Source organism: Arcobacter defluvii, assembly GCF_013201725.1.
Lineage (GTDB): Bacteria > Campylobacterota > Campylobacteria > Campylobacterales > Arcobacteraceae > Aliarcobacter > Aliarcobacter defluvii.
In genome coordinates, this window is sequence record NZ_CP053835.1 from 2,189,979 (window position 1) to 2,247,649 (window position 57,671).

General features: G+C 25.3%; 62 protein-coding genes and 1 other RNA gene (2 of these 63 cut by a window edge). 16 read left to right on the forward strand and 47 right to left on the reverse strand.

Going from position 1 to position 57,671, the window contains the following annotated elements; all coding sequences use genetic code 11:
- From ADFLV_RS10950 to purH, 4 genes are all read right to left on the reverse strand, one after another.
- Window positions 1-237, reverse strand: the 5' end (the start) of a protein-coding gene (locus ADFLV_RS10950) for an NUDIX hydrolase (protein WP_014474840.1). The gene continues 420 nt to the left of window position 1, outside the view; only the first 237 of its 657 coding nucleotides appear in the window; it begins with the start codon at window positions 235-237; the stop codon falls past the left edge of the window.
- On the reverse strand, window positions 238-1,506 hold the full coding sequence (bioA, locus tag ADFLV_RS10955) for an adenosylmethionine--8-amino-7-oxononanoate transaminase (protein ID WP_129011224.1): 1,269 nt from the start codon (window positions 1,504-1,506) through the stop codon (window positions 238-240).
- A 65-nt stretch (window positions 1,507-1,571) separates the two neighbouring features.
- Window positions 1,572-4,181, reverse strand: a complete 2,610-nt coding sequence (locus tag ADFLV_RS10960; protein ID WP_129011225.1) for an ABC transporter substrate-binding protein — start codon at window positions 4,179-4,181, stop codon at window positions 1,572-1,574.
- A gap of 207 nt (window positions 4,182-4,388) precedes the next feature.
- Window positions 4,389-5,921 carry a bifunctional phosphoribosylaminoimidazolecarboxamide formyltransferase/IMP cyclohydrolase gene (gene purH, locus ADFLV_RS10965; RefSeq protein WP_129011226.1) on the reverse strand — a complete coding sequence of 511 codons (1,533 nt, stop codon included), beginning with the start codon at window positions 5,919-5,921 and terminating at the stop codon, window positions 4,389-4,391.
- Between the two features lie 149 nt (window positions 5,922-6,070).
- On the opposite strand from purH, the gene amt reads away from it, so the two are divergent.
- Complete coding sequence (amt, locus tag ADFLV_RS10970) at window positions 6,071-7,888, forward strand: ammonium transporter (RefSeq protein ID WP_129011227.1); 1,818 nt, start codon at window positions 6,071-6,073, stop codon at window positions 7,886-7,888.
- A 31-nt stretch (window positions 7,889-7,919) separates the two neighbouring features.
- On the opposite strand, the gene purL is transcribed toward amt, so the two are convergent.
- Both purL and ADFLV_RS10980 read right to left on the reverse strand, forming a co-directional pair.
- Window positions 7,920-10,133 carry a phosphoribosylformylglycinamidine synthase subunit PurL gene (gene purL, locus ADFLV_RS10975; RefSeq protein WP_129011228.1) on the reverse strand — a complete coding sequence of 738 codons (2,214 nt, stop codon included), beginning with the start codon at window positions 10,131-10,133 and terminating at the stop codon, window positions 7,920-7,922.
- Window positions 10,134-10,198: 65 nt separating this feature from the next.
- Window positions 10,199-11,158 carry a L,D-transpeptidase family protein gene (locus ADFLV_RS10980; RefSeq protein WP_014474846.1) on the reverse strand — a complete coding sequence of 320 codons (960 nt, stop codon included), beginning with the start codon at window positions 11,156-11,158 and terminating at the stop codon, window positions 10,199-10,201.
- A gap of 79 nt (window positions 11,159-11,237) precedes the next feature.
- Here ADFLV_RS10980 and ADFLV_RS10985 point away from each other — a divergent pair, with 79 nt between their 5' ends.
- From ADFLV_RS10985 to ADFLV_RS11010, 6 genes are all read left to right on the forward strand, one after another.
- The gene (locus ADFLV_RS10985) at window positions 11,238-12,428 is read left to right on the forward strand and encodes a peptidoglycan DD-metalloendopeptidase family protein (protein ID WP_129011229.1); all 1,191 of its coding nucleotides are present in this window, start codon (window positions 11,238-11,240) and stop codon (window positions 12,426-12,428) included.
- 15 nt (window positions 12,429-12,443) lie between these two features.
- Entirely contained in the window at window positions 12,444-12,785 is a 342-nt protein-coding gene (locus ADFLV_RS10990) for a MerR family transcriptional regulator (RefSeq protein ID WP_014474848.1), read from the forward strand.
- A 217-nt stretch (window positions 12,786-13,002) separates the two neighbouring features.
- Complete coding sequence (gene ectA, locus ADFLV_RS10995; protein ID WP_129011230.1) at window positions 13,003-13,491, forward strand: diaminobutyrate acetyltransferase; 489 nt, start codon at window positions 13,003-13,005, stop codon at window positions 13,489-13,491.
- Between the two features lie 13 nt (window positions 13,492-13,504).
- A complete protein-coding gene (gene ectB / locus ADFLV_RS11000; RefSeq protein ID WP_014474850.1) occupies window positions 13,505-14,785 on the forward strand; it encodes a diaminobutyrate--2-oxoglutarate transaminase in 1,281 nt (426 codons plus the stop codon).
- Window positions 14,786-15,181 (forward strand): ectoine synthase, encoded by a 396-nt coding sequence (locus ADFLV_RS11005; RefSeq protein WP_129011231.1) that lies wholly within the window; start codon window positions 14,786-14,788, stop codon window positions 15,179-15,181.
- Window positions 15,182-15,191: 10 nt separating this feature from the next.
- Window positions 15,192-16,085 (forward strand): phytanoyl-CoA dioxygenase family protein, encoded by an 894-nt coding sequence (locus ADFLV_RS11010; protein ID WP_129011232.1) that lies wholly within the window; start codon window positions 15,192-15,194, stop codon window positions 16,083-16,085.
- A gap of 13 nt (window positions 16,086-16,098) precedes the next feature.
- Here the strand turns inward: ADFLV_RS11010 and folE are convergent, their stop codons facing one another.
- The 8 genes from folE to ADFLV_RS11050 all read right to left on the reverse strand — a co-directional run bounded on the left by folE (window position 16,099) and on the right by ADFLV_RS11050 (window position 24,322).
- Window positions 16,099-16,671, reverse strand: coding sequence for a GTP cyclohydrolase I FolE (gene folE, locus ADFLV_RS11015; RefSeq protein WP_014474853.1), 573 nt, complete (start codon window positions 16,669-16,671; stop codon window positions 16,099-16,101).
- A gap of 46 nt (window positions 16,672-16,717) precedes the next feature.
- On the reverse strand, window positions 16,718-17,671 hold the full coding sequence (gene corA / locus ADFLV_RS11020; protein WP_129011233.1) for a magnesium/cobalt transporter CorA: 954 nt from the start codon (window positions 17,669-17,671) through the stop codon (window positions 16,718-16,720).
- A gap of 12 nt (window positions 17,672-17,683) precedes the next feature.
- Window positions 17,684-18,874, reverse strand: a complete 1,191-nt coding sequence (locus ADFLV_RS11025) for a type II secretion system F family protein (protein WP_014474855.1) — start codon at window positions 18,872-18,874, stop codon at window positions 17,684-17,686.
- Entirely contained in the window at window positions 18,874-20,235 is a 1,362-nt protein-coding gene (locus ADFLV_RS11030) for a GspE/PulE family protein (RefSeq protein WP_129011234.1), read from the reverse strand. Before ADFLV_RS11030 ends, ADFLV_RS11025 begins: the two co-directional genes overlap by 1 nt.
- Window positions 20,207-20,899, reverse strand: coding sequence for a hypothetical protein (locus ADFLV_RS11035; protein WP_129011235.1), 693 nt, complete (start codon window positions 20,897-20,899; stop codon window positions 20,207-20,209). The genes ADFLV_RS11030 and ADFLV_RS11035 overlap by 29 nt, the downstream gene beginning before the upstream one ends.
- Entirely contained in the window at window positions 20,880-21,758 is an 879-nt protein-coding gene (locus ADFLV_RS11040) for a hypothetical protein (RefSeq protein ID WP_129011236.1), read from the reverse strand. Before ADFLV_RS11040 ends, ADFLV_RS11035 begins: the two co-directional genes overlap by 20 nt.
- A 98-nt stretch (window positions 21,759-21,856) precedes the next feature.
- Complete coding sequence (gene era / locus ADFLV_RS11045) at window positions 21,857-22,741, reverse strand: GTPase Era (RefSeq protein WP_014474859.1); 885 nt, start codon at window positions 22,739-22,741, stop codon at window positions 21,857-21,859.
- Between the two features lie 69 nt (window positions 22,742-22,810).
- Entirely contained in the window at window positions 22,811-24,322 is a 1,512-nt protein-coding gene (locus ADFLV_RS11050) for a YifB family Mg chelatase-like AAA ATPase (protein ID WP_129011237.1), read from the reverse strand.
- 152 nt (window positions 24,323-24,474) lie between these two features.
- Here ADFLV_RS11050 and ADFLV_RS11055 point away from each other — a divergent pair, with 152 nt between their 5' ends.
- Window positions 24,475-24,855, forward strand: a complete 381-nt coding sequence (locus tag ADFLV_RS11055) for a hypothetical protein (RefSeq protein WP_014474861.1) — start codon at window positions 24,475-24,477, stop codon at window positions 24,853-24,855.
- 3 nt (window positions 24,856-24,858) lie between these two features.
- Here ADFLV_RS11055 and def read toward each other — a convergent pair whose 3' ends face one another.
- From def to tig, 3 genes are read right to left on the reverse strand one after another with little or no spacing between them, the layout of a single operon-like run.
- The gene (def, locus tag ADFLV_RS11060; RefSeq protein WP_129011238.1) at window positions 24,859-25,374 is read right to left on the reverse strand and encodes a peptide deformylase; all 516 of its coding nucleotides are present in this window, start codon (window positions 25,372-25,374) and stop codon (window positions 24,859-24,861) included.
- Between the two features lie 11 nt (window positions 25,375-25,385).
- On the reverse strand, window positions 25,386-25,970 hold the full coding sequence (gene clpP, locus ADFLV_RS11065; RefSeq protein ID WP_014474863.1) for an ATP-dependent Clp endopeptidase proteolytic subunit ClpP: 585 nt from the start codon (window positions 25,968-25,970) through the stop codon (window positions 25,386-25,388).
- A gap of 13 nt (window positions 25,971-25,983) precedes the next feature.
- A complete protein-coding gene (gene tig / locus ADFLV_RS11070; protein ID WP_129011239.1) occupies window positions 25,984-27,285 on the reverse strand; it encodes a trigger factor in 1,302 nt (433 codons plus the stop codon).
- Window positions 27,286-27,376: 91 nt separating this feature from the next.
- Here tig and ADFLV_RS11075 point away from each other — a divergent pair, with 91 nt between their 5' ends.
- A complete protein-coding gene (locus tag ADFLV_RS11075) occupies window positions 27,377-29,077 on the forward strand; it encodes a VWA domain-containing protein (RefSeq protein ID WP_164968507.1) in 1,701 nt (566 codons plus the stop codon).
- Window positions 29,078-29,086: 9 nt separating this feature from the next.
- Here ADFLV_RS11075 and ppk2 (ADFLV_RS11080) read toward each other — a convergent pair whose 3' ends face one another.
- From ppk2 (ADFLV_RS11080) to ADFLV_RS11100, 5 genes are all read right to left on the reverse strand, one after another.
- Window positions 29,087-30,205 (reverse strand): polyphosphate kinase 2, encoded by a 1,119-nt coding sequence (gene ppk2, locus ADFLV_RS11080; protein ID WP_129011241.1) that lies wholly within the window; start codon window positions 30,203-30,205, stop codon window positions 29,087-29,089.
- Window positions 30,205-31,101: a polyphosphate kinase 2 gene (gene ppk2 / locus ADFLV_RS11085; protein ID WP_412486508.1), complete on the reverse strand. Its 897-nt coding sequence runs from the start codon at window positions 31,099-31,101 to the stop codon at window positions 30,205-30,207. The genes ppk2 (ADFLV_RS11080) and ppk2 (ADFLV_RS11085) overlap by 1 nt, the downstream gene beginning before the upstream one ends.
- A 62-nt stretch (window positions 31,102-31,163) precedes the next feature.
- Window positions 31,164-32,312, reverse strand: coding sequence for a carboxynorspermidine decarboxylase (gene nspC, locus ADFLV_RS11090; RefSeq protein WP_129011243.1), 1,149 nt, complete (start codon window positions 32,310-32,312; stop codon window positions 31,164-31,166).
- Window positions 32,302-32,466 carry a rubredoxin gene (gene rd, locus ADFLV_RS11095; RefSeq protein ID WP_129011244.1) on the reverse strand — a complete coding sequence of 55 codons (165 nt, stop codon included), beginning with the start codon at window positions 32,464-32,466 and terminating at the stop codon, window positions 32,302-32,304. Before rd ends, nspC begins: the two co-directional genes overlap by 11 nt.
- A gap of 24 nt (window positions 32,467-32,490) precedes the next feature.
- A complete protein-coding gene (locus ADFLV_RS11100; RefSeq protein ID WP_129011245.1) occupies window positions 32,491-33,684 on the reverse strand; it encodes a saccharopine dehydrogenase family protein in 1,194 nt (397 codons plus the stop codon).
- A 152-nt stretch (window positions 33,685-33,836) separates the two neighbouring features.
- Between ADFLV_RS11100 and ssrA the strand changes: the two genes are divergently transcribed.
- The 3 genes from ssrA (at window position 33,837) to ADFLV_RS11115 (ending at window position 37,024) form a co-directional block, all read left to right on the forward strand.
- Window positions 33,837-34,232, forward strand: a transfer-messenger RNA (tmRNA) gene (gene ssrA, locus ADFLV_RS11105).
- Between the two features lie 142 nt (window positions 34,233-34,374).
- Window positions 34,375-35,475: a tyrosine-type recombinase/integrase gene (locus ADFLV_RS11110; RefSeq protein ID WP_129011246.1), complete on the forward strand. Its 1,101-nt coding sequence runs from the start codon at window positions 34,375-34,377 to the stop codon at window positions 35,473-35,475.
- A gap of 289 nt (window positions 35,476-35,764) precedes the next feature.
- The gene (locus ADFLV_RS11115; RefSeq protein WP_129011247.1) at window positions 35,765-37,024 is read left to right on the forward strand and encodes a hypothetical protein; all 1,260 of its coding nucleotides are present in this window, start codon (window positions 35,765-35,767) and stop codon (window positions 37,022-37,024) included.
- A 171-nt stretch (window positions 37,025-37,195) separates the two neighbouring features.
- Here ADFLV_RS11115 and ADFLV_RS11120 read toward each other — a convergent pair whose 3' ends face one another.
- The 8 genes from ADFLV_RS11120 to ADFLV_RS11155 form a co-directional block, all read right to left on the reverse strand.
- Window positions 37,196-37,951: a hypothetical protein gene (locus tag ADFLV_RS11120; protein WP_172658797.1), complete on the reverse strand. Its 756-nt coding sequence runs from the start codon at window positions 37,949-37,951 to the stop codon at window positions 37,196-37,198.
- Between the two features lie 107 nt (window positions 37,952-38,058).
- Window positions 38,059-38,907 (reverse strand): DUF726 domain-containing protein, encoded by an 849-nt coding sequence (locus tag ADFLV_RS11125; RefSeq protein ID WP_164968508.1) that lies wholly within the window; start codon window positions 38,905-38,907, stop codon window positions 38,059-38,061.
- Complete coding sequence (locus tag ADFLV_RS15250) at window positions 38,858-39,616, reverse strand: hypothetical protein (protein WP_129011250.1); 759 nt, start codon at window positions 39,614-39,616, stop codon at window positions 38,858-38,860. Before ADFLV_RS15250 ends, ADFLV_RS11125 begins: the two co-directional genes overlap by 50 nt.
- Before the next feature lie 34 nt (window positions 39,617-39,650).
- The gene (locus tag ADFLV_RS11135) at window positions 39,651-39,821 is read right to left on the reverse strand and encodes a TFIIB-type zinc ribbon-containing protein (RefSeq protein ID WP_129011251.1); all 171 of its coding nucleotides are present in this window, start codon (window positions 39,819-39,821) and stop codon (window positions 39,651-39,653) included.
- Between the two features lie 26 nt (window positions 39,822-39,847).
- A complete protein-coding gene (locus ADFLV_RS11140; protein ID WP_129011252.1) occupies window positions 39,848-40,609 on the reverse strand; it encodes a hypothetical protein in 762 nt (253 codons plus the stop codon).
- A gap of 69 nt (window positions 40,610-40,678) precedes the next feature.
- Window positions 40,679-41,569 carry a hypothetical protein gene (locus ADFLV_RS11145; RefSeq protein ID WP_129011253.1) on the reverse strand — a complete coding sequence of 297 codons (891 nt, stop codon included), beginning with the start codon at window positions 41,567-41,569 and terminating at the stop codon, window positions 40,679-40,681.
- Complete coding sequence (locus ADFLV_RS11150) at window positions 41,566-41,937, reverse strand: hypothetical protein (RefSeq protein WP_129011254.1); 372 nt, start codon at window positions 41,935-41,937, stop codon at window positions 41,566-41,568. The genes ADFLV_RS11145 and ADFLV_RS11150 overlap by 4 nt, the downstream gene beginning before the upstream one ends.
- A gap of 62 nt (window positions 41,938-41,999) precedes the next feature.
- Entirely contained in the window at window positions 42,000-42,338 is a 339-nt protein-coding gene (locus ADFLV_RS11155) for a hypothetical protein (RefSeq protein ID WP_129011255.1), read from the reverse strand.
- Window positions 42,339-42,437: 99 nt separating this feature from the next.
- Here ADFLV_RS11155 and ADFLV_RS11160 point away from each other — a divergent pair, with 99 nt between their 5' ends.
- Window positions 42,438-42,698 (forward strand): helix-turn-helix domain-containing protein, encoded by a 261-nt coding sequence (locus ADFLV_RS11160; RefSeq protein WP_228712381.1) that lies wholly within the window; start codon window positions 42,438-42,440, stop codon window positions 42,696-42,698.
- A gap of 18 nt (window positions 42,699-42,716) precedes the next feature.
- Here the strand turns inward: ADFLV_RS11160 and ADFLV_RS11165 are convergent, their stop codons facing one another.
- The 12 genes from ADFLV_RS11165 to ADFLV_RS11220 all read right to left on the reverse strand — a co-directional run bounded on the left by ADFLV_RS11165 (window position 42,717) and on the right by ADFLV_RS11220 (window position 51,599).
- Window positions 42,717-43,319 carry a YagK/YfjJ domain-containing protein gene (locus ADFLV_RS11165; protein WP_228712382.1) on the reverse strand — a complete coding sequence of 201 codons (603 nt, stop codon included), beginning with the start codon at window positions 43,317-43,319 and terminating at the stop codon, window positions 42,717-42,719.
- Window positions 43,320-43,650: 331 nt separating this feature from the next.
- Window positions 43,651-43,791, reverse strand: a complete 141-nt coding sequence (locus tag ADFLV_RS11170; protein ID WP_164968509.1) for a hypothetical protein — start codon at window positions 43,789-43,791, stop codon at window positions 43,651-43,653.
- Complete coding sequence (locus ADFLV_RS11175) at window positions 43,791-44,087, reverse strand: DUF2958 domain-containing protein (RefSeq protein ID WP_129011257.1); 297 nt, start codon at window positions 44,085-44,087, stop codon at window positions 43,791-43,793. The genes ADFLV_RS11170 and ADFLV_RS11175 overlap by 1 nt, the downstream gene beginning before the upstream one ends.
- A 2-nt stretch (window positions 44,088-44,089) precedes the next feature.
- The gene (locus tag ADFLV_RS11180) at window positions 44,090-44,320 is read right to left on the reverse strand and encodes a hypothetical protein (RefSeq protein WP_164968510.1); all 231 of its coding nucleotides are present in this window, start codon (window positions 44,318-44,320) and stop codon (window positions 44,090-44,092) included.
- Between the two features lie 11 nt (window positions 44,321-44,331).
- Window positions 44,332-45,192, reverse strand: a complete 861-nt coding sequence (locus tag ADFLV_RS11185; RefSeq protein ID WP_129011258.1) for a Rad52/Rad22 family DNA repair protein — start codon at window positions 45,190-45,192, stop codon at window positions 44,332-44,334.
- A gap of 13 nt (window positions 45,193-45,205) precedes the next feature.
- On the reverse strand, window positions 45,206-45,829 hold the full coding sequence (locus tag ADFLV_RS11190) for a hypothetical protein (protein ID WP_129011259.1): 624 nt from the start codon (window positions 45,827-45,829) through the stop codon (window positions 45,206-45,208).
- A gap of 23 nt (window positions 45,830-45,852) precedes the next feature.
- Window positions 45,853-46,680 carry a DUF932 domain-containing protein gene (locus ADFLV_RS11195; protein ID WP_129011260.1) on the reverse strand — a complete coding sequence of 276 codons (828 nt, stop codon included), beginning with the start codon at window positions 46,678-46,680 and terminating at the stop codon, window positions 45,853-45,855.
- A 113-nt stretch (window positions 46,681-46,793) separates the two neighbouring features.
- Window positions 46,794-47,006 (reverse strand): hypothetical protein, encoded by a 213-nt coding sequence (locus ADFLV_RS11200; RefSeq protein WP_129011261.1) that lies wholly within the window; start codon window positions 47,004-47,006, stop codon window positions 46,794-46,796.
- Window positions 47,007-47,137: 131 nt separating this feature from the next.
- Window positions 47,138-47,983 carry a hypothetical protein gene (locus ADFLV_RS11205; protein WP_129011262.1) on the reverse strand — a complete coding sequence of 282 codons (846 nt, stop codon included), beginning with the start codon at window positions 47,981-47,983 and terminating at the stop codon, window positions 47,138-47,140.
- A 137-nt stretch (window positions 47,984-48,120) separates the two neighbouring features.
- Window positions 48,121-49,593, reverse strand: a complete 1,473-nt coding sequence (locus ADFLV_RS11210) for a primase-helicase family protein (protein ID WP_129011263.1) — start codon at window positions 49,591-49,593, stop codon at window positions 48,121-48,123.
- 154 nt (window positions 49,594-49,747) lie between these two features.
- On the reverse strand, window positions 49,748-49,948 hold the full coding sequence (locus tag ADFLV_RS11215) for a helix-turn-helix transcriptional regulator (RefSeq protein WP_129011264.1): 201 nt from the start codon (window positions 49,946-49,948) through the stop codon (window positions 49,748-49,750).
- A gap of 136 nt (window positions 49,949-50,084) precedes the next feature.
- Window positions 50,085-51,599 carry a hypothetical protein gene (locus ADFLV_RS11220; RefSeq protein ID WP_129011265.1) on the reverse strand — a complete coding sequence of 505 codons (1,515 nt, stop codon included), beginning with the start codon at window positions 51,597-51,599 and terminating at the stop codon, window positions 50,085-50,087.
- 360 nt (window positions 51,600-51,959) lie between these two features.
- Here ADFLV_RS11220 and ADFLV_RS15255 point away from each other — a divergent pair, with 360 nt between their 5' ends.
- From ADFLV_RS15255 to ADFLV_RS11235, 3 genes are all read left to right on the forward strand, one after another.
- Window positions 51,960-52,094, forward strand: coding sequence for a hypothetical protein (locus tag ADFLV_RS15255; RefSeq protein ID WP_268812260.1), 135 nt, complete (start codon window positions 51,960-51,962; stop codon window positions 52,092-52,094).
- A 99-nt stretch (window positions 52,095-52,193) separates the two neighbouring features.
- The gene (locus ADFLV_RS11230) at window positions 52,194-52,607 is read left to right on the forward strand and encodes a hypothetical protein (protein ID WP_129011266.1); all 414 of its coding nucleotides are present in this window, start codon (window positions 52,194-52,196) and stop codon (window positions 52,605-52,607) included.
- Complete coding sequence (locus tag ADFLV_RS11235; protein WP_129011267.1) at window positions 52,600-53,448, forward strand: nucleotidyl transferase AbiEii/AbiGii toxin family protein; 849 nt, start codon at window positions 52,600-52,602, stop codon at window positions 53,446-53,448. The genes ADFLV_RS11230 and ADFLV_RS11235 overlap by 8 nt, the downstream gene beginning before the upstream one ends.
- A 554-nt stretch (window positions 53,449-54,002) precedes the next feature.
- On the opposite strand, the gene ADFLV_RS11240 is transcribed toward ADFLV_RS11235, so the two are convergent.
- The 5 genes from ADFLV_RS11240 to ADFLV_RS11260 all read right to left on the reverse strand — a co-directional run.
- Window positions 54,003-54,644: a hypothetical protein gene (locus tag ADFLV_RS11240; RefSeq protein WP_129011268.1), complete on the reverse strand. Its 642-nt coding sequence runs from the start codon at window positions 54,642-54,644 to the stop codon at window positions 54,003-54,005.
- Window positions 54,645-54,665: 21 nt separating this feature from the next.
- Entirely contained in the window at window positions 54,666-55,691 is a 1,026-nt protein-coding gene (locus tag ADFLV_RS11245; RefSeq protein ID WP_164968511.1) for an AbiTii domain-containing protein, read from the reverse strand.
- A 111-nt stretch (window positions 55,692-55,802) separates the two neighbouring features.
- The gene (locus ADFLV_RS11250) at window positions 55,803-57,059 is read right to left on the reverse strand and encodes an FtsK/SpoIIIE domain-containing protein (protein WP_129011269.1); all 1,257 of its coding nucleotides are present in this window, start codon (window positions 57,057-57,059) and stop codon (window positions 55,803-55,805) included.
- Between the two features lies 1 nt (window position 57,060).
- Window positions 57,061-57,324: a hypothetical protein gene (locus ADFLV_RS11255; RefSeq protein WP_129011270.1), complete on the reverse strand. Its 264-nt coding sequence runs from the start codon at window positions 57,322-57,324 to the stop codon at window positions 57,061-57,063.
- Window positions 57,325-57,341: 17 nt separating this feature from the next.
- Window positions 57,342-57,671 carry the 3' end of a replication endonuclease gene (locus ADFLV_RS11260; protein ID WP_129011271.1) on the reverse strand. It continues 801 nt past the right edge of the window, so 330 of the gene's 1,131 nt are visible here — the last part of the coding sequence; its start codon lies off the right edge, out of view; its stop codon occupies window positions 57,342-57,344.

A 57,671-nucleotide genomic window follows, 5' to 3' on the forward strand; every position in this document is an offset into this window, starting at 1 on the left:
TCTTAAAGCTGTATCTTTAAAATCTTTATCGACATCTGATTCAAAACCACCACCAGGGAAACAAATATCTCCACCTTGTCTAATATGTGCAGCTCTTTTTTGAAATATCAAATGATATTCACCATCTATTTTTACAAGTGGTATTAATACAGCACTATTAAAAAATCTATCCCTTCCCAAAACATTTGGATGTTTTGGAAGTTTTGATACTAATTTTTTTAAATTATTTTTTTTCATTTATTTTTTCTTTATAGATTTTATAGCATCACACATTGTTCTAATTATTTTTATTAAATTTTTTTCTTCTATTGTATATGCAACTATTGAATAAACAAGTGTTCCAAAAGGTCTTATCCAAACACCATTTTTTACGCAATAATCTTGAATTTCTTGTGCAAAACAATCCTCTTTTAATTCTATTATTCCTATTGCACCTATATTTCTTACATCTTTTACTAAATCTAAACCTTTAATTGTTTCTAATTCTTTTTTAAAAATTTCTTCTATTTTGTTTACTTTTTTTTGCCAAGAAGAACTTAGAAGTAAATCAATGCTAGCATTTGCAACACTACAAGCAAGTGGATTTGCCATAAACGTTGGACCATGCATTAAAACACCAATTTCACTATCAGAGATAGTATCACTTATCTCTTTTGAAGTAATCATAGCAGCCATTGTCATATAACCACCTGTTAAACCTTTTCCAACGGTGATAATATCTGGTTTAATATTTGTCCATTCAAATGCAAACATACGCCCAGTATGACCAAAACCTGTTGCAATTTCATCGAAAATCAATAAAATATTATATTTATCGCAAAGTTCTCTTGCTTTTTCTAAATAACTAGGATTATAAATTCTCATTCCACCTGCACCTTGTACAATTGGTTCAAGAATAAATCCAGCAATTTCCTGATGATGTTTTTCTAAAATATTTTCTAAATCTTTAATCTCTTTTGAACAATCACTATCAAATCCAAGAGCAGGAGCAGTTGTAAAAATATTTTTACTCAAATATGAACCATATATAGAATGCATTGAATTTAAAGGATCACAAACACTCATCGCCCCTAAAGTATCTCCATGATAAGAATGTTCCAATGCCAAAAATTTATACTTATTTAAACCTTTTGCTTTTTGATATAAAATTGCCGTTTTTAATGAAACTTCAACAGAAACTGAACCACTATCACATAAAAAAACTGAATTTAATCCTGTTAATTTTACCAATTTCTCACATAAGATTGAAGCTTGTTCATGAGCTAATCCTCCAAACATTATATGAGGCATAATATCAACTTGTTTTTTTATCGCTTCATTTAATTTTGGATGATTATAACCATGAATTGCACTCCACCAAGAACTCATACCATCAATTAATTCAACACCTGTTTCTAAAAAAATTGTTGTATTATTTGTTTTTTTTACTGGAAGAATTTTTGTTTTGCTAGGAAGAGCATTATAAGGATGCCAAACGTGTATATTATCTATATCTAACCAATTCAAATAGTTTTCCTATATTTTAATTGGTTAAATTATATCTAAAGATTATTACAAAATTGATAAATCTTTTACACTACGCAATCTAAGATAATTAAAAGTAATGTACCTTTATATTTTTCATTATTATATTCAAACTCAGTATTTGAAATATCAATATACCCATCCATATGTTTATGAATTATTTCTTGACACATATAAAGTCCAATTCCTGTACCTTGATGCTGGTGTTTTGTAGTGAAATATGGTTCAAAAACTTTTTCTATAATTGCAGGAGGAATTCCTCCTGCATTATCCCTTATTTTTATCAAAGCTTTTCCATTTTCTCTTGTAATATCAATAAATATTAATCTATTTCCATTTTCTACTGATAATAATGCATCTTTTGCATTATTAAAAATATTTATCAATACTTGTATTAATTCTGTTTCATATCCATTTACTTTTATATCATTTATATTATAAATTATTTTTATCTTATTTTCTATGAAATTTGCACTTAATAAATCAATTGTTTTTTTACAACATCTTTCTAAATAAAAATCCTCTTTTTCTTTTTGTGGTTTAAAAAAATATCTAAAATCATCTATTGTATTTGATAAATATTTTGATGTATTTAAAATTGAATCAATTGTTTTATAAAAGAACTCATCATCTAAATCATTAACTTCTTTTTTTAATTTAATTCCACTTGCATTTGTTGTTATTAAAGATAATGGTTGTCTCCATTGATGGGCAATATTTTCTATCATTTGTCCCATAGAAATCATTTTTTGTTGTTGAGATAAAATCCTATCTTTTTTTAGATTTTTTTCAACTTCTTCTTTGATTCTATCTTCTAATTGATTATTTATTTCTTTTAATTTTTTTGTTTTTTCATTAACAACATTTTGTAATTTTTCATTTAATTTTTTTAGAAGTCTTTGTCTATATAAAATTCCTAAAAAAAGTATAAATAAAACAAATGATACTTTCCAAATAATAGAATAATCAAACTCTTTTTTATGTTCAGTAAAAATCCATTTATTTAAAATCTCATTTTTAACTAAATCATCAATACTTAAAACAGCTTTTTGAATTATTCCATACAAAATATTGTCACTGCTATTAATTGCAATTGAAACATCCATTGTCTCATCTAATTTTGCTGAAATGGCAATTTTTGTAAGATATTTTGTTTGTATTTTATACCAAGATGTGGAAATAGTATCTATATGACCAAATGTTTCTTCATTTAAAAGCTTTTTTATTCCTTCATCTATATTTTTAACAGTTACAAAATCTATATTTTTATATTTTTCTTTAAAAGTATTAATAAGTGCAAAATCTTCAACAATTGATATTTTTTTCTTTTTTAAAGTAGATAAATTATTTATAAAAGAAACATCACTCTTTGTCAAAAGAACCAATGGAATACTCAAATAGGATTTCGTAAAATTAAAAAACTTTTCTCTATCTTTAGTCCAAATAGCAGATGATAAGATATCACATTTCTTATTTTTAGCCAATTCTAAAGAATCATGCCAAGTTTCAGTTTCAATCAATTTTATAGGTTTTTTTATTCTACTTTCAATTAAAGAGATATAATCAGCAACAAAACCAACAAATTTTCCATCTTTTATATCACTATAAGGCATAGAATTAGGAACAACACACATATTAATAATATCTCTTTGTTCTAAATATTTTAATTCAGATTCAGAAAAAGTTAAATTTCTTAAATTATTTAAATCAAAAACAAATTTATCTAAATCAATTGGTTTTGGAATTAATCCCATAAGATTATATAAATCATATATTCTTTGTATTTTGTCTTTTTTTATTTCTCCTAAATTTACTGTATTAAAATAAGAGAGTTTTCTTAACTCTTTAGCTTCATAAATAAGTTCATCTTTTTTTAAATTTTGAGTATCATATTTATTTATAATAACATTTGAACTCTCTTCAATATTTGAATATGCGTATTCCCAACCTTTTAAAGAGGCTTTTTTAAATAATAAAACTGTGTTTAAATCACTATTTATTAGATTCTCACTTGTATATAACATATCACTATACATATCAAAACCATATCTTTTAGGATCAAAAATATTATATTTTATACCTTCTTTTTGGAGTTCATATGGTGCTTTAGAAATATATCCTGAAATAATGTCTGTTTTTTTGTTTATTAAATCATTAATATTATGAGTATGTTTCATAAACTTTAAATTATCAATTTTTATTTTATTTGAAATTATCATTGCTTTTAAAGATACTTCACTAGCATCATCAATAGTTGTCATAATTTTTTTATTAGAAAAATCATTTATACTATTTATTCCAGAATCCATTGTGCTTATTAAAATCAAAGGAGTTGCCTGAAAAAGAGCATATAAAGCAACTATATTTCTATTTTTAGTTCGTTCTAGTATTAAAGTTTCACGACCAACTGCAAAATCAATTTTTCCATCACTAACTTCTTTAGGGATATCTATTCCAAACTCAAAAGGTTTTATTTCAACATCTAAACCAACTTCTTTATAAAAACCTTTTTCTTTCGCCATATAATAACCAGCAAATTGAAACTGATCAAACCAAGAAAGCTGTAATGTTACTTTTTTTAATTCTTGCGAATAAGATATTGTAGAAATAAATAATAATATATAGAAAAAAGATTTTAAGAATTTTATAAATTTCAAGTTTAACCTCAATATAATTGTTATTGAGTATATCAAAAAATAATTTATAAAGTAAATAAAAAATGTCTAAATTATGACAAAATAAGAAAAGTAATTATCCAAAATAAAACTGATTATCATATATAAATAACTAATTAATAAAAAAAGAGAAAATTGAAAAATAATTTACAATTTTCTCTTATAAGCAATTTAAATTAAAATTTATTTTTAGTGTAAGAAGTGTCTAATTCCTGAGAAATATAAAGCCATGTCATATTCATCAGCAGCAGCAATAATTTCATCATCTCTGATACTTCCACCTGGCTCAATTACACATTTAACACCAGCAGTTGCAGCTGCATCTATACTATCTCTAAATGGGAAAAATGCTTCAGATGCCAACACTGCACCAGTTACATCAAGTCCCATATCTTCTGCTTTTCTTAAAGCTGCTTTTGATGCATCAACTCTTGAAGTCATACCCATACCAACAGCAACCATTGCAGAATTTTTTACATAAACTACACAATTTGATTTTGTTAAAGAAGCAATTTTATAAGCAATTTCCATATCTTTTACTTCTTGTTCAGTTGCAATTCTTTTTGACATAAGTTTTGAATTTCTTACTTCATCTTCTTGTACTTTATCTGCATCTTGGAATACAAATCCACCATCAACTCTTTTAAAGTCAACTTTATCATTTGCAAGTTCTAAATATTGTGTTCCTTGTTCAAATAATTTGATTCTTTTTTTAGCTTCAAATACTTTAATTGCATCTTCAGTAAAACTTGCAGCAAAAATAACTTCTAAGAATATTTCATTCATTTTTTCTGCTAATTCTTTATCAACACAACCATTAACAGCAACTACTCCACCAAAAGCAGAAACTGGGTCACATTTTAATGCTTCAACATAAGATTCTAATAATGTATCTTTAATTGCAAATCCACAAGGATTTCCATGTTTAACTATGCAAATAGCTTTTTCTTTTCCAAAAGCAGCAGCAATTCTAGCAGCTCCACTAATATCACCCATATTATTGAAACTTGCTTCTCCTTTTATAGTTTTAAACTTGTTTGTAAATTGTGAATCAAACTCATATAAAGCACCTTTTTGATGTGGATTTTCACCATATCTAGTATCAAATACTTTAGAACCAACAATAAATTGTTTATTTCCAAAACCATTGTTGAATCTTTTATTCATATAGTTTGCAATCATAGAATCATAAGCAGCTGTATGCTCATATGCTTTAATCATTAAATCTCTTCTAAACTCAACTGTGTTTGTCTCATTTTTAAGATTATTTAATACTAAATCATAATCAGCAACATCAGTAACAATAATTACTGAATCAAAGTTTTTAGCAGCACTTCTCACCATCGCTGGTCCACCAATATCAATGTTTTCAATAATTTCTTCAAAATCATCAGTTTTTTCAATAGTTGCTTTAAATGGATATAAATTTACACAAACTAAATCAATACCTTCAACTCCTAGTTCTTTTGCTTGATCAAGATGAGATTGTTTATCACGTCTATGTAAAATACCCCCGTGAATATACGGATTTAATGTTTTAACTCTTCCTTCAAAACATTCTGGAAATTTTGTAACTTCATTTGCTTCAATTACAGCTATTCCTGCATCTTTTAACTTATTATATGTTCCACCTGTTGAAATAATTTCATAACCCAATGATACTAATTCTTTGGCAAAATTTTCAACACCACTTTTGTCACTTACACTAATTAATGCTCTCAATTTTTTTCCCCAAGTCTTATAATTTTTTGTGATTATACAAAAAAACCAATTAGGACTTGCTTCATCAAAAATTGTATATTTTTTATTTACCAATAAATTATTTTCTGTGATAAAATGGTATTTCTAGCTATTATAAGAGGAGTTTAATATTGGAAAATTTTAAAGATTTGAATCTTCTATGGATATTAGTTTGTGCATTTTTAGTTTTTATGATGCAACTAGGTTTTGCTTTAATTGAAACAGGTGTTGTTAGAAGTAAAAATACTATTAATGTAGCTATGAAAAATCTTATTGATACTGTTTTTAGTATTATTTTTTTCTGGTTATTTGGTTTTGGAATTATGTTTGGATTAGATAAGTTTGGATTATTTGGAACAACAAATTTTTTAATAGATGGAAAGGATTTTAATATAAATGGATTTTTTTTCTTTCAAGCTATGTTTGCTGCAACTGCAATAACTATTGTATCTGGTGCAGTTGCTGAAAGAATTAAGTTTAATGGTTACATCATAATCTCTATTATTGTAAGTTCCATTATTTATCCTATTTTTGGTCACTGGGCTTGGAATGATAATGGTTGGTTAAATAATTTAGGTTTTATTGATTTTGCAGGTTCAACTGTTGTTCATTCAATTGGTGCGTGGATTGGACTTGCAGGTGCAATAGTTTTAGGTCCTAGACTTGGAAAATTTAGAAAAGGGAAAACAACATATTTTGCTCCAAGTAATCATAATTTTATAGTTTTTGGAGTATTTATACTATTTTTTGCATGGTTTGGTTTTAATGCTGGAAGTTTGTTGTCTTTTGAAACTATTGTAACTTCTATTTTATTAAATACCCTACTTGCTGGTGTATTTGGTGGATTTAGTGCTTGGATTATCACTTTATTTAGTAAAGATAAAGTTGGCGTAGAAATTTTTAGTTTTGGAATAATTGCAGGACTTGTAGGAATTACAGCTGGTTGTTATGAACTAAATGCAATACAATCTGCATTTATTGGTTTTATTTCTTCATTTATAATGCATTTTTCTGATATTTTTTTAACAAAAAAATTAAAAATAGATGATCCATTAAGCGTAGTAAGTATTCATGGCTTTGTTGGCGCTTGGGGAACTATTGCAGTTGGAATTTTTGCTGATTTACCAGAAAATTTCACTAGATTTCATTTTATATATGTTCAAACATTAGGAGTAATTATTGCTTTTTGTTTTGCTTTCACTTTTGGTTTATTAATTTTCTTTTTTCTATATAAAATTAATCTATTAAGAGTTAAAAAAAGACATGAAGTTTTAGGATTAAATAGAAGTGAACATAATGCAAAATTACCTTGGGTTGACACTATACAAAGTATTATACAAATAATGAAAACAGGTAATATTGATAAAAAAATTTATGAAGAAAGAGATACAGAAATTGGAATAGTTTCAAAATTTTTCAATTATTTATTAAATATTTTAAGAGAAAAAAATGCGGAACTTAGAAATTCAAATAAAAATTTAAGTGTCAAAGCATACCATGATAATTTAACAAAAATTTTAAATAGAAATGGACTTTTAAAAAAACTTATGGAAAAAAATAATAAATATACTCTTGCAATAATAGATATAGATAAATTTAAATTAATTAATGATAATTATGGACATGATGTTGGAGATTATGTATTAAAAGATTTAGCAGCATTAATTTCAAGCAAAATTAGAAGTACAGATATTTTTGCTAGATGGGGAGGAGAAGAGTTTGTATTAATTTTAGATACAGCTGATTTACTTCAAGCTCAAAACATTGCTGATAACATAAGAAAAGAAGTTGAAATTTTTAAATTTAAAACTGTTAACAAAGTAACTATTTCAATTGGAATAAGCGAATTTAAAAATAAAAATGATACATTCGAGGATATATTTAAAAAAGCGGATCAAGCCTTATATCAAGCAAAATCTACTGGAAGAAATAAAGTTTATGTCTATTAGGAAATCTTACTTTCCTAATAGATATTATTTATTATAAATCTTGCTCAATTACTTGTTTGAATCTATTAAAATAGATAAAACTAACTTTATCTAATTCTTTATAGATATCATTAATAGAGATTTTATCTCCACCAACTTGACCTATTTTGCTATATTCAATATTAAATGATTTTGCAACTTTTTCAAATGCTTCACAGTTTTCAGGTCTTACTTCAACGATAGCTCTACTTAATGATTCAGAGAAAATATCTTTTGAATCATTTAATGAAATAGAGATTTCAATTCCTTTATTACCCACAACTGCCATTTTAGCTGCACTAATTGCAATACCACCAATATTTACATCTTTTGCAGATTTTAATAAACCTAATTTATTTGCTTCAATTACTGTATTCCATAAAGCTAACTCTTTTTCAAAATTTACTTCAGGATGAATTCCAGCAACTTTTCCATACATTTTTTTCATATAAAGTGATGCACCAAATTCTGATTTTGTTTCACCTAAAATATATAAAATATTTCCATTTTCTTGCACACTTGATGGTAATACTTTATTTGCATCTTCATTCACTCCAACCATTGCAATTGAAGGTGTTGGGAAAACCCCAACTCCATTTGTTTCATTATAAAGTGAAACATTTCCACCAATTACAGGAGTATTTAATTCTTTACAAGCTTTTTTAATACCTTCACAAGAAGCAGCAAATTGCCACATAACTTCTGGATTCGTTGGATTTCCAAAATTTAAACAATCTGTGATTGCTTTTGGAACAGCTCCAGTCATAGCAACATTTCTTCCTGATTCCATAACAGCTGCTGCTGCTCCTAATTCTGGATTAATATAACAAAGTCTTGTATTACAATCTGCACTCATAGAAAGAGCTTTTCCAGTCTCTTTGATTCTTATACTTGAACCATCAAGTTTACCTGGACCTTTAATAGTGTTTGTTTGAACCATTGAATCATATTGAGAATAAACCCAAGATTTATCAACAACTTCCATATCTGAGAATAAATCATCAAATGCAACTTGATTTGAAATTTCTTTATCTAATTTAATATTTTCAATGCCATCTAAATAAGCTGGTTTTTTTGTTGGTCTATCTAAAACTGGTGCTTGTTCACTTACAGGTTGAACAGGAACTTCTGCACATTTTTCACCATGCCAGAATAATTCCATATTTCCAGTTGCAGTTACTTCACCAATAACAGCAACATCTAATTCCCATTTTTCAAAAATATCAATAATTGCTTGTTCACAACCTTTTTTAGCACAAATAAGCATTCTTTCTTGAGACTCAGAAAGCATAAAGTCATAAGGAGTCATTCCCTCTTCACGTGCTGGAACTTTATCTAAATGCATAATCATTCCAGAACCAGATCTTCCAGCCATTTCAAAAGAACTTGAAGTAAGACCAGCAGCTCCCATATCTTGAATACCAACGATTAAATCTGCTTTAAACAGTTCTAAACAAGCTTCAAGTAATAATTTTTCAGTAAATGGATCTCCAACTTGAACTGTTGGTCTTTTTGACTCAGAATCTTCATCAAAAGCTGCACTTGACATTACTGCACCACCTAGACCATCTCGTCCTGTTTTGCTCCCAACATACATTACTGGGTTTCCAATACCTTCTGCTTTTCCATAGAAAATTTCATCAGCTTTTGCTAAACCTAAAGTAAAAGCATTTACAAGGTTATTTCCAGCATAACACTCTTCAAATGTAGTTTCTCCACCAATTGTAGGAACTCCCATACAATTCCCATATCCACCAATACCAGCAACAACACCTCTTAATAAAAATCTGTGTTTTTGAGCTGTTTCACTATTTCCCTCAATTGAAGCAAATCTAATAGAATTCATATTTGCAATTGGTCTTGCTCCCATTGTAAATACATCTCTTAAAATTCCTCCAACTCCAGTTGCAGCACCTTGGTAAGGCTCGATAAATGATGGGTGATTGTGTGATTCCATTTTAAATACTGCAGCATATCCATCACCAATGTCAATAACACCAGCATTTTCACCTGGACCTTGAATAACCCAAGGAGCTTTTGTTGGGAAACCATTTAAATATTTTTTACTTGATTTATATGAGCAATGCTCAGACCACATAGCAGAGAAGATACCAATTTCTACATAGTTTGGTTCTCTTCCTAAAATTTCTTTGATATTTTCAAATTCTTCAAGTGTTAAAGAGTGAGCAAGTGCTATCTCTTGAAGGTTCATCTCTTGTTTTTGCATCTTTCGCCTTAAAATATGGTTGTTAAGTTAATGGCGATTATATCTAAAAAGAGTTAAATATTTTTTTAATCTTCTGATAGAATTTTTAGCTCATTATTTGCAACTTCAAAAAACAACTCTTTTTTTCCGTAAAATCTAACACTTGGGCTTAGATACTCTTCATCCATTAAAACTTTATACATTTTTTTACCTAAAGAGTTAGGATAAGGTGATATATCTATATTTGAGAAATTTATTGTTTTACTTTCATTTTTTGCAAATATTTGCTCTTTATAATCTCTAAATTGATTAAAATTTGATTTATCAGCTCTTTTAAAATCTTTAGAATAAAAAGATAAATAATCTTCAATTTTTGAATATTTCCATGCATCTTTCCATTTATATATTGAACTTAAAATCAAAGCAACATCATCTTTTGAAGCTTTTGGAAAATCACCTTCACTTGTTAATAAAATTGTTTTTTTATAATCAATGTTTTTTTCTAAATTTTCTAATTCAGTATTATCTAAAGCTATACATCCTTTTGTAAATTTTTCTCTATCACCATCAAATGGCATACCATGAATCCAAATTCCTGAACCTTTTTTATCTAAACTTTTATCAAATGAATTTGGATATGAAGTAACTAATGCAAATGGACCATAAAATTGATCAACTTGGCTTTTCTTCTCGATTAATTCATAAGCTCCTTCAGGTGTTTTCTTGTCACCTTCTGTATATTTATCACCAGAATTTTCTCCAACTATCACACTATTTCTTAAAACTAATTTGTAATCATTATTAACAATCTCATATAAAGACATTTCTGTCTGTTCTTTTTGAGTTAAAATTACATATTTTTTATATTCATAATATCCATAATCAACATTTTTATTTTCTAAATAATTTTTCCAATAATTTACATCTTTTAAACTATTTTCAATAACTTTTTCTACAGCGCTAATTCCTTCAAATCTATACACATTTACTAAATCATTTGCATACATATTAAAAGCAATAAATACAAAAAATACAAATTTAAACAAGCAATACTCCATCAATATTTAAGTTACGCAATTGTATAATACTTGCCCTAATTATTTAATAAAGAAGAAGTGAAGAACTATGAAAAAAATTATTTTAACAATCATTATTTTATTTAATTTTTTATATTCGGCACAAGTTGAAGAACTTTCATGGCCAAGAGGAGAAAGCTTTTTAACATTTTTAGATAAATACAAAGTCCCTCAAAAATTATATTTTGATTTAGAAAAAGAAGACAAAGAGTTATGTTCAGAAATTGAAGCAGATAGAAGATTTTATTTATATACAGAAGATGATGGCTCATTAAATCAAGTTTTAATTCCTGTTTCTGATGATATTCAACTTCATGTCTATAAAGATAGCAACAATGAATATAAATTTCAAACTTTACCTATTAATTATACAGAATATACAGAAACTGTTGCTATAAAAATCACAGAATCTGTATCTCACGATATTCAAACTGCAACAGGAGATGTTACTTTATCATCAATATTAAAATCACTTTTTCAAGATCCTAGTGTAAATTTTAGAAAAATGAAAAAAGGTGATTTTATTGCTTTAAAATATACTCAAAAATCTTATCTTGGAAGACCACTTGGAATGCCTGATTTAACAGCTGCAATGGTTCAAATAGCTGGGAAACCTTTTTATAGATTTAAAAATGACAAAGATAATAAATATTATGATGAAAAAGGTGTTGGATTTACAAAATCTTATTTCTTTCAAATGCCAGTTACATTTCAAAGAATTTCTAGTGTATTTACAAAAAAACGTTGGCATCCAGTACTAAAAAGATTTCGAGCACACTTAGGAACTGACTTTGCAGCACCTACAGGAAGAAATATCTATGCAGCTGCAGATGGAAGAGTTGAATTTATGGGAGTGAAAGGTGGTTATGGTAACGTTATTATCATAAATCATGGAAATGGATATAAGACATTATATGCTCACCAAAAAGGCTTTGCAAAAGGTATTAGACAAGGTACATCAATAAAAAAAGGAACACATATTGGATATGTTGGAAGCACAGGACTTAGTTCAGGTCCACATTTGCATCTAGGATTATATAAAAATGGAACAGCTATTGATCCAATGAGTGTGATTACAAAACCAAAAATTGAAGGTTTAGATGGAAAAGAAAAAGCTTCTTTCTTAGCTAATACTCAAAATATTATAAAAAAATTCAATAATGAAATTGAAAATGAAAATAGAACAATTCCTACAAGATTAGAAAGAATAACAGATAGAAGTGAAATAAATATACTATAAAAAAGGTAAATAACCATGGCTTTACTAAATAATGATAAAGATATATTACCTTTAAGTAGTATTTCTGAACTCTTAAGTGCAAAAATAAGAACTTTAAAAATGTATGAAGATAAAGGTTTATTACCTCAAAAAAACAACAAAATAAAAAAATTGTATTCAATTAATGACGTAAAAATCATTGCTTTTGTACACTATCTAGCAAATATAAAAAAAATAAATGCAAATGGCATAAAATATATTTTAGAGATAATCGATGAAAATATGGATGAACAAAATAGAAATAGTTTTTTAGATATTATTGAATCAAAACTAGAAAATATTTCTGAAAATGATATACAAGACTTAGAATCTTTTTAAATAATATTTATCTTCAATAATTACTTTTCATTTCTACAAATTATATAATTTAACCAAACTAACCAATTTATCGTAACTACAGCTTTATTCTTTCATTAATATTTTCTTCAATTTAAGTTTAATTTAATACATATATGCTATAAATTTACACATATTTCGTAAATATTTAACATAATATATGTAAAATATTTACATATTATATGAAAAAAGGAGCAATATGAATGGAATAATATTTTCAAAACCTTGTATAGAAAATTCAAAAGATATTTTTAATTTAATAAAAAGATGTGACACTCTTGATTTAAATTCAGAATATCTTTATCTATTACAATGTTCTCATTTTAAAAAAACTTGTGGAATTGCTATTTTAGAAAATGAAGTAATTGGTTTTGTATCTGGATATTTTATTCCTGATAAGAATGATACTTTATTTATTTGGCAAGTAGCAGTTGATGAAAAATTTAGAGGACAAAATATTGCCATAAAAATTATTATTGATATATATAATAGAAATAATATTAATAATAAAATCAAATATATATTATCAACTGTTTCACCAAGTAATAACTCTTCAAAAAGAGTATTTGAGAAACTTGCAGATAATTTTAATACAAAGATTGAAAATAAAACTCTTTTTTCATTGAATGATTTTTTAGATTCACATGAAGAAGAAATTCAATATCTAATTGGACCAATAAACAACTAAAAAAAGGAGTAAAATGAGAATATTTGAAAATTTAGAATCAGAAGTAAGAGGTTATATTAGAAGTTTTCCAACTATTTTTAAAAAAGCAAAAGGTGCTATATTAACAGATGAACAAGGTGTAGAATATATAGATTTTTTTGCAGGTGCTGGAACTTTAAATTATGGTCATAATAATGAACATATCAGTAAAGCTCTAATTGAATATTTACAAGAAGATGGAATAGTTCATGGTCTAGATATGGCAACAACAGCAAAAAAAGAGTTTTTACAAACTTTTGAAAGCTTAATCTTAAAGCCAAGAAATCTTGAATATAAATTGCAATTTACAGGACCAACTGGTACAAATGCAGTTGAAACAGCACTAAAACTAGCAAGACTTGTAAAAGGTAGAAGTAATATTGTAGCTTTTACAAATGGCTACCATGGTTTATCTCAAGGAGCTCTTGCAATTACAGGGAACAATGAATATAGAGATGAAAGTTATATAAGTAGAACCAATGCAACATTTATGCCATTTGATGGATATTTTGATGATACTAATACATTAAAATATTTTAGAAAATTTTTAGAAGATGGAAGTAGTGGTGTTGATTTACCAGCTGCAGTAATTCTTGAAACAATTCAAGGAGAAGGTGGAATAAATGTAGCCTCTAAAGAATGGTTACAAGAACTTGAAGCAATTTGTAGAGAATTTGATATTTTATTAATAGTTGATGATATACAAGTTGGTAATGGTAGAAGTGGAGAATTTTTTTCATTTGAATTTGCAGGTATCACTCCTGATATTGTAACATTATCTAAATCAATTGGTGGTGGGTTACCAATGGCTCTTCTATTATTTAAACCCCAATTAGACCAGTGGAAACCAGGTGAACATACAGGAACATTTAGAGGAAATAATCTTGCATTTGTTGCTTCAAAAGTATCACTTGAACATTATTGGCAAAATGACAATATCTCAAAAGCTGTTTTTTATAAAGAAAAAATTTTAAGAACAACACTTGAAAAAATTGCAGAAAAATACAAAGACACTTATGAAATAGAAATAAGAGGAAGAGGTTTAGCATATGGATTTGAGATAAAAAATGACAAATCAATGGCTAGCGATTTATCTTCAATTGCTTTTGAAGAACAATTGATTGTTGAAACTTGTGGAAGTGAAGGACAAGTTGTAAAATTTCTTCCACCTTTATTAATAGATGAAGAATTATTAATAGAAGGATTAAAAAGATTTGAAAAAGCTGTAGATAGACTTATTGTTGAAAGAAAAAATAATTTAAAGGGAGAATATTAAATGATTGTAAGAGATATAAGAAAAGAAATTATTGGAACATCAAAAGAAGTATTTGCAAAAGATAATCAATGGGTTAGTAGAAGAATGTTATTAAAAGAAGATGGAATGGGCTTTTCATTTCATGAGACTATAATAAAAGCTCATTCAAAAACACATATTCATTACAAAAATCATTTAGAAGCTGTTTATTGTGTAAGTGGAGATGGAAAAATTGAAGATTTAAAAACTGGCATTATCAATGAAATTTATGATGGAATTATGTATGCGTTAAATGAAAATGATGAACATTATTTGTATGGAGGGAATGTTGATATGAGATTAATTTGTGTATTTAATCCTCCACTTACAGGAAAAGAAAATCATGATGAAAATGGTGTTTATCCATTAATTGATTAAAAGGAGAAAAATGAAAAATTTATATCCATCAAGAGGCAAAGAAGAAAAAATCATAAAGAGAGTTGATAAAGTTGTTTATTCTAAAGAAAAAGTTGGAAAATATTCGTTAAATGAAAAAGATATTATATCATATGAAGAAAATGGTTTTATAATAATACCTAATGCATTTAATGAAAAAGAAATTAAAAAATTTAAAGAAGAGTTATCCATACTTGAAAAAAATGAGAAAAATAGAAAAAATAGTGAGTTTATAACAGAACCAAATAGCGATAAATTAAGAACTATTTTTAATCAGCATTTTTTTAGTAAAATCTTTAAAAATCTATCAAAAGATTCAAGAATATTAGATAAAGTTAAACAAATTCTAGGAAGTGAAGTTTATATTCATCATGGAAGAATAAATATAAAAAGAGCATATCAAGGAAAATCTTTTCCTTGGCATAGTGATTTTGAAACTTGGCATAGTGAAGATGGATTACCAAATTGTAGATGTCTGTCTGCGTGGATTATGTTAAGTGATAATACAGAATTTAATGGTCCTTTATATTTAATAAAAGGTAGCCATAAAAAATTTGTATCTTGTGAAGGTATTACACCAAAAGATAATTATAAAAAATCTTTAAAAAAACAAGAATACGGAGTTCCTAGTATAAATGCAATCAAAGAGTTATCTAAAAAAGATAAATTAGTTTCAGCATTAGGAGATGCTGGTACTTTAGTTTTACATGATGGTAACATATTACATGGAAGTCCTGATAATATTTCACCTGATGATAGAACAAATATTTTTTATGTTTACAATAGTGTAAAAAATATTCCACTAAAACCTTTTGCTTCAAAATCTCCAAGAGCCGATTTTTTATGTTTAAAAGATTTTAAACCGTTAAAAACAATAAATCAATAGAATTTCTATTGATTTATTTATGAAGAGATTGAGCAACTATTGATAAAAACTCATCTTTAGTTGTTTTATTTGTTTTAAAAAGCCCTCTTAAAGCAGATGTAACAGTAGTTGAACAAATTTTTTCAACTCCTCTCATTTCCATACACATATGTCTTGCATCAATCATAACTGCAACACCTTTTGGTTTTAAATGTTCATTTAAAGCATCACAAATTTGCTCAGTTAATTGTTCTTGAATTTGTAATCTTCTTGCAAAAACATCAACAACTCTAGGAATTTTACTAAGTCCAATAACTTTTCCATTTGGAATATAAGCAATATGTGCTTTTCCAATAATTGGTAACATATGATGTTCACATTGAGAATAAAATTCTATATCTTTTACCACAACCATTTCATCATTTGTTGATGTAAAAAGAGCCTTTTCAATTATTTCTTTCGGGTCTTGTTTATAACCACTGCACATAAATTCAAAAGCTTTTCTTACACGACTTGGAGTATCAATTAATCCTTCTCTATTAATATCTTCTCCTATATGCGTAAGAATTTTTTTCACAGCATTTTCAAATTCAATTTCTTTAGTCATTAAAATTTTCCTTTAAACTTTTATTATATTATTTTGATAAGATTTACTAAATCCAACCTTTCTTTTTAAATATTAAAATTGGTGTTATTGAAGAAATTATCATAAAAACTATTGAAAATATATATCCATATTCCCAATGAAGTTCGGGAATAAACTCAAAGTTCATTCCATAAATACTTGCTATTAATGTTGGAGGAAGAAATATAACATTTACAATTGTAAAGATTTTTATAACTTTATTTTGTTCAATACTCAAAATACCAATAAAGATATTTTGTAAATAATCTAATCTTTCAAAATTAAAATTTGTATGATCAATCAAGGATTTAATATCTTTTAACATAATTGGTAATTCATTTTTATCATCAACAAATTTTTGAGATTTTAATAAAGAGTTTAAAATTCTTTGTTTATCTGTCAAATTTTCTCTAATTTTCATATTTAAATCTTCAAAGTATGAAATCTTTTCAAGAATTTCTTCATCATCATTTGAATAATCTGTAAATACATGTTTTCTTATTTTTGTAATTTCTTTTGATAAATTTTCAATTGTATCAGCATCAGCATCAATTCGAATATCTATAATTTGACAAAAAATAGAGTAACCATTTTTAAACTCTCTTGGAGAAATTAAAAGTTTTTTAGTAAAAGTATTAAAACTCTCCAATTTTTTATATCTAACAGAAATCAATAATGTACCTTGTAATATAAATGATACCGTTTCATTGAAAGCTGATTTATTATCATTTATCAAAAAGTAACTATTTATTTCTATTCTATTATTTTCTTCCCAATATCGAGAACTCAACTCAATCTCTTCACTCTCTTGTTTCGTAGGGAATTTCATATCAAAAAGATTTTCAACTGCTCTTATTTCATCAATTGTTGGTAAAAGCATATCTATCCAAATTACACTATTTTTATCTTCATTGCTATCAAAAAATTCTATTCCTTCAATAACATTAAGTCTATTTCCTTTTTTCACATAACAATTAATCAAGGCTACTCCTTTTTAAATGTTTATCATATTTCCCATATCCCAAATAGGCATAAATATTGCCAATACTATCCAAAGAATTAATCCCATAATTATGATTAAAAATATAGGTTGTATTAAAGATATTAGTAAATTCATTTTATCATCAAATCTATTTTTGTAAATCTTTTTTATTTCATCTATTGTAATACTTAAAGAGTTAGAAACCTCACCTGTATTAATCAGATTTAAAACTATATCATCAAATATTTGTGTTCTTAAAAAAGAATCATTGATACTTTCACCATTTTGTAATAAGTTATCAATTATATATATTTTATCTAAAAGATATTTGTTTTTTAATAAAATTTTTGAAGAAATAAAAGCTTTATGAAATTCATAGTTTGATTTTAACATTATATCTATTACTAAAAATAGTTTATACAGTTGCATATATAAATAAATATCTTTTATTAAAATTATTTTTTCAACAAAAAACTTATCAATTTTATATTCAAAATTACTATTTTTTTTATAAAAAAAACTTATTAATAGTAAAAATAACAAAAAAACTAAAAATAAATATAAAAAATAGTTTTCAAAAAAATATTCAGTTTGTAATAAAATCTTAGTAGCCAAAGGAAGTTCATTTTGAGTTTGAGAAAAAATTATTTTAAATTTAGGAATTACAAAACTAAAAATTGCAAATAAAGAAAGGAAAAAACTTATAACTAAAATAATTGGATAAAATATCGCCTTATAAAAACTCTTTTTTATCTCTTGGTTTTCTATCAATAGTTTACTTAAAGCTTTAATATTTAATGCAATATTTCCTGTATCTTGAGAAATTTTTAAAAAAGATAAAATTATTTGATTTATCTTAAAGTTTTCAAGATTTTTATCTATTGCTTTTCCATTTGATAATGAATATTTTATTGTATTTAAAAACTCAACAATTTGTTTATCTTTTTTATTTTTAATTAAAATATCTAAAGCATCAGATATATTTATATTTGATTGAAGCATTAAACTTAGTTCATAAAAAAGTAAATTTAATTTTTTTTCATTTATTCTTTTTTTTCTTCTAAAATCTATTTTCAAATAATTCTTGTATTCTTTAATTTCTATAATATTTTTTGGTAATTTTTCTTTTGATAAATCTGAAGTTTCTAAAATGATTTTTTCTATTTTTTCTTCACTTTGATATTTAATTTTATATTTTTTCACTACAATGTAACCACTTTATAAACTTCCTCTAAAGAAGTAAGATTTTGTGATACTTTACTTTTTCCATCATCTAAGAGTGTTTTAAAATTTACTGTTTTTAGATATTCTTTAAATTCAGAAATTGAAGCTTTTTTGAATATCAAAGATGAAATATTTTCATCAACTTTTAAAATCTCAGCGATACAAGATCTATCATAGAACTTTGTAAAATTACATTTTATACAACCAACTGAACCGCAAAATTTACAATAATTTAAAACTAATCTTTGAGCCATTATAAGTTTTAAGGTAGTTGAAATCAAAAAAGGATCAGCTTCCAAATCTATAAGCCTTGAAATAGTTTCTATAGTTGAATTTGCATGAATACTCGCAATTACCAAATGTCCAGTCAAAGAAGCTTGTAAAGCAATATTTAGCGAAAATTTATCTCTTATTTCTCCAATAAATATAATGTCAGGATCTTGTCTTAAAATATTTTTCAATACAACTTCAAAACTAAGTCCAATCTTTGAATTTATAGGAATTTGACAAATAGAATCAATTTTATATTCAATTGGATCTTCAACTGTAATAATCTTTTTTTCTTCACTATTTAATTCTTTTAATATGGAATATAAAGTTGTAGTTTTTCCACTTCCAGTAGGACCTGAAATCAATATTAAACCTTGAGTTAATTTCAAACTTTCTTTCAGAACATCCAATAAATTTATAGATAAGCCTAAAGTTAGAAGATTTTTATTTATATTTTTATTATCTAAAATTCTTAGAACTATTGATTCAGCTTCTAAAGTAGGCATTGTTGAAACTCTAAAATCATATTTTTTATTTTCTATAGTTAAAGAAAATCTTCCATCCAGAGGAAGACGTGTCATGGTCATATCCAAATTAGAAATTAATTTTATATAAGATGAAATCAATCTAAAAAATTCTTCTTTAAATGTAAAAAAAGTTTTTAATTTTCCATCTACTCTAAATTTAAATACAACTAATTCTTTATATTTTTCAATATGAATATCACTTGCACGAACTTCTATTGAAAAAAGCAATAATTCATCCAAAAATTGATTTACATATTTTTCAAAACTATTTTGAAAAATAGATTTTGTGCATAATGTAAAAAGAGAAATTTTTCTATCTAAATTACTCAGAATAAATAATAATTCTAACTCATCAACCTCTTCATAACTTATTAATTTTACAAAATCGTTCTTTATACTATTTAAATTTGAGCTTTTACAAACAGCTACTTTCAAATAAATATTATCTTCAAAAAGAGGAACAATTTTATTTTTTATAAAATACTCTGTGTCATATCTTTCGAATAATGAATAATCAATCAAGTTTTTTAAGATACTCTTCATTTAATAACTCCAATTTTATCTCTTCATTTTCATTTTTTAAAACAACAAAATTTCTCTGTATTTTTATAAGTTCTAAACCATTTATTTTTTCATTTTTCTTAACCCAAATATTATTTATAAAAGCATAATCTGCAATAATTGCATTTATTTTTAAATCTTTTTTTTCAAATTCTTTATTAGTTAATTTGTTTATATTTTTTTCATTCTTTATTTTTGATATATTTTTAATATAAAAATTATTTAAATCTATATTTAAATCAAACAAAAAATCTCCAGTATTTTCTTTATTATTTAAAAGTAAAGAATTTATTTTTGTAAAATTATTTATATTTTCTATCTCTTTTAAAAAAAATAAAATAGATTTTTCTTTAGATAAACCTTTTAAATTTATAAAATTTTCATCTCTTTGACTACTAAGAATTGTGATATTATTATTTTTAGATAAATTTTCTAAAGTGGAAAATAATTCCAAAAATGAGCCATCAAATCTTTCATTTTTTTGAGTAAAAGAATTTAGTTTATAAGACAAATCATCTTTTTTATCATCAATATTTTGAATAATGAAAAAATATAAAGAAATAAAAATTAATAAAGGTAAAATATAAAGTTCAATTTTTATTTTTTTAGAACTATTTATAAATTTATTATTCAAAAATTTTAACATTAATAATTACTTCATAAAGATTTTTTTCTTCTTGGAAATTTATAGAAGAAGAAATAATATTTTTTCTATTATTCTCAAAAAATTGATAAATATTTTCCTTAGTAAATGAATTTAAAATAACTTTTGCATCATTTTTTCTATATTCTAATTTTATCAATTTTAAATTATTTAATTTTATATCTCGTAATAAATAATCTAATTTCTCTTCTAAACTAAAAAAAAGATACTTATTATTTATCGTTTCTTTTTCTATTTTATTTAATATTTCTGAATTTTCTATTTTATTTTTCTGAGGAAAAATAATAAAAAATGAAAGAATAATAAAAAAAATATATCCTAGATAGAAACTAAAACTATAATCCTTTTTTAAATTTATATTTTTTAAAGTTGTTGTTATTTTTTTTCTTTGATAAAGTTCTTTTAATTCATCTAAATATTTATTATCAATTTGTTTGTAATTTTCTATTCTAATTTTTAATTTTTTATTTAAGTATTCTATAAATTCTTCTATGGATATTTTCAAACTTATATTTTGAAAATAATAAAAGAAACCATTTTTATATAAACAAAAAAAATCATCACATATATATAAATCTATTTGATTTTTAATTATTTGATTTTCATAAAAAAGTTCAAAAACTTGAAAATCAAAATATTTGTATTTATTTTTTAAAAGAAATACTTGATATAAACTCAATTCTGTTATAAAATTTAAATAGATTTTATCTGTTTTATTTAGAGTAATATCATTTATTTTCAATGAGCTATTAAAAAAATTTTTTAGATTTTTATCTTTGATCTTTTCTGAAACTTCAATTTCAAAAAAAGTAAATTGTTTTAAAGGAGAGAATTCATTCATATTAATGCTCACATTTTTATAACTTTTTTAATTATTTAAGTATATAAAAATGAAGCTTAATTATAATAATATATATTATTATAATTTTAAAAAGATTATTATAAAGTTATATCATAACCTAAAGCTTTTAATCCTTCTTTATTTTTTGTCCAACCTTTTTTAATTGAAACAAAAAGTTCTAAGTAGCATTTTTTACCTGTTAATTTTTCTATTTTTGCTCTTGCATCTTTACCAATTCTTTTTATAGCAGTTGCACCTTTACCAATAATCATACCTTTTTGAGTATCTTTTTGTACAATTATTGTTGCTTTGATAACATCAACATTACTTTTTTCTTCTACTTTATTTATCATAACATCAGCTTCATATGGAATTTCATCACTAATATTTTCAAAAATTGCTTCTCTAATAAATTCTTTAAAGATATCTCTTAAATGCTCAGTAGTTATAATCTCTGGATCAAATAAATAAGGGTGTACAGGTAAATATTTAACAACATTATTTAATATATCTGATTGTTTTGTTTGTTTTTTTATAGAAATAGGAATAATACATTCATAATTATTACTAAATTTTTCATACTCTTTCATCTTTTCAATAATCTGTGCATTTGATACAAAATCTATTTTTGTGAGAAGTAATATATGTTTAACATTTTTTTTATTTTTTTCTAAAAAATCTTCATAATAAGAAATTTTATCTGTAATTGGAGCTAAATATAAAATTAAATCACAATCTCCCATAGCTTTTAAAGCTTCATCTAACATATATTGATTTAAAAGTTTTTCCGTTTCATGAATACCTGGAGTATCAACAAATATAATTTGATCACCATTATGCATAACTATTATATTTGATCTTTTTCTTGTAGCATTTGCCTTGTGAGAAACCATTGCAATCTTTTCACCTACAAGCCAATTTAAAAGAGAACTTTTTCCAGCATTTGGACGACCAACTACTGAAACATATCCGCATTTTGTCATTATTTACCTTTATTAATTAATAGTGTAATATTACCATATTTTTATTCCAAAGGGCTTTAAATAGTCCTTTTATCTTCTTCTAAAATTTAAACTTTGTAAAATATCATTTTTTGTAATTATTTCATTATCATTTAGATCAGCAATTGTTCTAGCAACTTTTAAAACTTTATTTATACTTCTAAAAGATAATTGATAATTAAATCTTGCTTTTTCCATAATAATTTGACTTTCTTCATCTAAAATACAATATTTTTTTATATCTTCATCAGCTAATTTACCATTTAATTCTTTTTGACCTCTATTTTTTTGTTTTGTAAATGCTTTTATTACATTTTCATGCAATTCTTTAGATGTCACTCTATTTTTAGTATCATTAAAACTATCATTCATAACTAAATATAAATCTATTCTATCTAAAAATGGTTCACTTAATCTATTTTTATACCTTTGGATTTCAAGTTCATTACATCTACACTCTTTTACACTAGACAGGAGATTTCCACATGGACAAGGATTCATAGCTGCTATAAAAATAAATTTAGTTTCATATAATATTTTATTATTAACTCGAGAAATCAATATTTTATTATCTTCCAATGGTTCTCTAAGTGCTTCTAAAACTGATTTTGGGAAATGAGGTAATTCATCAAAAAATAAAATACCATTATTACTTAATGCAATTTCTCCCATCCTTGCATTTGAACTTCCGCCGCCAAATATTGAGGATTTGGTACTTGAATGATGAGGAGAACGAAAAGCTCTCAATGGAATAAAATCCACTTCTTTAAAATCCAATGCTTGGAGTTTAGCTTTTTCTAAAATTTCTTCTAAACTCATTGGTGGCATAATATATCTCAATCTTTTAGAAATCATAGATTTACCACAACCAGGACTTCCTTCCATTATCAAATTATGATTTCCAGCAGCACTTATCATAGCAGCGAATTTTGCCATATCTTGACCTATCACATCTTTGAAATCTTCCAAATAATTTGTATCATAAAAATACTTTTCATCTTCTATTTGTAAAGTTTTATATTTAATATCTTTTTTTTCATATAAATATTTTTCTTTATCTTCTATTTTTACAAATTCAATAGCATCATTTAAATTTTTTATTTTATAAATTTCTAAATTAGGAATATTTACTAATTTTTTTGCACTTTCTTCACAAACTACAACTTTATTAATTTGCCCTTTTTTTGATAAAGATAAAACTAAAGGGAAAATCAAACTTGTATCTTTAATATTACCATCGAGTGCTAATTCACCAAAAAAATAATAATCACTAAAATCAATTTTATTAGTATCAAAAAAAGCTATTTGTAAAGCAATTGCTAAATCAAAATGAGTCCCTTTTTTAGATATTTCAGAAGGAGATAAATTTATTGTAATTTTCAAAGGAGGAAATTTAAAACCATTTATTAAAAGTGCTGATTTTACTCTGTCCCTTGATTCGCTTATGCTCGTACTAATCATACCTACTATTGTAAAATTTGGTAAGCCTTTGGTAAAAGTTGATTCAACATCTATACATATTGCATCAATTGTATCTAAAGATGCTGATTTTATGATTTTCATATTTTAAACCTATTTAATAATATTATAAATTATATTTTACCTTTAAAAAAATAAAATACATCTTTTATATTAAAAGCTGAAAATTCTAGTTTTATAACTTTTTTTTTAACTTCACTTGATATAATAGGCAAAAAATCTAGGAAGACTTTATTATGTCAGAAATTATGAACTGCCCTGAATGTAATCATGAAATATTAACAAGAATGGGAACAATTTGTCCAAATTGTGGTTATACTGTGGGATATTTTAATGGAGATGGTAAAAGAAAAAAATATGGTAAATTTTTTGCATTAACTGTATTCATACCATTTATCTCTTTTGTAACTATTCTATTTGCACAAATGAATAAATATACAATGATAGTTGGAATTGCAATATTCTTTTATTTAGCAATAAAATCTTGCCCATTATTATTTAAAGATATATTTTTAACAAAATTTGAAAGAATATTTTTTTGGTTAGTTTGGATTTTTGCAAATAGTTTGTTATTTGCTTTAATATTTAATATTTTAAAGAAAGGATTTGAAGGATAAAAATTACTTTTTATCTTTCATTCTCTTTTTCCACTCTTTTTCAAATTTTTTTCTTTTTAAAATAGATAAATTTTCAATAAATAAGTGTCCTGATAAATGTTCCATTTCATGTTGCCAGGCAACAGCTAAAAAATCTTCACATTCCATCGTTTGTTTATTTCCATATCTGTCGAAATATTCAACTATGATATGTTGAGCTCTTGTTACATCTTCACTAAATCCAGGGACACTCAAACAACCTTCTGTGAAAATTTGAGTTCCATCTTTATGTGTAATTACAGGATTAATTGCTTCAATTAAATCTTTTTTATCTTGAATATCTTCTTCATTAGGAATATTTATTATTAAAACATTTAGAGGAAGTGCAACTTGAATTGCAGCAAGCCCTACCCCATTTTGAGACATCATTGTTTCATACATATCATCTAAAAGTGTATGCAGTTCTAAATCAAACTGTACTACATCTTTAGATTTTAATCGAAGTAATTTATTTGGATAAGTTATAACTTCTCTAACCATACTATAATTTCTTATTTATGTTTTGCTATAACTTCGTCAATTAAACCATAAGCACAAGCTTGTTCAGCACTCATAAAATTATCTCTATCTGTGTCTTTTTCAATAACTTCTAATGGTTGTCCTGTTTGCTCAGCTATCATAGCATTTAAAGTATCTTTCATTCTTTGAATCTCTTTTGCCTGAATTTGAATATCAGTAGCTTGACCTTGAGCTCCACCTAATGGTTGGTGAATCATGATTCTTGAATTTGGTAAAGAATATCTTTTTCCTCTCGTTCCAGAACTCAATAAAAATGCACCCATTGAAGCTGCTTGTCCTATACAAATAGTACAAACATCAGGTTTAATATAATTCATAGTGTCATAGATAGACATACCACTTGTAATTACTCCACCTGGAGAGTTGATATATAAATAGATATCTTTATCTGGATCTTCAGCTTCTAAGAAAAGTAATTGTGCAACAACAGTTGAAGCTACTGCATCATTTATCTCTCCACTTAACATAATAATTCTATCTTTAAGAAGTCTTGAATAAATATCATAACTTCTCTCTCCTCTTCCTGTTTTCTCAACTACATATGGTATATAACTCATAATTAATCCTATATTATTTTCCTAATTTTTCATCTAATAATTTAGATATAACTTTCTCTTCAATCATAGACATTTTAATTGCAGGTAAATATCCAGCTTCTTGATATTGTTTTACAATTTCTTGTGGATTTTGTCCCATTTGCATTGCTTCATAATAAAGAACTTGCATAACTTCTTGATCACTTACTGTTACGTTTTCAGCTTTTGCAAGAGCATCAATAATAAATGTTGCTTTTACTGAATTTACTGCATCTTCTTTTAATTCATTTCTGATTTCTTCTACTTTTGAAGCGTCTTCTTTTAATGTATTGATTTCGTCTTCACTCATTGCTCTAATTTTGTTATTTAAAGCAAAATTGATTTCTTGATCAACTACAGAATTTGGTAATGCAAATTCTATTCTCTCAACTAAAGTTTCTAAATACGCAGGTTTTAATTCTTCTCTATAATATTTAGATTTTGCTTCAGCTTTCATTTGCTCTTTAACTTTTTCTCTTAAATTATCAATTGTTACATTTTCTTCACCTGGTAACATTCTTTGAGCAAATTCATCATTTAATTCAGGAGTAACTTTTTCTTGAATTTCATGTAAAGTTACTTTAAATACAGCTTCTTTTCCTGCTAAATTTTTTGCTTGATAAGATTCTGGGAAAGTTACAGTAATATCTTTTTGCTCATCATATTTCATACCAACAACTTGATCCTCAAATCCTGGGATAAATGAACCTGAACCAATTTCTAATGGATATTTTTCAGCTTTTCCACCTTCAAATGCAACACCATCAACGAAACCTTCAAAATCAATTAATGCATAATCTCCATCTTTTACAGCTCTTTTTCTTGCAATTTTTGCTAAAGGAGCAGAAGATGCAGCAATTTCAGTTAATCTTGCATCTATTTCTTTTACATCTATTTCTTTATCTTCTACTGCTGGAACTAAAGATTTATAATCACCTAAATCTATATTTGGTTTACAAGCAACTGATACTTCAACTTCAATTGAACCATCTTCTTTTTTATCAAATTTTGTAATACTTGGTTCACCAATTAGATCTTCATTTTTAATGTCTAATAATTTTAATCCATCATTTAAAACTTTTCTTATAGCATCAGATTCTGCATCTTCTCTTAATTTATCTGCAAATCTTTGTTTTACAACAGCAACAGGAACTTTACCTTTTCTAAATCCTTGAATGTTCATAGTTTTAGAAGCTTGTTTTGCAACTTTTTCTAAATTCGCTTCTATAATCTCTTTTGCAACAGTTGCAGTTATAACTGCATTAGCTTCATCAACTCTATTTGCGTTAAATTCCATTAAATTTACTCCGATTGTTATAATTTTAACCGAGATTTTATCTAAAAATTACTAAGGCTTTACTAAAATACCTTTTTTTAAGGAGTCTAACTTGCATTTCATATATTATAAAGTACTATTTTTGATGTTAATACCTAGTTTTATATTGATGTATTTTATATTAACTAAACATAATAAATTAGAAAAATATTTTTCAAAAAATGCTTTAAAAAAATTAAGTATTTCAAATCAATACTTTTCAAATAAAAGTAGAAACATTACTCTTTTTTTATCTTTAATTTTTATGATTATTGCTTTAGCTCGCCCAGTAACACATGAAAAGATAAATAATTCGCAAACTAAATTAACTCCTATAATAATTGCTATTGACGTTTCAAAGTCAATGAAAGCTGTTGATTTATATCCAAATAGATTAGAATTTGCAAAGAAAAAACTATTAAATATTTTGGATAATTCAAAAACTCAAGCCATAGGATTAATACTATTTGCAAAATCTTCATTTTTACTTTCTGCTATAACTGAAGATTTTAATTCTCTAAAAATTTTAATAAATAATCTAGATTCTGGGATTAATTTTGATAATGGAACAAATATATATTCAACTTTAGAAACAACAAATAAATTGTTAAAAAATTATTCAAATAAGAATCTTCTTTTATTAACTGATGGCGGAGATAAAGAAAACTTTGAAGAGGAAATAGAATTTGCATTAAAAAATAAGATAAAAATTTATACATTAGCTCTTGCAACAAAAAAAGGTTCAGCTATAAAAGAAGAAAATGGAAATTTTTTAACATCAAAAGATGGAGATATTGTAAATGTTAAACTGAATCAAAATATAAAAGATTTAAGTTTAAAAACAGGTGGTGGTTATATAGAATATTCATTAAACGATAGTGATATAAATCAAATTCTAGAAGATATAAACTCTAAGTCAAATAAAGAAAGATTTGAAGATAGAAAATATAAAACATATACTGAACTCTTTTATTATCCTTTAGCAATCGCTATATTTTTACTTTTGATTGCTTTTTCATCAATACCAAATCTAAACAAAACAAAACTTGCAATTTTTATTTTATTTATTAATTTTAATTTTACAAATTCACAACTTTTTGCCTCATCAATTTTAGATTTTGATACGATAAAAGAGGCAAATAAAGCTTATGAAAATAAAGAGTATAAAAAAGCTTCAAAAGAGTTTGAAAAACTTGATTCAAATGAATTTAGAGATTATGATTTAGCAAATAGTTTGTACAAAGAGAATAAATTTAAAGAAGCTATTGAGTTATATAAAAATATTAAAACTTCATCAAATGATTTAGAGTTCAAAAAACTTCATAATTTAGGAAATGCTTATGCCAAAAGCAATGATTTACAAAATGCAATAAAAAATTATGAAGAAGCATTAAAACTAAAAAATGACTCAAAAACTAAAGAAAACTTAGAATTAGTAAAAAAACTTCAAAAAAACAACCAAAATCAAAATAATCAAAATGATAATGAAGAAAATAAGAATCAAGAAAATAAAAACCAAGATGATAAGAATAATCAAGAAAATAAAAAGCAAGAAGATAAAAATCAAAAAAACAATATAAACTCAAATAAAAAAAATAAAGAAGAATTAAAAAAAGATAATGAATTAAATAAAAATCAACAATCAGAAAAAAAGGAAGAAATTTCAAATTTTGAAGAAGAAAAATGGATTAAAGAGTTAGAAAATCAAAAAACAAATTCTTTACTAAAAAAAATGGAATCTTCAAAAGAAGATTCCATCTCAAATCCTTGGTAAAACAAAAGATTAATAATCTTTTGTTTTTCTCATTTGTAAAAGTTCTCTTTGAACAGAAATATTTATATCTTCATTTGCTTCAAAATCTAAAGAATAATTTCTACCATCATAATCAACAGAATTTAAAATAATCTTCATAGCTTCTAATCTTGCAAGATGTTTATCATCACTTCTTACTATATGCCAAGGGGCACTTCTTGAAGTTGTTCTTCTAAGCATCTCATATTTTTTTTCAGAAAATTCATCCCATAAATCTTGTGCTTGCATATCAACTTCAGAAAATTTCCATTGTCTTAAAGGATCATGAATTCTTCTATCAAATCTTCTTTTTTGTTCTTCTTTTGAAACAGAAAAATAAAGTTTAATTAAAATCATTCCTTGTCTTACTAAATCTTGCTCAAAATTTACAATATCTTCCATAAAAATTTCATGTTCTTCAGGAGTACAAAATCCAAAAATTGGCTCAACCATTGCACGATTATACCAAGATCTATCAAATAACACTATTTCTCCACCTGTTGGGAAATGAGTAATATATCTTTGTAAAAACCATTGATTTTTTTGAGTTTCTGTTGGTTTTCCAAGAGCAACAATTCTGTAATGCTTATTATTCATATATCTTGTGATTCTTCTAATTGCTCCACCTTTTCCAGAAGCATCTCGCCCTTCAAAAAGAATAATCATTCTTTTATTCTCTTTTTCAAGCCAATCTTGAAGTTTTATTAATTCTATTTGATATTTTTTCAAAGCTTCTAAATCATAAATCTTTTGAACGCCTTCTGTTAAAACTTGTGAATTTAGTTTTTTATAATCACCTAATATTGACTTGAGAAATTCATTTTCTTCCTGTAATTGTTTTAAGGCTTCATTATCTTTCACTACCAATTTTTCTTCCTTTAAAGCATTTGTTTCTTCTGTTTTTGATACAATTGAGTCTTTGAATGCTTGCATTAAATCTACTGCATCTTTTCTACTTAAATTATCTCTTTTTGCATAACCTAAAACTTTTACATATCTCTTTTTATCATATTGAAATCTAGCAATATATTTTTTACCAAATTCAGGATGAGCTTCTTTTGAAATATATAATCCACTATAATTTGTTCTTTCAAATTCATTTAAATTCATTAATGCAACCTTGCGAACTTATTCTCATGTTCCATATTCTCTATTTCTGCTGTGCCACTTATCAATATAGAATCATCAATTTTAAATATATCGTCATTTGTTTTTTTATCATAATTTATATTTTTTAAAATATGTCTAATACAATTTAATCTAGCTTTTTTCTTATTATCACTTTTAATTACAATCCATGGGGCAATGTCTGTATTTGAGGCCATTAACATAGAAAATTTAGCTATTGTATATTTTTCCCATAAATTCTGAGATTCTTTATCGACAGGAGATAATTTATATTGTTTTAATGGGTCAACTTCTCTTTTTTTGAATCTTTTTAGTTGTTCTTTTTTTGAAACTGAAAAATAAAATTTCATCAAAATAATTCCTGATTTTACTAACATTTTTTCAAATTCAGGAACTTCTCTTAAAAATTCATGATGTTCTTCTGTTGTACAAAATCCCATTACAGGTTCAACTCCTGCTCTATTGTACCAAGACCTATCAAATAAAACTATTTCTCCTGCACTTGGAAGATACTGTGTATATCTTTGAAAATACCATTGAGTTTTTTCTATATCACTTGGTTTTTCTAAGGCTACAACTCTTGCACCTCTGGGATTTAAATGCTCAGTGATTCTTTTTATAGTTCCACCTTTTCCAGCCGCATCTCTTCCTTCAAAAATCATTAAAATTTTAAGACCATTTTCTTTCACATAATTTTGAAGTTTTAAAAGTTCAATTTGAAGTCTTGTTAATTCTTTTTCATATTCTAAGGTATCTTTCTTAACCCAAATCTGAACTTTTTCAACTCCATTTTCTTCTTTTTCTTTTAATTCATTTCTTTTTCTATCTCTGTTTTTATAATCATGTTTTATCGTTTCTTCCGCATCAATAACTTCCATATCAGAAAATTCATGACCTATTATATTTCGTTCTTGCCCCGACATTAATCTCTCCTTGACTCCTATGAAAGTCTTTCTTTGTAATCATTATATCCAAAGTTTTTAACAATTTGATAACAATTATTGTCTTGTTTTATTACAATTGAAGGTAACTTTATACCGTTAAAAGTTGTTGTTTTTACCATTGTATAATGAATCATATCTTCTAAAATAATTCTATCTCCCACTTTTAAAGGCTCATCAAAAGAGTAATCACCAATAATATCTCCAGATAAACAAGTATTTCCACCTAGCCTATAAGTATATGCTTTTTCTTGTGCAACACCACTATTTCTAATCATAGCTCTATAAGGCATAGCTAAAGTATCAGGCATATGTGCTTCTGCACTTGTATCTAAAATTGCTAAATCCATACCATTGTGAATTATATCTAAAACAGTTGCTACTAAATAACCAGTCTGCCAACCAATAGCTTCACCTGGCTCCATATAAACTTTTAAGTGTGGATATCTTAATTTGAAATCTTTTAAAAGTTTGATTAATCCTTCAACATCATAATCAGCTCTAGTAATATGATGACCACCACCAAAATTTACCCATTTTAGTTTGTCAAAATATTGGCTAAAGTTTTTCTCAAAAGCTGCAAGTGCACCTTCAAGTGCATCAACATTTTGTTCACAAAGTGCATGAAAATGAAAACCATCTAAAAATTCAAGTTGTGTTTCATCAAAATTTGCTTTTGTTGTTCCCATTCTTGAAAATGGTGCACAAGGATTATATAAATCTACTTCAACTGAAGAGTATTCAGGATTTAATCTAATTCCTAAAGATACTTTCCCAAAAGCTTTATCTTTAAATCTTTTTAATTGACTAAAAGAGTTAAAAACAAGATGATTTGAAATAGCTATAATTTCATCTATCTCTTCATCTTTAAAAGCTGGACTATAAGTATGAACTTCTCCACCAAACTCTTCTTTTGCTAAAATTGCTTCATGAAGTCCTGAAGCACAACAACCTTTAAGATATTTTTTACATAAATCAAAAGTTGAATGCATTGCAAAACCTTTAAGAGCAAGAAGAATACTGATATCAGCTTCATCTTGAACTCTTTTTAAAAGTTTTAAATTTTTTTCAAGTAATGTTTCTTCACAAACAAAAGCTGGACTTGGAAGCTTATCAAAGCTATCTACTGTTGTATAACTATTCTTCATAGGCTATAAAATCTTCTTTCCCTACTCCACAATCTGGACAAGACCAATCTAGGGGTAAATCTTCAAATGCAGTTCCTGCCTCAATCCCACTATCAGGATCACCAACAGCTGGATCATATATGTAGTCACAAGCTGTACAAATATATTTTTGCATAATAAACTCCTCTATTTAAGTTTATTATAACTCTAAAATTTTCCAAGGAAGACCTTGAGTCATTAACTCATCCATAAATGGTTTTGCATCAAACTCTTCAATGTTAAATACTCCTGTATTTTTCCAAATACCTTTGTAAAGTAATTTAGAACCAATCATTGCAGGAACTCCTGTAGTATAACTTACAGCTTGTGCTCCTGTTTCTTTATAACACTCTTGGTGGTCACAAACATTATAGATATAAACTTTTTTTGGTTTTCCATCTTTAATACCTTCAATGATACATCCAATATTTGTTTTACCAACAGTTCTTGGTCCAAGGCTTGCTGGGTCTGGTAATAATGTAGTTAAAAATTCAATTGGAGTAATCATCATTCCTTTATGTTCAACTGGCTCAATTCCTAACATTCCAACATTTTGTAAACAATTCATATGTTGAATATAAGCATCACCAAAAGTCATAAAGAATCTAATTCTTTTTAAACCTTTAATATTTTTTGATAAAGATTCTAACTCTTCATGATATAGTAAATAAGATGGTTTTACACCGACTTCTGGATAATCATGCTCAACTCTAATTTCTAAAGGAGTAGTTTCAATCCATTGACCATTTTCCCAATATCTACCATTTGCAGATACTTCTCTTAAGTTAATTTCTGGATTAAAGTTTGTTGCAAATTTATAACCATGGTCACCAGCATTACAATCCATAATATCTATATAGTGAATCTCATCAAATAAATTTTGTTGAGCATATGCACAAAATACTCCTGTAACACCTGGGTCGAAACCTGAACCTAATAATCCCATAATTCCAGCTTCTTTAAACTGCCCATCTCTTTCCCATTGAAGTTTATATTCAAATTTTGCTTCATCTGGATGTTCATAATTTGCAGTATCTACATAATCAACTTTACATTTTGTACAAGCGTCCATTATTGTTAAATCTTGGTATGGTAATGCTACATTTAATACTAATTTTGGATTTACTTTTTCAATTAATTTTACTAATTCATCAACACTGTCAGCATTAACACTTGCTACATCGATTTTTACACCTTGATTTTTTAAAATATCAGCAGCAATTGCTTCACATTTAGAAACTGTTCTAGAAGCTAATGTAATATGTTCAAATGTGTCAATATTCATTGCACATTTAACAGTGGCTACTCTACTTACACCACCTGCCCCAATAATTAAAATACCTTTTTTGCTCATTTTATTCACTCCGATATATTTTTATGTAACCATTATACAGTTTTAAAGTATAAGAACTATTGAAAGAAAAACTCTTTCGTTATTTAATAACAATTCGATTACAATTAACAAGCTTTTAATAATTTGTTATGTAAACTTCGTCTTTAAGTTATGGGGATGACTTGGTATCGATTAGAGCAGTGAGTATTAGTTGCATGTCGGCCTGAACATGCCGTTACGCGGTTCATTTTTTTTAGACGCAAACAATACAAATTACGCTCCAGCTTACGCAAAAGCTGCGTAAGTTTAACAACTTATTGACTCGCCTAACGGCTTGAGTCTCGGAGGCTAGCACTACAGATTCTATCTATGTAGATTATCGCTGGTTCACCCTAGATAGATTATTTTTGAAGGATTGATTGAACTTCAAAAAGAAATTCCAAATCTTAGCTTTTTGATTGCTTCGGGAGTTGAGTTGTCATTAAGTGAAATTTTTCAACTCTGCTAAGCATGTAGACGCTAATATAAGCTGTTTTAAGACTGCGGTTCGATCCCGCACATCTCCACCAATAACTTTTTCAAATTTCTTAAATCCTAATCAAACTTCATCAAACCTCTTTACAATCGGGCTTTCTAAAGGTATAATACTTTTTCAACAATTATCAATTTTAATCAATAATTGTCAAATCAGGTTACTAATAGGTTACTAAAATGGCATATGTAAATTCAAAAAAATTTGGCTCTACTGTTCAACATTATAAAAAAGAAAATGGTGATATTAGTTATTACATTACATACAAAGATGAATTTAACAAATTAAAAAGAATTAAAGTTGGTGATAAATCACAAGGTATAACTGAACCTTATTGCAATAGAAAAAGAAATGAGATTTTAAATAAAATTAGATTGGGAGAAGATATTCCAATCAAACAAAAAAAGAGAGATTCTACAACGCTTAATAGCATTGCAGAAATATATTTTACAGATAAAAAATCAGCTGAAAAAAGAAAATCAAAATATGATATCCACATCAAGCCAGTTTTTGGAAATTCAAATGTAAATAGCATTAAAAGAGAAGATATTTTAAACTTTAGAAACCACATACTAGAAAAAGGAAAATCTTTACAAACAGCAAAAGGAATTATCCAATTAATTTCTACTATTTATAATTATAATATTCAAGAAAAATCACTAAAAATATTTAATCCTGCAATTGGGATAAAATGGGATAAACAATATAAGATAGATAATACAAGAGAAAAATATCTTGACCTAAATGAGATTAAATTATTACTCTCTAAAATATCAAACAACCCTACTCTTTTATTGTTTGTAGAGCTTTCACTACAAACGGGTGGAAGATTAGAAACTATCTTACATATTCAGAAAAAACATATAAATTTTCAAGAGGGTTCAATTCAACTAAAAAATCTAAAAACAAATGACACATACACAGGTTTTATTCAAGATGAACTATCAAATAAATTAAAAGAAATTTGTGAGAAATTAAATGTAAATGACTATGTTGTACATTTTGAGAAAGGTAAAAAATCTACATCAAGACAAATTCAGAATCGTTTACAACCCATAATAAATGACCTTTTTAATCAAGGTTTAGAAAAAGATGATTCTAAAAATAGAACTGTAATTCACACACTAAGACACACTTTTGCATCTCATTTAGCAATTAATGGAACTCCTATTTTTACAATAAAAGAGTTAATGAATCACTCTGATATTGAACAAACAATGAGATATGCAAAACTTGCTCCTGATTCTGGGAAAAAGAATGTACTTAATCTTTATAAGTGATTTTACTTTAATATAAATAAGTTTTATGGACTCAGATTACTTTAATATTTATTTACAATTATTGATAAGCAATTTCTGAGAATAAACATTTATGTTAATTTAAAATTAATAAATAAAATATTAAAATCATCAAGCCTTTATAAACTGGCTTGACATTCTCACCTTTTTGGTATGCTAAAATGTTTATTATACAAACTATGTTTTGTTTTTTAATAAAGGAACAAACTTAGGTAGAGAGAATTATTCTAAATATATTGTTCTAAAAGATTAAATTACAAGGACATACACAATGGACCCTCAGCAAAAAGATAGAATGATAAATTCTATAATAAATCAGTTACAAATAAAAGATGTTGTTATTAAAGATAAAATGTTTAAAATAGTTAATGAAGCTATTTTAGTTAATTACGATTCACTTAAGTTGTTAGCTAAAAGTCTCAAGAATATTTTAGAAATTCAACATAGTAAAATATTGAATGTAATAGCTAAATCTTTAGGTTATCAAAATCATCATTCTATGAAAGCTAGTTTTGATAAATTAAATTCTAAAGATTTAAAAATACAAATAAATGAAAATGATTCAGTTTTAAAGAAGCTTTTTTTAATTAAAGATGAGTTTATAAAAAAATTTGGGATTGAAAAAACTTATATTTTAAGTGTACCATCTAACAAATTTGAATTCAATTTTGTATTTAATAAAAAAGGCTTAACTTTAAGAAGTAAAGAAAAAATAGAAATAAATAGATATTTGAATTCTTATGGAATTGAAGTATATAAAACTTACATTACTATTTCTAAAATATCTAAAGATAGTTTAATAAAAATAGCATTTAATATCCTAAATAAATATAAGAGCTTTTTTGAGCCAATTTGGTATGAAAATAATGATAAGTTAAATAATTATATCCATTTAACAAAAAATTGGTCTATGCTCTCTTATATTGATATAAAAATAATTAATAATTCTTTAATAGTTGATAGTTATTCAAGTGATTTAGCTGATAAAGTAATCATCAATTTTTTAGACTATATTTTTAATTTTGGTACTTTAAAGGATATTGAATTTTTTGAGAATTGTTTAAAACAAAGTACCATATTAATTTCTAAAAAAGATATTAATAAACTTGAAGATTTAGCAAGAGTTTATGATTGGGAAAATCAACAGATTTTAAGTTCTTTTATAAAAAGTGGAACTGAAGATATTGGAGAAACTCTTGAAGATATTAATTATACCATTTCAATAATGGAATACATGAGAACTCCTTTAAAACAAATTGAAATTACTAATAATAAAACTATTAAAGAGATCATTATTGATAACTGTGTTTATTTTTATAATTTGGGAAATAAATATAATAAGAATATCATTAAAGAAAAGCTATTTATAGAGTTATTAAAAAAAGAAAAAAAAGATTATTTTGATATGATGGAAGATATTGAGGATACTGATATTTACTTAACTCATCACAATATATGCAATAGTATAGAGAAAATCACTGATGAGATTTTTAATTTTTTGAATATGTATAAAAACTCAAAAAATATTTAATAATATGCGTAGAAAAAATAAATAAATTTTTTACTAGAGAGCTTTTCTCTAGTAAAATATCTTAACTTTCAAAAAGTAAATTTAAATCATCAAAACTTATTGTTTGGATTAACCTATATTTTCATTTGTTCTTATCAACTTTTAATACTCTTAAAATATTTATAAATATAATTATTTTTTATATTTACCTCTATCAGTCAATAATGTTGTATTATTAATTATTTGTAAAATACAAATAATTATTGTAATTAGAATTACACTAGAAGCAATATTGATAATATACATAAATTCTCTTTTATTTATTTTTTCATCTTCTATTGTTTCTATAAATTTTATTTCTTTGGGTAAAAATAAATTTGAAACAGATTTCACAAATTTTTCATGTTCTTCAAGTAATTTTTCTTTATCATTCAATGAATTTTCTATTTTTAGTTTATATCCTTCTGTATTTAACATAATAATATCTTTTGTTGTAATATAAAGCATTATAGACATTAATACAATAACTGACGCAAACATTTTTAATGCATTTATTGATAAATTTATATCTTCTTTGGTATTTGTTTTAAACATAAAAATAAATATACTACTTACAAATAACATACTAAAACTAATAACATTTTTAATAGATTCTCTATAATCCATATAAATTGTAGAAAGAAGAATAGTAATAAAAGATAATCCTAACATCAATATTAAGATTCTTTTTAAATAATTTATATTATTTCCTAACCATTTATTCAGTTCTACTTTAATTATTATAATATATAAAACTACTAATACTATTATGTTGAACAATATAAATATATTTTTATTTATGTTTGGGAAAGGTAAATATATCAAGAACAAGAAAAAAAATAATGTACCTATAAAAGAAAAAAGCAAAATTTTTTTTGCAAAATTTTTTTCTCTAAGTATATTTAACATACTAAAACTCCTATTTTAAAATATTTTAGGAATTTTAGCAAAAAGAAATATATTTTAATAAAAAGATTACATAATTATTGATATTATCCAATATAATAAATAATTTTTTATACTTGTAAAATTTTGTTTAAATTTTGTTTATATTCTGTGTGTCCTTTTATATATTCTGTTACATCAATATTATCAATTTTTTCATTTTCTATAGGATGTCTACCAATGGGATCTCCAAATTCAAATTTAACTCCTTCTCCTACTTTGTAAAGTGTTTGTAGAACCGTATCATTTTTACTATAATAGTTTCTTATCTTACCACTTACACTATTATGGAGTTCACTCCAACATACTCTACTATCATCATTTTCACAATTTTTATCAACGGCTCCACCTAGAAGATGAACATCTTTAATAAAATATTTATCTTTGGTTTTTAAAGAGGCTAAACATGAATAAATAACTCTAGCTCCTAGAGAATGTCCAATCAAAATATACTCTTTATCTGTTCTTGCTATAATATCAGCTAATAATGCTCCTGTTTGGTATGCTTTTATACTTGCAACCGACCATGGATTTGTTGCTAATCCTAAAGTTTGAATAGCTAAACCTAAAGGTGCAACTTTTGTAGCAACAGCCTTTGAAGCAGATAAAGTAGCTTTAAGAGTAGTATTCTTTAAACCTTCACTACTTATTACCTGACCAAATGAAGTTACTAAACTCATTAATCTTTTTGATTCCCATTTAACATAATAAATAGTGTTTTTTTTATATTTTTCTTCTAATCCATCAATCCAAGGTTGAGTTGCATTTTTATTTTCTTCATTTAAAAAACCATCAATACAAATAATGATTGGTTCAATACCTGGCTTGATTTTTACTATTTCAAATCCATCAATATCCCCAAAATAACTATTAGATATAACTGCTCCATAACGACCACCTAAAGCACTTCCAGGTAACAACAGCAACTCCTCCTGCCATTCCAAACCCTCCAGCTGCTAATGCACCTCCTCCAAGGGTTGCCAATCCTGCATTTGTTGCAGCTGCACCAGAATATCCTAAAATACTACTAGCTCCTATAGCACCACCTATAGCTGGTGCCGCCAAGAAAGCAAGGGGAGCTATTACAGCTGCTCCCCCAAGAGTAAAAGCAGCTGTAGTTCCAATCTTTTTGTAATTTAGTTCCGTTCTTTCAACAATATCACGATACTCACCTATACTTTCTAAAGACCAATTTAGAGATTCAAATTTTGCAATTTGTCCTTCATGAACAGCACAAAAATTATTAGACCACATACCAATATTTTCATCTTTAAGCTCTGAATATTTTGCTTTATTATTACACGCTCTACATTTAACAATTTCATGTCCGCAGCCATCACAAATATAAATATTTCTAGATAAATTATTCTTTTCTTTTAGTGTACAAGTATGAATTTCAAAGCACCATGAACAATAACTTTTTATTTGTTCTAATCCTGAATCTAAAAATTTATCAGACATACTTTCAAGATTATCTTGAGCTGCTTTTTTGGTTTTATTTGCAATATCATTTACATTATCTAATATTTGATTTGGAATATTTTCTTTAATTGAATCTGAAGTATTTTCTACAGCTTCTTTGGCTTTTTTAGCAATCTCTTCTGCTTTTTTCTTTAAATTACTTAACATATTAATTTATCCTTATATATAATTGATAAGTATATTAAATAAATTTATCAATATTTTTTCTTTCCATTTTATTTCCACACTTTGAACAAACTGGACTCATCGCTATTAAATCTTTAGGACTAAAAGCATCACTTCGAGGAGCAACAATTTTGCTAGAACCACAATTTGGACATACTAGTTTATATGGATTTGGTTGAATAGCCATAAATCTATACTCCTTAGATTGTATTACTAATTTAAAGTATAGAAATATGAGCCATAATTTGTCTCAATTTGTATTTCTAATATACGTTTACATTCCCATGCCATTACCTCTAAAGAATCAAATTTATCTAATTCTAATGGATACTTTGGAACTTTATTTATTATCCTATTTTTTCTTATTATAGGCATTAAATCTGTTTCACAATTTCCTCCATTAACAATTACATTATTTATTGTTAAATTTGCATCTAAAGAATTTATTTCAAAAAGAGCATTTTTAGGTGTTTTACTTGTTTTTACATAAATTTCCATTGGATTTTCTGGTTTAATAAGTGGTAAATTATTTTTCTTTGATGAATTATTCTTAGAATTAGATATAAATTGAGTACATATAGTTAATAAATTATTAAGCTCACTTGTAGAATTTGTTGGCTCAAAATAAAAACCTCCTATAGATGAAGCTACATAAAATCTATCTGCTGTTTGTAAATATTTTAATATTTCATTCCAATTCGAAATATCATCTATATTTTTTACATTAAGAGGAGAAGCAAATGTTCTTCTTACATTATCAATAGACATAATAGCATACACATTCGTTGGATTTATTTTTCCTATAGAATCTTTTAATAAAACTGAACTTTGTTTTTTGTTACAACTAATTTCAAATACTTGGTTTTTTTCATTTTTGATTGAGAATATATTAGTTCCCTGAATATTACTACTCTGCCACACATCTGCAATTAATACACTACAAAAAAATAGTATTATTGATATACTTTTTTTCATTTTTTATCCTTTTTCTATTTTAATATTTTTATTTCTCTAAATAATGATTTCTTTTTTATTAATAAACTTTTACATTGTATATTCCGTACAACTCTCAACAATACCTTCTAATATTTTTTGAGAATTTACTGGCTCAAAAGTATATTTTTTACCATTTTCAGCCTCTATTACAAAATGTTTAGAATTTTGTAACCAATACATAAAATTACTCCAAGCTGTATCATCACTACTTGTTCTTTCATCTATGCTAATATGAGTTGGTGTAATTATTTTTCTTTCACCATCAAAAATTACATTAATAACTCCTCCTAATCCAATTTCAGAATCCATTAAATTAATACTTCCACCTTCAAAGTTACAAGCGATTTCTAATCTACTATTATTCTTATTAGATATGTGATACAGTGAATTCCCTTGATGCCATCCATTTTCCCAAAAATCTTTAGATTCTGAAACTTGATTATTTGTTTGTATATTTTCCTTCTCTTCAGAACTTGATTTACTGTAACAATCTTCAAAAACATTAATTAAATCTTTTGAGTTCTTAGGAGTAAACATAAACATATTATTTTCAGCTTTAACAAAGATATTATTTGCATCTGTTAGCTCATGTAAAAAATAGTTAAAATTATGTGTTTCTTCTTCTGATGATATATTTTTATATATCATAGTTGGAAAAATTGTCGATTTTTTACCATTTAAAGATACAGTAATATTATCAGTAGTATAACTTTTATTATCACTACCCAATAAACCTATCAATGCAATTTCTTTATCACAAGTAAGCATAAGGCTTTCATCTTTAGTATTTTTTAAAGTGTATACCGAAATTTCCTTAGTTTTTACAATATCCCATTTATCTTTTGTAAATAAACTATTTGCAGCATTTTTCAAATTACCTAATTTATCATCTGCAAACAAACTACCTATTAACAATACTAAAATTAGTAACTTATTCATATATTTATCCCCCATTTTCCTTTTGCAAATTTCACTTCATCACTATTGGGATTTGTAAAATGCCATCCTAATTCTAAATAGTTTTTAGCTGTCATTTCATTACCTTTTATTCCTAACCAAATTTGTAAACCTAAGAAAACTAAATTTAATACAATAATCAATCCCAATGATTCTTCTTCATCATACATCATTGAAGGAGCAATAATATAAACAATCCCTAGAGATAATAGTATTCCTCCCCAAATATATAACCTTCTTAAAAATAATGGTAATCCAAAGAAACTAGAAAATAGAAATAATATCCAGCTCCATCCTACTTTAATTTCTTTTACTTCTCCAGTTTTTGGATTAGTCATCTCAATTTTCATTTTAATTCCTTGTGCAATTTTTATTAATAAACAATATCTATAAAAAATATTTTTTTACAATACTAAAAACCATATACATCTACATAAAATTCATCTTTTTTATCTGTACTCTCAACAGTATAAGTTATAGGCAAAGTACGTAAATCATCATTACCAATCATTTTAAAATTAGCAGCACATTCATATCTATCAATACTTTTATCATGTTTAGTTGTTCTTATTGCCTCTATTTCAAACTGCAATTTAGATATTAAAGAATTTAAACCTTGTTCTTTAAGTTCATTTTTTGCAATATCTATAACTAAATCTTTTGTTACTGCATCTGAACATTTTGGTGTACTACTACACCCAATAAAACTAAGACTAATTATCCCTAAAATTAAAGAATTAATTTTTTTCATTTATTTCCCTTTTGTAATTTCTCTTGTTATTACAAGTTGTAAAAATAATTTTAACCTAATAAACTTAAAACTTGCTACTACAAGTTAAAAAGGTTCGAATTGAAACATATCTACGATATGAATGATACTTACATAGATGATTTTCATAAAATTATTGGTCAAAATGTGAAAAAAATAAGAAAAGAAAAAGGCATAAGTCAATTAGATTTAGCTCACCGAATTGGTCATAAATCAGTTAGTATAATATCTTGTGCAGAAATAAATCACAAAAACAATCATTTTAATATAGAACATTTACTAAAAATAGCATATGTTCTTGAAGTTGATATTTGTGAATTTTTTAAAAAATATGAAAGTTAATATTTTAATTTTTACTCTTTAATTCTTATCTACACTTCTTGGTCTTCCTACATTACTTTTATTCTTAGGTGCAATACCCCTTGTAAAAGCTCTATCTTTAGTATTTGTTTTTAAAGAGTCTATACTTTGTTCATCTTTACACAAATAAGTTAATACTTTTTCATCAAAAAGCTTTCTTTTATTTTCATCATTATACTCTATCACTCCAATAGCCTTATTTTCTTTATAATCGTTTTGATTACAATTGTGATAAATTCCCCTACCCTTTGCAATGTTATCTTTCCAATACTCTCCTATTTTTTTACCTTTTGTAACATCCTCCCTAACTTTTTGACCATCATAGATTGCTAACATATGAAAATGAACTCCTTTATCTTCTCCTACTTCTTTTTTTGCCACATAACCAACCATTCCTTCAAATACTGTTGGTTTCGATCTTTTATTATTTAACATTGTTTTAAAATTCTTATTAGCCTCTTCTAAAGTTACATTATCCTTATGTTCTTTTTTATAACCTAAATCTACCCTAACCATATTCAATCTTGAATAATTTTTTGATAAGTCATCTATATACTTTTTTGTACTTTCCAATCTTTGGTTAGTTTTTTTGTTTTCTTTCATTTTCAATCCTTTATATTTATATTTTTATTCATATAAAGTTTTGAATACAGAGTGATCAATAAATTAATGATTATAAAGGTATCTATTACTTATCTTGGTATCTACTAATATAATATTTATAATTACTTATATATTTATTAATATTACTTATAACATTAAAACCTAAATTATTTCACTATTCCATAATGATGTATACATTCTATATTATGGTTGTTTTATTATCTTTAATAATTGTATTTACAATATACAAAGTTATGGAAAAAGAAAAAAGAAAATCTATCCACAACCCAAACCCTTTGAGGTTTAGGCTATTTTATTTTCTGTTCAATTTCTATAAAATCTTTCTAATTCGTTTTCTCTCCTTTTTATCTTTGATATTTTGGTAATATTTTTGCAAGAAATTTAATCCCTCTTTTGTCCAACCTTTGAAGTTATTTTTGGATTCTTTATAAATGTATTCATTTTTTAACATTAAGAAGCCTTTTTAATTACTGATAATCTAGTAGGTTTAAAAGATAAATCCCTTTCAACACCAAGTCCAAGACTTCCTTTTATACTTTTAATCTCTTCTAGTGAAAAGTATCCAAGTTCAGCTCCAAAGGGAGAGATTACATATCCAAAGCAGATATTATTATCTATTGAAATTTCAGTAATAAACCAAGTCCAACCCTCTAAAAATAGCTTTACATAGGCTATTGGATTGTTCTGTTCTTCTGTTTCATAAAGTTTTGGAATACGATTTAATAGGTTTTTTGGTATTAATTCCATTTTTATTTATTTCCTTTTAGTTTTAAATTCATTATTGTGTTAGAAACTGTTCTAATAGCTATTACATTTTCATAATCAAAGCAGAGCAAATAAGATTGATTTTCTTTAAAGTTTTCAAATGCTTCATTTAGATTTTTACCTCTTCCATTACCTAGAAGTTGCATATTATTAGTTAGCTTATGGGAGTTATCATAGGTAAAGCCATCTTGGGTATAAAATAGATAGTTTTTCATAAGCATTACTTTTAAGCAGCACTTTCAACTGGCTTATACCAGCTCTTAGACGCACTATCAAATCTAAACCCACAAGCTTTAATAGCATCTTTATATGCGTATTGGTTATTTCCAGTTACAACTAAAAATCCATTTTGCTCGATTACATCAAGTCCTAGATTGTAAAGTGGTTGATATTCATACTGGTCGAATGATTGATTGTTTTGAAAAGAGTTTTGTTGTGGTGGATTATTATGCTGATTATTTGGATTTTGATTTACATTTCTACTATTTTGATTTTGCACTTGCTGTTGTGTTGTTTGATTTTGAGTCTGATTTTGTCTAGCTGTTTGTTGCTGATTTCCAACACCTTTAAAGTTTGTATTAGTAGAATGGCTTTGATTATAGTTTGGTTTTTGCTGTTGATTTTGATTAGCTTGATAAGAACTATCTTGATTTTGATGATTTCTTGTTTTATCATAAAGACTATTTCCAAACTGATTACCAAAGCTTCTCATGGCTCGTTTAAGTGCATCTGTTACAGCTTCTTTTCCTGCGTTTTCATGTGCATCAGCTAGAGTTTTTGCAACTCCATTTCCAAATCCTACATCTTGTCTTGAAATTGATTTTGTATGATTTTCATCTTTTATTATTAGTTTTACAACAGCTTTATAGCAAACTACAAAGTTTTGATTATGATTTTGTTCTTGGCTTACTTGATTTAAAGATGAGATTAAATAAGACCAATTTCCATATCCAAAAATTATATTTGCTGTTTCAATCACATCAAATCCCTCTATATAGGATAAAGATACATTTCCTTTTTCTCTTGTTTTTATTCTATTACTATCTAGTTCTTTGTTTAGAACTTCTATTTGATTTTTATTAAACATTATAATTTCCTCCTTATGCTACTAATTTTTCATCTTCATTTTCTATTTCTTGCTCAATAACCAAAATTTCATCGGTTTCTACAGTTTGAGTATTATTTACAGATGTTCTTTTTATATTAACTTTTATTTTTGCTGGAGATGAAATTGTAATTGGTGTAACTTCTACAAATTTCTTTAACTCTTTTTTTCCCTCTTTAGTTTTTAAAGCTTTTTCTACAGCTTCTAAATCAACTGAAAATTTCACATAGCCTAAGTTAATTAGTGCATCTTCATTTTTGATGATGATTTCATCTTTTGTTTTAGTTGTTGGGTTTGTTAGTGTTAAAGAACTAATTATATTTCCATCAATTCTATCAATTCCATTTGCTAGGAAGATTTCAGCTACTTGAACTTTGGCGATTTCTAAAGCATTTGATAACTTTTTCTTTAAAGCTTGAAGTTCAGATATATCAGATGAGAGGGTATCAATCTTTGATTTGATTTCATTTAGAGATAATCCAATATAATCTGCTCTTTGATAGTATGGCTTTGTTGTATCTTGTAAAACTGATTTTAGATAATCTTTGAAGTGAGAATTTATTTTATTCTCACTAAGGTATTCTATTTGGGTTTGTAATTGGTAATTTACTAATTTCATTGATTATTCCTTTTTGTTTTTTATTAAGCAGCTAATGCCATAGAGTTATAATCTGAATCTTTAATTTGTGCTATTTTTTCAGCAATATCCCAAAGTCCTTTATTAACTTGGGTATCTTTACTTATAGAAGTGATTTCTTTACTTGTAAATCTTCTTTTTGTATCTTTATTTATTCCTTGAATATTTCCTCTTATTAGATTCTCTTGTATTACATTTAGAACTGTGTAAAGGTCATCTTTATAATCTTGCATTCTATGGGGAATTAATAAATCTTTATGGTTAATTTCAAGGTGTTCTTCAAATCGAAGAGGAATTGAAGATTTTGCGAAGGATTCTTTTTCATTTTGATTTAGTTTAATTGATTCTAATTTTTCTATTTTTTGCATAAGTTTATCTTTAATAGAGGTGATATTAGCAACTGCATTAGCTACATCATTATCTCTTTCTCCAAGATGTTTAATTTTATAAGCTTCAAATACATTATCAGAGATAACTAATCCATTTGCACAAACAAATCTAAAAATACCTGCACTGATTGAAAAAGCTTTAGTTCTATCATGAGAGTTAAAAAGTAAAAGTTCAACTGCATTATCTTTTGGATTAAGTAAATCTTCAAAATGCCTGAATCTAACGCAATGCTGTTGGAAGCCTTCTTTTTCATTGTCTCTTACATTTGCTACATTTACATTAACTGGATACCAGTTATGAAGTCTAATTTCTTCAATTACATCAATAGTTGGGATAAAGTGATATTTATCACTTACATCAAAGTGTGGTTCATTTGTAAATAAAGTTGGTGCTTTACTTCTTAATTCATTATTATTTAGGGGTTTTATTGGGTTTACTGACATGGGTTTTCCTTTTTTATTTTTATTTTTTTAATTAATCTTCTAAATCTTTGATTACATCTTTAACTGCTGATGCAACTGCTATAACTACTGTTAATACTGCTAATGGTGACATTTTAAGCTCCTTGAATTGGTCTAAACCAAAAATTATTCATTGGTTTTAAAACAGTTATAAAAAGAAACTCATCATTTTTTAAAGATTTTTTATTTCTCTCAAAACTATCTTTTATTTTTAAAAAAAGTTTAGTTCTATAGCTATTCACTAACTTTTGATTAATTGTTTTTGGAATAGTAGAGACACTATCTATAGAACGATTTAATCTTCTCATTTCATCTCCTCATAGTCTTTAATTTACAAGTGCTTATTCGCTCTTGTCTATAAAAATGATATGTGATTGAATGTTTTTGGAAGTGAAGATTTTAAATAAAAATAGTGGCTTTGAGAGTAATCTCAAAGCCACTATTTTATAAAAATCTTTTTGTAAATTTTTTCTATTTGGTTTATCGATAGGTCAGTATTTTTAGATATTTTTTTAATATCTAATTCCTTTAAATTTAGTTTTAATAAATTTGTAGCTATTTTTATTTTTATATTTAGTTCTGTTTGATTGAAATTTAAATCATAAACTCTAATATTCCCATTTTTTTTAGTACCTCCTATTACTCCTATATATTTAAGAGTTACTGTTTTACTTGAAATATTTAATATATTACTTAGTATTTCTCCTATTTTTTTCTCACTTACTAAAAAATTTACATTAACCAACCTATATAATTTTTGTATAAAAGCTGCGATTAAAATATTTCTTTTGTAATAGACTTCTAAAAAATATTCCAAATCTTCTTTATTAAATTTAATATATTTATCATTTATAGATTTTAAAATATTCTCTCTATCATCTATAAATTTTCTAAGATTTTCTCTACTATATTTGAGTATTTTCTCTAAATTAATTGGTTTTACTAAACTATATTTTATTTCATTACAAATAGTAATGTTTTTTGTTTCAATAGCAAAAATTAATTTTTTTATACTATCTTCATCTTCTATAAAAATAAATCCATCTTTAATACTTTTTTTAATTAAATTTGGGAAAGCATCAATATTATTAGTAATTGGTATAATTGAATTTTTAAATTTTACACTATAATCTGTATCTTTATAATTTAATTTTATAAAATCAATTTTTGAATAGAGAGGTTTATTAACATAATAAATGCTTAAATCTCTAATAAATATAGTTTCCTCATTATCTCTTGCATTAAAGGCATTCTCTAGCCAATTTTGTATTTTGTTATCTTTCATATTTTATCCCCTGTCGTTTGTTTTGATATAACGCGTTATAACACGTTATCGTAATATATTTCGTACTTATAACAAGTAGTCTATTTTGTTCTAAAGAGTTCAAACTTGAACTCTTTTTTGATTTGATTTCATCCATTTTATAGATCCTTTAAATAAAATGGTACTAAAACGAAACACTCTTTTTGTTCATCTTCTATTAGAAAATATTGAATATTTTGAGTAGAAAATAAGTTAAAATTAAATTTTTGCAACTCTCTTAATAATTCTGAATTTGTACTAAAATTTCTTGAACCATAAAGAGTTTTAAATGCAGGAAGCAAATTTTCAACTCTAAAAATATTATGTTGTAAATCAAAAATTATTTCATTTCTTAATTTTATTTTACTACTATCAACTATCGTATTAAAAAGACTATAGTTTCTTAATTTTATTGCTTCTGCAAACTCAATTATATTTTGTTGGATTTTTGTTAGCTTTATTACTCTTTGTGGATTTTTTGATGTTTGATATTTATAAATCAAATCATCTTTTTCAGGAGTATTCAAAGCTGTATTGGCATACTTGTTATTAATTTGATAATTTTTAAGATACACAGCAAATAATTCTAGCTCATTTTTTATAGAAGCGGACAAAGCTTCATAGCTTCCAAAACCTAAAAAATTACAATGAGATAAATTACCACCTGTACTAAACACAGTGAACCTTCTGTCGCTAGGCTCAATTTCTAAAGCATATAATTCATTTGAAGTAATTAAAACTTGACCATAAATAGCTGTCTCTTTTTCTAAATTTTTAAACTTTTTTTCAGCTGTAATACTTGTATTAGTTACTAAAGCTTTTAAAAAGTTTTTTGTACTAGATGATGAACTTTTGTTAACAGAAATTTCATCTAGATTAAAAAATATAGTATCTTCAACAAGAGCACCTTTATAATTTGTATTTAAACTTTTATCATTTATTGTTTTTACAAAATCTTCACCAAAAAGTGGCTTTATTACTTCATTAAAAAAAATTCCTTTTCCAGCTCCCTGTTCTCCTAAAAGAACAAGAGCTACTTGTGATTTTTTAAGTCCTTGAAAGAAATAAGCTAACCAATTAATTATCCAATATAATCTTTGTCTATCATAATTAACTACATGAAGAATTAGATTACCAATGGCACTATTTTCCAAATGGAAATTCAATTCTTGCTTCAATTCATACTCTAGTAACATATAAACTGATGGTTTAAACTTATTTAACTTATATGTACTATTATTTTGTAATATAAACTCCTCTTTACTAAAAGGATCAAATATATCCTCTGTAACAAGTTTTAAATCTTCTGGACTTATTTTTAGCTTTTCTCCTATATAATATTCATGTGATGATTTATTTTTATCTTTAAAATCCGATAAATCAGAATCCTCTCCTGTAATATTTAGAAATATATTTTCCAAAGATTTATAGTCTTTTGTAATAATATATGGCTCATTTCTCGATAACCTATAATTTATATATCCTTTTTTATCAAGATACATAGAGATACCTCTAATATTTAAAATATTTAAAGCTAACTTATCACTATTTTTTAACCAATTGTTATAATTAAAAGAATTTTTATTATTCATTTTTATACTCCTATTAAAATATAATTTTGAAGCAAATTGCTTAACACGAATCTTGAAACATTTCTTAATAGATATTTTTATATTTCACCTCCACAATAAAATCTTTTTTATTATTCATTTATTGCCCTCCTTGAGAGTATTGTTCTTTTTATCATCAGTTTGAACCTCCTATAAAATTTACAATTTCATCAAGTGTAAAAAATATTCCACCACCAATTCGTTTTTCTCTTAAATACCCTTCTTTTCTAAGTCTATCAAGAGTAGAAATTGATACTCCAATTTCTTGAGAAGCTTCTTTTTTATTTAACAGTAATTTTTTATGTCTATTTTGGATTTCTATTTTAAGTTGTTCCATAAATCTCCTTTGAAAGTTTAATTTATGAAACAGTACAAGAAAAATTGATAAGTATATTTAGGATAAATTATACTAATTTATCCTAAATATTGATTTTAAGGGCTCTCTTGAAGAGTTTTAAGAAAGAAAATTTAATCTAAATTATATTTTTAAACTTACATTCTTCAATATATTCTTTCATAAGAGAGTGTAACCCTCTAATTTTGCTTATCTCAAGATTTGTAATTTTTTGTATTTCTATATCTAAATATACTTTACTAAATAAAGATAAATTCTTTTTTAATAATTTATTAATTTTATCTTTTTCACCTTTTTTTCTTTCCTTTGTTTCAAAGTTTGGACTTTTCTCTACTTTTTTTATATTTATTGCAGCTTCATCTTCTAATTTTTTAATTAAGTTATTAAACTTGTTTCCTATCATATGGTATAAATCATAGATGTAAAACGCATCTGCATAATCTTTATTTCTTATTTGTTTATTCTTTAATGCTATATTCTTTGATTTCCTAACTGCTTCTGTCTTTTCAATTTCTATATCAAAAATCTCAGAAAATGACTTAATTTTAGTAGCATTGTTTTGTATATTTAAAATTATTGAATTTACTTCATCTGAAGATACATTTGGATTTATAGTACTTGTTACTCTTTTTGAATTAATAAATTTTAGTTTTGGCAAAATTGGTTTAATTATTGTTTCCCTAAAATATGCATCTAGTGTTTCATCTTCAGATAATGAAAGTACAAATTCTTTATCTAATAGTTCTAGTGGAAATGGATTCTCTGATAATGAAACTACTTTTTTAGTTCCAAAAGTTACAACTGGAATTCCCAACAAATTTAGATTATTTTCTATAAAATCATCATCCACACTATTTAATTTCTCTGTTCTTGATTTAGGTAAAAAGTAGATTAAGTTATCAACCCTCTTAAAATACTGTTGATTTTTTTCATATTCAGATAATAATATATAATCCTCTTCATTTGTAACTGAACTAATTATTTTTGCAAAAAGTCGTATTGCATCGATATTTTTAGCATCTTCATTGCTAATGATTTTATAATTTGTAGGTAGTATCAAAACATATAACTCATTTTTTTTTAAATAGAAATCTATTACCCTTCTAAGTCCATTATCAACATCACTTATAAATGGTGGATTTAATATTAAACTCTCATTATTAACATTACCTAAAACTTCACCAATTTTTTCATTAATATATGGATGATATGCTATCAATTTCAATTTGTCTTTTGCATCAAATCCAAATTTTTTTATTAATATAAACTGAAGTTCTTTATATTTTTTTTCATTTTCTATTAAGCTATTATTTTCGATTCCCGATTCAACAACTTCAAGATACCAAATAATTTTTTTAAATTCCTTATTTCTAATTATCATTTCTAACAACAGATTATTAGTTAAATTATGTTCTTCTAATTCTTCTATATTTTTATATCTTTTATTATCTCGTGTAGGTATTTCAATAGATATATGCTCCTTTAATGCATTCATTAATGTTCTAACACCAGCTTCTTTTGCATTTTTCTCTATATCATATTTATAATCTTCCCATAAAAAAAAATTTCTAACAATATCAAAATATTGTTCACCAATATCATCTGGTAAACTATCTATATATTTTTGTAACATAAATATCCTTATTGCTTTTTTATTAATAATAACTATTTTTTATTTAAAATATACAGAACAACAACTTATGCTTATATATAATTATGCCACTTATAGCATAGTAGTAGTATAAAGGATTTAACATGACTAGATTAGAATTAATACAAAAAATAGAAAAAACAAATTAATATCAGTATAGAGAATCTTGCAAAACTTAGTAATTTAGGTATTAGAACTGTAAATAGATTTTTTGCAGGTGAAGATGTAAAACTAAGTACCATAGAAAAAATTACAAATTTACTTGGTCTTGATTTTGCAGGAAATGAAGTAATACCTTTAAAAGAGTTAGAAAAACAAAGAGCAAAGGCAAAAGCTTTGTTTATGGCTTCTTTAGTTCAAAGTACATCAGCTTTAGAAGTTCAGGGATTAAAAAAAGATTCTTTAAATAAAATAATAAATAAATTTGAAAAAGAATTTTTAGTGGGTCAATATAGAAATAGATTGTGGGTTGCATAAATTTTACAAACTTTAAAACATATTAACTAATTACTCATAGTTGTCATTTTGACATATTCTTATAAAAATGTTAAACTTCCAGATAACAAAGGAGTTAACATGGAAATTACCAATACAATATTTGAAACCCTATTAACAAAGAATAATTTTAAGAAAAAAGATTTTGCTGATTATTCAAAGATTCCCTATGACACCGTTGTTGGTTGGAAGAAAAAAGGATATATTCCTCCTTATGCTATGGTTATATTAAAAGATATGATTTATAGAAAAAAACTTGATGAACAAACAGAACAATTATTTAAAAGAAATATACAACCAACAACAATTCAGAATTATAATTTAACTAAAATAGAAGAGAATAAGTTAAAAGCTGTATTTTGGGGGACTAACTTTACAACAGAGGACATATTAAAAGGGATTAAAGAGAAAAATCAAAAGATTTTAAAAAAGATTGAAGAAAATCTACCTTCAAATATACAAAAACAAATCTTAGGTAAATTAAATTATGCATAGGGATAATTGGGACGATGTATTTGAAAATCAAGATAAAATACTAAAACAATTAAAACCTCTTGAAGATGAATTATTTTTAGCAGGTGGTACAGGATTACAAAGATTCGTACTACCTCAAGCTTACAGACACTCAGAAGATTTAGATTTCTTTTTTACTAACTTAAAAACAAAAGAAGAGATAGATAATATAAAAAATAATATCTTAGAATTAATGTTACAAATTCCTGAAGTAAAACTTGAAAATATAAAATGGATAAAAGATGAAAAAGCTTATAGAATGTTTTATAGTTTTAAAGAAAATGATGAGATTATAAAAATTGAACTTTTGAATTTTACTTGTTGTAGATTGAAAGATTTTTCATTTATAAATAGTGATATTTTTAGAACTGAAAACTTATATAATCTTCTGTTATACAAATTAAAAGCTTTGTGCGATAGACCTGATACAATAAAAGATCTTTTTGATTTATATTTTATATTAAGAGAATTAGAAGAAGTTAATATTAAAACTTTGATAGAAGATATAAATGAAAAATTTGAAGATGCCATTGGAATAAAATACTCTAAAGAAAATATTATCTCTTCTTTAAATCATAAATTAGATTGGGATATTGAAATTGGTGAGCATATAAAACATTTACACGGATTAAAACTTGAAATTGATTTATTTCAGAGTGAATTAAAAAATGCTTTTCTTCAAGATGATATTCTTGATTTTTCTTATAATTCAAAAATAGGGAAAAAAGCTTTAGAATTTGATTTAGATAAAAATGATTATATAGATGCTATTGAAGATAATCAATTTATAGTAGAAGAATGGAAAAAATATTTTCAAAATTAAACTAAAGTTTGATTCCCAATTGCGGGATCGAACCGCAGTCCTGAAATACAAATAAAAGACTTTTAAAATACAAATATATTACGATATAATGAAACATCCTATTACATGGATTCAATTTAAAAAATAGTCTTTTTTTACTCAGGTTACTAATAGGTTACTAAAGCTTTTAAAAAACAAACCTTAAAGTGGCTCAAATAACGATTATGTAGAGATATACAAAAAAATAGCTTCAAATCCCGCACATCTCCACCAACACTAAACACCCTAAATTAGGGGCTTCATTTTTAAATTAATTCGTTAAGTATCTCACTAATGTATCACACTAATTTTTTAATGTAGTATACTAATAAAAACGTTAAATTATGTAAACAAAAAAGACAACATTAAAATAGTTAAAAATTGATAAAAAATCTTATTTTAATAAAATTATTAAATAAACGGTATAACTGGTAGGATTTTATGGGAATCGAACTCATAACCTTTATATACCATTTTATCTATATTTTCAAATTATTTAACAAAAAAAGAAAGATAATAAATGGTATTTAAGGGCACTAAATTGTTAAATTATTGCCATTTGGAAGTATATTATTATTTATAATATGGTTATGTAATTCTGTAAAATTAAAAGCTCTCAGATTATTATGTTGAGACAAAGAATTTATGATATCTGGAATTGTTTGAAAATAAGAACCTATCACTCTATTAACTTCTCTTATTGATGCATCGTTAGTTATCGCATTTGCTGTTCTAACAAAATTCAATATCTTATAAAAATATCCGAAAGGGTTAACATCATTATGAGCTATAAATAAATTTATAGCATTTTCTAATTGTTTATTTATTATTGGTCTTTGGTTATTCACATTATTATTTTGTTGATTATTATTCACATTATTATTTTGTTGATTATTATTCATCAAAATATTAAATATAGGCAAGGCATTTTGGTTAGTTAATTGTAAAAACTCATTAGCACAATGAATACCAACATTAAAATATCCATTATCATTAGGATTTAATTTATTTTTATATGAAAAGACATAATATGAATCAGTTAAAGCCGGTCCACAGCAATTCTGTTTTGTTTGATTTGATAGTAATTGTATATGAGAGATAGGAATCAAATCATATTCATTTACAATATTTTGTCTATTATTTATACTCGAACGGTTACTACAATCTTCTATTGGCATAAAATATTCCTTTTATTAATTTTATTTGACAATTTCAATTTTACTTTCTACATCAGCTTTTAATCTTAAAATATCTCCAACAATCAAATAAGTATATATTACATATCTATCCGCTTCATCTTGCGTAGATATAACTTTATGAGAACCTTTTTGAACAGCATTAAAAAGACTATCTAATCTTTCTCCTATATATTTAAGATTTGAACCTACAATTTCTTCAAATCTACTTGAATCTGAATGTTCTTCTATATAAGCAATCAACCTATTTATATATTGTTCTACACCTAAACTAATTTTTTTACCATTAGGTAATTCTTTTGGTTCTCTGGCAGGATAAATTTTATCTGCTAAATCTTGTAGAATTCTTCTACAACTGTGAACAGCATTTGACCAATCTTCATCATTTTCAGATAATAAATTTGAATAAACTGATGTAAATTTTTTAATAGTTTCAGGAAGGATATCCATCATTGCTGAATCAACTTTTAATTGTGTTCTTGTAAAAATATCACTATTAAAATTTGAATATTTTAATTCATAATTTTTTTCTAAAACATAATCATAAATATAAGATTTACGAGAAGCAATAATTTCTGAATTATTACTAATTATATCTCTTAAAGATTTTCTTTCTAAACCATTACCAATAGGAGCATAAACATTTTGATAAGGATTAGAAGATGATACAGATACATCAGCATCTTTTGAAACATATATACTTTCTTTCGCACTTAATAATTCATTCTCATACTGTTCTATTGATTTTCTATGAGCATATTCTTTTAATTCATTATCTTTTTCTTTTTTAAAATAGGTTCTGTTAGATTTTTGTAATAAACTAAATATATCAGGATTTATTCCATTTGGTGTACTTGGATATCCACTCGCTTCATATTGAAATATTTTTTGTTTTTCAAAATCATCTAATAACCTTGCTAATCTTGATGTTTTTAAAGCAATATTTGAAAGTGAAATTTCATTTAATTCTATATTAGATAAGATTTCTTCACTTAATTGTAATGCTTGGTCTAATACATTATTTTTCATTATATCTCCATATAAAATAATATTTTTATTATATTATTATTTCCTGATACTTTTTATTAAATAAGATAAAAGGCAACAGAAAAACGGCAGAGCCATTTTTCTTTATGCCAACTATTTGTTAATCCAAGACCTAAAATATTTAATCATTGAATTTTGAATATCTTGACTTAAATAAGGAGTTTGAAGTAATATCTTTTCACTTGTTAAACCGTCCTTGAATATAATTCTACCTTTTGGAAAATCTTGGACTCTTGTTCTTGTTATTTCTTCTATTTCCTCTTGTAATCCTATTGAATTGTTAATATTAAATTGACTGGAAGTTCTTAATAAAAAAGAGCCTTGAAGATTTGTTAATACATTCGTTGGAATATTTGTTGAATCTATCTTTTGGCTAAAAATCAATAATAAAACTTTTGAAGCTCTACCTTTTTGACCTATTTCTATTAAATTGTTAAAAATCTGTTCTTTTAATTTCTTATCATAATGTGTTGCTATTGTTCCAATTTCGTCTATTAAGCAAATTCTATATTTTCCTTGATAAATTAAATCGCCTTTTTCTTTCATTTGGGCAAATCTATTATTCATTTCATTTTTAAGTTCTTCAAGGAGTTTATCAACTTGTTCAAGGTTATCTGTAAAACTGGTATTATTTAGCTTATAACGGCTTAATTCTACACCTTTAAGGTCTATAAAATCTAATTTATCTATATAATTAAAATTATGAAGTAATGAGAAGATTATCATATTTAAAAAATTAGATTTTCCTGCTCCACTTTCTCCAACAGTAATACAAGAAGTTAAATTTTCAAGAGGTAAAAAATAAGCACCATTTTTTGAATGCCCAAGATATATTTTTTTATCTTTTAATAGTTCTATATGCCAATTAAATTTTAAAGGTAATTTATAAAGCCTTATAGCTATCTCCTTTTTATTATGGGCTTTAATTTCAAACTCTACTTCATTTTTATCTTCATATCCTAATAAATGGATAATTTTGTCTTTTGAGTCAATATACATCTTTTTATCTATTGCTAAACGATTTTTAAAAAAGTAGGTATTAGTTTTTTTATCATATTTTTTAAATTTATCTAAAAATATTTTGCTCTCTTTTTGTTCGTCTGCTACTCTGTTATAAAGGGATAAAGAATAAGGAAGTAATATAAATCTATGATATTTTAAAAAGTATATTGTTCTCTCTATTAGAATAATTGAAGCACCAATAATAAAATAGTATTGGTATTTTTCTATAAGTTCAGCATTAAGCACTGCTCCATTTTCAATAATATAAATTATTGAAAATAGACCCCAAATTAAAACAGCCAGATATTTAATTAAATCTTGGCTAAATAACTTGAATAAGTGAAACATTTCATTTTAACTCTTTATGAAATTTAATAGTATTTATTTGAGAATAGTATAAATTTCCATTTACTGAACTTATTGAAACAGGAATTGATACAACTGCATCTTTTTCAAGTTTTAAAATATCTTCTTCTTTTAGAATTTTAACTTTTATTATTTCCATTCCTTTACTTTCACTTTCCATTAAAAATTGTGCGTATATAGTTTTTTTATTTTCATAAGATTTTTCTAAAATTGATATAATTTTTCCATTGATTGATATATTCGTCATAATTTGTTTTCTCCTTTTTAATTTTGTAATTTGATAAATTTTTGTTTAGTATAAATTTCTTCATTTTTATAGCTAATCCTTAAAGTTTTAATTTTGTAATACTTATCTTTTTTTTCACTTATAAGTTTTACTTTAAACATAGAACTTTTTTCTCCTACCCTTGTAATTTTTCTATCATTTCCCTTTTGAATAGTTTTTTCAATAGAAAAATTATCTTGAAAGAAAAGATATATTGGAAGCCCTAATTTTTGGACTTCTAAATCTATTTTTTCTTTCATTGAAACAATATTATCATCACTTTTAAAATTAATCTTATTTTTTTCAATAAATGAAACGGATGTATAAAT

What these genes read in the sequence shown, in the direction of transcription:
- ADFLV_RS11245 (WP_164968511.1), bottom strand. Translation starts at nt 55,691, where the DNA reads ATGAAAAATAATGTATTAGACCAAGCATTACAATTAAGTGAAGAAATC.
- ADFLV_RS11215 (WP_129011264.1), bottom strand. Translation starts at nt 49,948, where the DNA reads ATGGAACAACTTAAAATAGAAATCCAAAATAGACATAAAAAATTACTG.
- rd (WP_129011244.1), bottom strand. Translation starts at nt 32,466, where the DNA reads ATGCAAAAATATATTTGTACAGCTTGTGACTACATATATGATCCAGCT.
- ADFLV_RS11040 (WP_129011236.1), bottom strand. Translation starts at nt 21,758, where the DNA reads ATGAATGAATTCTCTCCTTTAAAACAATTTACTTTTTTTGAAATTGAA.
- purL (WP_129011228.1), bottom strand. Translation starts at nt 10,133, where the DNA reads ATGCAAAAACAAGAGATGAACCTTCAAGAGATAGCACTTGCTCACTCT.
- ADFLV_RS11230 (WP_129011266.1), top strand. Translation starts at nt 52,194, where the DNA reads ATGGAAATTACCAATACAATATTTGAAACCCTATTAACAAAGAATAAT.
- ADFLV_RS11240 (WP_129011268.1), bottom strand. Translation starts at nt 54,644, where the DNA reads ATGCCAATAGAAGATTGTAGTAACCGTTCGAGTATAAATAATAGACAA.
- ADFLV_RS11030 (WP_129011234.1), bottom strand. Translation starts at nt 20,235, where the DNA reads ATGAAGAGTATCTTAAAAAACTTGATTGATTATTCATTATTCGAAAGA.
- ppk2 (WP_129011241.1), bottom strand. Translation starts at nt 30,205, where the DNA reads ATGAATTTAAATGAATTTGAAAGAACAAATTATAGTGGATTATATATT.
- ADFLV_RS11235 (WP_129011267.1), top strand. Translation starts at nt 52,600, where the DNA reads ATGCATAGGGATAATTGGGACGATGTATTTGAAAATCAAGATAAAATA.
- ADFLV_RS15255 (WP_268812260.1), top strand. Translation starts at nt 51,960, where the DNA reads ATGGCTTCTTTAGTTCAAAGTACATCAGCTTTAGAAGTTCAGGGATTA.
- ADFLV_RS11155 (WP_129011255.1), bottom strand. Translation starts at nt 42,338, where the DNA reads ATGAAAAAAATTAATTCTTTAATTTTAGGGATAATTAGTCTTAGTTTT.
- ADFLV_RS11140 (WP_129011252.1), bottom strand. Translation starts at nt 40,609, where the DNA reads ATGAAAAAAAGTATATCAATAATACTATTTTTTTGTAGTGTATTAATT.
- ADFLV_RS15250 (WP_129011250.1), bottom strand. Translation starts at nt 39,616, where the DNA reads ATGTTAAGTAATTTAAAGAAAAAAGCAGAAGAGATTGCTAAAAAAGCC.
- ADFLV_RS11150 (WP_129011254.1), bottom strand. Translation starts at nt 41,937, where the DNA reads ATGAAAATTGAGATGACTAATCCAAAAACTGGAGAAGTAAAAGAAATT.
- ADFLV_RS11110 (WP_129011246.1), top strand. Translation starts at nt 34,375, where the DNA reads ATGGCATATGTAAATTCAAAAAAATTTGGCTCTACTGTTCAACATTAT.
- ectA (WP_129011230.1), top strand. Translation starts at nt 13,003, where the DNA reads ATGAATGGAATAATATTTTCAAAACCTTGTATAGAAAATTCAAAAGAT.
- ADFLV_RS11035 (WP_129011235.1), bottom strand. Translation starts at nt 20,899, where the DNA reads ATGTTAAAATTTTTGAATAATAAATTTATAAATAGTTCTAAAAAAATA.
- clpP (WP_014474863.1), bottom strand. Translation starts at nt 25,970, where the DNA reads ATGAGTTATATACCATATGTAGTTGAGAAAACAGGAAGAGGAGAGAGA.
- nspC (WP_129011243.1), bottom strand. Translation starts at nt 32,312, where the DNA reads ATGAAGAATAGTTATACAACAGTAGATAGCTTTGATAAGCTTCCAAGT.
- folE (WP_014474853.1), bottom strand. Translation starts at nt 16,671, where the DNA reads ATGACTAAAGAAATTGAATTTGAAAATGCTGTGAAAAAAATTCTTACG.
- ectB (WP_014474850.1), top strand. Translation starts at nt 13,505, where the DNA reads ATGAGAATATTTGAAAATTTAGAATCAGAAGTAAGAGGTTATATTAGA.
- ADFLV_RS11135 (WP_129011251.1), bottom strand. Translation starts at nt 39,821, where the DNA reads ATGGCTATTCAACCAAATCCATATAAACTAGTATGTCCAAATTGTGGT.
- ADFLV_RS11205 (WP_129011262.1), bottom strand. Translation starts at nt 47,983, where the DNA reads ATGAAAGATAACAAAATACAAAATTGGCTAGAGAATGCCTTTAATGCA.
- ADFLV_RS11210 (WP_129011263.1), bottom strand. Translation starts at nt 49,593, where the DNA reads ATGAATAATAAAAATTCTTTTAATTATAACAATTGGTTAAAAAATAGT.
- ADFLV_RS11175 (WP_129011257.1), bottom strand. Translation starts at nt 44,087, where the DNA reads ATGGAATTAATACCAAAAAACCTATTAAATCGTATTCCAAAACTTTAT.
- ADFLV_RS10985 (WP_129011229.1), top strand. Translation starts at nt 11,238, where the DNA reads ATGAAAAAAATTATTTTAACAATCATTATTTTATTTAATTTTTTATAT.
- ADFLV_RS11180 (WP_164968510.1), bottom strand. Translation starts at nt 44,320, where the DNA reads ATGAAAAACTATCTATTTTATACCCAAGATGGCTTTACCTATGATAAC.
- ADFLV_RS11170 (WP_164968509.1), bottom strand. Translation starts at nt 43,791, where the DNA reads ATGTTAAAAAATGAATACATTTATAAAGAATCCAAAAATAACTTCAAA.
- ADFLV_RS11165 (WP_228712382.1), bottom strand. Translation starts at nt 43,319, where the DNA reads ATGAAAGAAAACAAAAAAACTAACCAAAGATTGGAAAGTACAAAAAAG.
- ADFLV_RS11055 (WP_014474861.1), top strand. Translation starts at nt 24,475, where the DNA reads ATGTCAGAAATTATGAACTGCCCTGAATGTAATCATGAAATATTAACA.
- ADFLV_RS11050 (WP_129011237.1), bottom strand. Translation starts at nt 24,322, where the DNA reads ATGAAAATCATAAAATCAGCATCTTTAGATACAATTGATGCAATATGT.
- ADFLV_RS11185 (WP_129011258.1), bottom strand. Translation starts at nt 45,192, where the DNA reads ATGTTTAATAAAAATCAAATAGAAGTTCTAAACAAAGAACTAGATAGT.
- ADFLV_RS11005 (WP_129011231.1), top strand. Translation starts at nt 14,786, where the DNA reads ATGATTGTAAGAGATATAAGAAAAGAAATTATTGGAACATCAAAAGAA.
- ADFLV_RS10990 (WP_014474848.1), top strand. Translation starts at nt 12,444, where the DNA reads ATGGCTTTACTAAATAATGATAAAGATATATTACCTTTAAGTAGTATT.
- ADFLV_RS11100 (WP_129011245.1), bottom strand. Translation starts at nt 33,684, where the DNA reads ATGAGCAAAAAAGGTATTTTAATTATTGGGGCAGGTGGTGTAAGTAGA.
- ADFLV_RS11255 (WP_129011270.1), bottom strand. Translation starts at nt 57,324, where the DNA reads ATGACGAATATATCAATCAATGGAAAAATTATATCAATTTTAGAAAAA.
- ADFLV_RS11190 (WP_129011259.1), bottom strand. Translation starts at nt 45,829, where the DNA reads ATGAAATTAGTAAATTACCAATTACAAACCCAAATAGAATACCTTAGT.
- ADFLV_RS11250 (WP_129011269.1), bottom strand. Translation starts at nt 57,059, where the DNA reads ATGTTTCACTTATTCAAGTTATTTAGCCAAGATTTAATTAAATATCTG.
- ADFLV_RS11120 (WP_172658797.1), bottom strand. Translation starts at nt 37,951, where the DNA reads ATGTTAAATATACTTAGAGAAAAAAATTTTGCAAAAAAAATTTTGCTT.
- era (WP_014474859.1), bottom strand. Translation starts at nt 22,741, where the DNA reads ATGACAAAATGCGGATATGTTTCAGTAGTTGGTCGTCCAAATGCTGGA.
- ADFLV_RS11115 (WP_129011247.1), top strand. Translation starts at nt 35,765, where the DNA reads ATGGACCCTCAGCAAAAAGATAGAATGATAAATTCTATAATAAATCAG.
- ppk2 (WP_412486508.1), bottom strand. Translation starts at nt 31,101, where the DNA reads ATGGAAGTTATTGATGCGGAAGAAACGATAAAACATGATTATAAAAAC.
- ADFLV_RS11195 (WP_129011260.1), bottom strand. Translation starts at nt 46,680, where the DNA reads ATGTCAGTAAACCCAATAAAACCCCTAAATAATAATGAATTAAGAAGT.
- ADFLV_RS11220 (WP_129011265.1), bottom strand. Translation starts at nt 51,599, where the DNA reads ATGTTACAAAAATATATAGATAGTTTACCAGATGATATTGGTGAACAA.
- ADFLV_RS11010 (WP_129011232.1), top strand. Translation starts at nt 15,192, where the DNA reads ATGAAAAATTTATATCCATCAAGAGGCAAAGAAGAAAAAATCATAAAG.
- ADFLV_RS11145 (WP_129011253.1), bottom strand. Translation starts at nt 41,569, where the DNA reads ATGAATAAGTTACTAATTTTAGTATTGTTAATAGGTAGTTTGTTTGCA.
- tig (WP_129011239.1), bottom strand. Translation starts at nt 27,285, where the DNA reads ATGGAATTTAACGCAAATAGAGTTGATGAAGCTAATGCAGTTATAACT.
- ADFLV_RS11200 (WP_129011261.1), bottom strand. Translation starts at nt 47,006, where the DNA reads ATGAGAAGATTAAATCGTTCTATAGATAGTGTCTCTACTATTCCAAAA.
- def (WP_129011238.1), bottom strand. Translation starts at nt 25,374, where the DNA reads ATGGTTAGAGAAGTTATAACTTATCCAAATAAATTACTTCGATTAAAA.